At 58.5% G+C, this 57671-nt stretch carries 58 protein-coding genes and 1 pseudogene (2 of these 59 cut by a window edge); 24 read left to right on the top strand and 35 right to left on the bottom strand.

Annotated elements, in window-relative coordinates; genetic code table 11:
• The 10 genes from Q0859_RS15690 to Q0859_RS15645 form a co-directional block, all read left to right on the top strand.
• A protein-coding gene (locus Q0859_RS15690) for a 2Fe-2S iron-sulfur cluster-binding protein (RefSeq protein WP_299152813.1) crosses the window boundary here: on the top strand, positions 1 to 305 show its final stretch. It extends 760 nt beyond the left edge of the window; the window shows 305 of its 1065 coding nt (coding positions 761-1065); its start codon lies off the left edge, out of view; it ends in the stop codon at positions 303 to 305.
• 10 nt (positions 306 to 315) lie between these two features.
• Complete coding sequence (paaZ, locus tag Q0859_RS15685) at positions 316 to 2328, top strand: phenylacetic acid degradation bifunctional protein PaaZ (protein WP_299152811.1); 2013 nt, start codon at positions 316 to 318, stop codon at positions 2326 to 2328.
• Positions 2321 to 3070 carry a PaaX family transcriptional regulator gene (locus Q0859_RS15680; protein ID WP_299152809.1) on the top strand — a complete coding sequence of 250 codons (750 nt, stop codon included), beginning with the start codon at positions 2321 to 2323 and terminating at the stop codon, positions 3068 to 3070. Before paaZ ends, Q0859_RS15680 begins: the two co-directional genes overlap by 8 nt.
• A gap of 42 nt (positions 3071 to 3112) precedes the next feature.
• Positions 3113 to 3727: a ribonuclease H-like domain-containing protein gene (locus Q0859_RS15675; RefSeq protein WP_299152807.1), complete on the top strand. Its 615-nt coding sequence runs from the start codon at positions 3113 to 3115 to the stop codon at positions 3725 to 3727.
• Positions 3724 to 4707 (top strand): KpsF/GutQ family sugar-phosphate isomerase, encoded by a 984-nt coding sequence (locus Q0859_RS15670; protein WP_299152806.1) that lies wholly within the window; start codon positions 3724 to 3726, stop codon positions 4705 to 4707. Before Q0859_RS15675 ends, Q0859_RS15670 begins: the two co-directional genes overlap by 4 nt.
• A 9-nt stretch (positions 4708 to 4716) precedes the next feature.
• Complete coding sequence (locus Q0859_RS15665) at positions 4717 to 5313, top strand: hypothetical protein (RefSeq protein ID WP_299152803.1); 597 nt, start codon at positions 4717 to 4719, stop codon at positions 5311 to 5313.
• Positions 5314 to 5321: 8 nt separating this feature from the next.
• Positions 5322 to 5810, top strand: a complete 489-nt coding sequence (gene lptA / locus Q0859_RS15660; RefSeq protein WP_299152800.1) for a lipopolysaccharide transport periplasmic protein LptA — start codon at positions 5322 to 5324, stop codon at positions 5808 to 5810.
• Entirely contained in the window at positions 5810 to 6568 is a 759-nt protein-coding gene (gene lptB / locus Q0859_RS15655; RefSeq protein WP_299152798.1) for an LPS export ABC transporter ATP-binding protein, read from the top strand. Before lptA ends, lptB begins: the two co-directional genes overlap by 1 nt.
• Positions 6569 to 6799: 231 nt before the next feature.
• On the top strand, positions 6800 to 7363 hold the full coding sequence (raiA, locus tag Q0859_RS15650) for a ribosome-associated translation inhibitor RaiA (protein ID WP_299152796.1): 564 nt from the start codon (positions 6800 to 6802) through the stop codon (positions 7361 to 7363).
• 39 nt (positions 7364 to 7402) lie between these two features.
• Positions 7403 to 7867: a PTS sugar transporter subunit IIA gene (locus tag Q0859_RS15645; RefSeq protein WP_299152795.1), complete on the top strand. Its 465-nt coding sequence runs from the start codon at positions 7403 to 7405 to the stop codon at positions 7865 to 7867.
• Between the two features lie 11 nt (positions 7868 to 7878).
• Here the strand turns inward: Q0859_RS15645 and Q0859_RS15640 are convergent, their stop codons facing one another.
• The 9 genes from Q0859_RS15640 to cysQ form a co-directional block, all read right to left on the bottom strand.
• A complete protein-coding gene (locus Q0859_RS15640; RefSeq protein WP_299152793.1) occupies positions 7879 to 9306 on the bottom strand; it encodes a sulfotransferase family 2 domain-containing protein in 1428 nt (475 codons plus the stop codon).
• Positions 9307 to 9312: 6 nt separating this feature from the next.
• A complete protein-coding gene (locus Q0859_RS15635) occupies positions 9313 to 11010 on the bottom strand; it encodes a beta-1,6-N-acetylglucosaminyltransferase (RefSeq protein ID WP_299152791.1) in 1698 nt (565 codons plus the stop codon).
• Positions 11007 to 12017 carry a glycosyltransferase family 2 protein gene (locus Q0859_RS15630; protein ID WP_299152789.1) on the bottom strand — a complete coding sequence of 337 codons (1011 nt, stop codon included), beginning with the start codon at positions 12015 to 12017 and terminating at the stop codon, positions 11007 to 11009. The genes Q0859_RS15635 and Q0859_RS15630 overlap by 4 nt, the downstream gene beginning before the upstream one ends.
• Before the next feature lie 48 nt (positions 12018 to 12065).
• Positions 12066 to 13202, bottom strand: a complete 1137-nt coding sequence (locus Q0859_RS15625) for a glycosyltransferase family 1 protein (RefSeq protein WP_299152787.1) — start codon at positions 13200 to 13202, stop codon at positions 12066 to 12068.
• A 16-nt stretch (positions 13203 to 13218) separates the two neighbouring features.
• Complete coding sequence (gene galE, locus Q0859_RS15620; protein WP_299152785.1) at positions 13219 to 14202, bottom strand: UDP-glucose 4-epimerase GalE; 984 nt, start codon at positions 14200 to 14202, stop codon at positions 13219 to 13221.
• 13 nt (positions 14203 to 14215) lie between these two features.
• Positions 14216 to 15109 carry a UTP--glucose-1-phosphate uridylyltransferase GalU gene (gene galU / locus Q0859_RS15615; RefSeq protein WP_299152783.1) on the bottom strand — a complete coding sequence of 298 codons (894 nt, stop codon included), beginning with the start codon at positions 15107 to 15109 and terminating at the stop codon, positions 14216 to 14218.
• A 133-nt stretch (positions 15110 to 15242) separates the two neighbouring features.
• Positions 15243 to 16469 (bottom strand): glycosyltransferase, encoded by a 1227-nt coding sequence (locus Q0859_RS15610; protein ID WP_299152780.1) that lies wholly within the window; start codon positions 16467 to 16469, stop codon positions 15243 to 15245.
• A complete protein-coding gene (locus Q0859_RS15605; protein ID WP_299152778.1) occupies positions 16466 to 17266 on the bottom strand; it encodes a manno-octulosonate cytidylyltransferase in 801 nt (266 codons plus the stop codon). The genes Q0859_RS15610 and Q0859_RS15605 overlap by 4 nt, the downstream gene beginning before the upstream one ends.
• Positions 17266 to 18063, bottom strand: coding sequence for a 3'(2'),5'-bisphosphate nucleotidase CysQ (gene cysQ / locus Q0859_RS15600; protein ID WP_299152777.1), 798 nt, complete (start codon positions 18061 to 18063; stop codon positions 17266 to 17268). Before cysQ ends, Q0859_RS15605 begins: the two co-directional genes overlap by 1 nt.
• A gap of 120 nt (positions 18064 to 18183) precedes the next feature.
• Between cysQ and Q0859_RS15595 the strand changes: the two genes are divergently transcribed.
• Positions 18184 to 19008: an ABC transporter permease gene (locus Q0859_RS15595; RefSeq protein ID WP_299152774.1), complete on the top strand. Its 825-nt coding sequence runs from the start codon at positions 18184 to 18186 to the stop codon at positions 19006 to 19008.
• Positions 19009 to 19142: 134 nt separating this feature from the next.
• The gene (locus Q0859_RS15590; protein ID WP_299152771.1) at positions 19143 to 20171 is read left to right on the top strand and encodes a fatty acid desaturase; all 1029 of its coding nucleotides are present in this window, start codon (positions 19143 to 19145) and stop codon (positions 20169 to 20171) included.
• Here Q0859_RS15590 and Q0859_RS15585 read toward each other — a convergent pair.
• Positions 20168 to 20767: an alpha-ketoglutarate-dependent dioxygenase AlkB gene (locus tag Q0859_RS15585; RefSeq protein WP_299152769.1), complete on the bottom strand. Its 600-nt coding sequence runs from the start codon at positions 20765 to 20767 to the stop codon at positions 20168 to 20170. The genes Q0859_RS15590 and Q0859_RS15585 overlap by 4 nt on opposite strands.
• Positions 20768 to 20957: 190 nt before the next feature.
• Here Q0859_RS15585 and dnaK point away from each other — a divergent pair, with 190 nt between their 5' ends.
• The 4 genes from dnaK to radC all read left to right on the top strand — a co-directional run bounded on the left by dnaK (position 20958) and on the right by radC (position 25451).
• Positions 20958 to 22868 carry a molecular chaperone DnaK gene (dnaK, locus tag Q0859_RS15580; RefSeq protein WP_299152768.1) on the top strand — a complete coding sequence of 637 codons (1911 nt, stop codon included), beginning with the start codon at positions 20958 to 20960 and terminating at the stop codon, positions 22866 to 22868.
• A gap of 78 nt (positions 22869 to 22946) precedes the next feature.
• Entirely contained in the window at positions 22947 to 24101 is a 1155-nt protein-coding gene (gene dnaJ, locus Q0859_RS15575; RefSeq protein WP_299152766.1) for a molecular chaperone DnaJ, read from the top strand.
• Positions 24102 to 24141: 40 nt separating this feature from the next.
• Positions 24142 to 24678, top strand: coding sequence for a GNAT family N-acetyltransferase (locus tag Q0859_RS15570; protein ID WP_299152764.1), 537 nt, complete (start codon positions 24142 to 24144; stop codon positions 24676 to 24678).
• A 23-nt stretch (positions 24679 to 24701) separates the two neighbouring features.
• Positions 24702 to 25451 (top strand): DNA repair protein RadC, encoded by a 750-nt coding sequence (gene radC, locus Q0859_RS15565; RefSeq protein WP_299152763.1) that lies wholly within the window; start codon positions 24702 to 24704, stop codon positions 25449 to 25451.
• Here radC and Q0859_RS15560 read toward each other — a convergent pair.
• From Q0859_RS15560 to secA, 3 genes are all read right to left on the bottom strand, one after another.
• A complete protein-coding gene (locus tag Q0859_RS15560; protein ID WP_299152761.1) occupies positions 25448 to 27001 on the bottom strand; it encodes a phosphate ABC transporter substrate-binding/OmpA family protein in 1554 nt (517 codons plus the stop codon). The genes radC and Q0859_RS15560 overlap by 4 nt on opposite strands.
• Positions 27002 to 27023: 22 nt before the next feature.
• Positions 27024 to 28034 (bottom strand): hypothetical protein, encoded by a 1011-nt coding sequence (locus tag Q0859_RS15555; protein ID WP_299152759.1) that lies wholly within the window; start codon positions 28032 to 28034, stop codon positions 27024 to 27026.
• Positions 28035 to 28141: 107 nt separating this feature from the next.
• A complete protein-coding gene (gene secA, locus Q0859_RS15550) occupies positions 28142 to 30841 on the bottom strand; it encodes a preprotein translocase subunit SecA (RefSeq protein ID WP_299152757.1) in 2700 nt (899 codons plus the stop codon).
• Between the two features lie 179 nt (positions 30842 to 31020).
• Between secA and Q0859_RS15545 the strand changes: the two genes are divergently transcribed.
• The 3 genes from Q0859_RS15545 to mutT are packed head-to-tail and all read left to right on the top strand — an operon-like array spanning position 31021 to position 33473.
• Positions 31021 to 31857 carry a peptidylprolyl isomerase gene (locus Q0859_RS15545; RefSeq protein ID WP_299152755.1) on the top strand — a complete coding sequence of 279 codons (837 nt, stop codon included), beginning with the start codon at positions 31021 to 31023 and terminating at the stop codon, positions 31855 to 31857.
• Positions 31858 to 31860: 3 nt separating this feature from the next.
• Positions 31861 to 33078, top strand: coding sequence for a bifunctional glutamate N-acetyltransferase/amino-acid acetyltransferase ArgJ (gene argJ / locus Q0859_RS15540; RefSeq protein WP_299152752.1), 1218 nt, complete (start codon positions 31861 to 31863; stop codon positions 33076 to 33078).
• The gene (gene mutT, locus Q0859_RS15535; protein WP_299152750.1) at positions 33075 to 33473 is read left to right on the top strand and encodes an 8-oxo-dGTP diphosphatase MutT; all 399 of its coding nucleotides are present in this window, start codon (positions 33075 to 33077) and stop codon (positions 33471 to 33473) included. The genes argJ and mutT overlap by 4 nt, the downstream gene beginning before the upstream one ends.
• A gap of 331 nt (positions 33474 to 33804) precedes the next feature.
• On the opposite strand, the gene infB is transcribed toward mutT, so the two are convergent.
• The 6 genes from infB to pip all read right to left on the bottom strand — a co-directional run bounded on the left by infB (position 33805) and on the right by pip (position 40987).
• Entirely contained in the window at positions 33805 to 36279 is a 2475-nt protein-coding gene (infB, locus tag Q0859_RS15530) for a translation initiation factor IF-2 (RefSeq protein ID WP_299152749.1), read from the bottom strand.
• 6 nt (positions 36280 to 36285) lie between these two features.
• Positions 36286 to 36906 (bottom strand): RNA-binding protein, encoded by a 621-nt coding sequence (locus Q0859_RS15525; protein ID WP_299152747.1) that lies wholly within the window; start codon positions 36904 to 36906, stop codon positions 36286 to 36288.
• Between the two features lie 22 nt (positions 36907 to 36928).
• Entirely contained in the window at positions 36929 to 38545 is a 1617-nt protein-coding gene (nusA, locus tag Q0859_RS15520; protein ID WP_299152746.1) for a transcription termination factor NusA, read from the bottom strand.
• Complete coding sequence (gene rimP / locus Q0859_RS15515) at positions 38545 to 39123, bottom strand: ribosome maturation factor RimP (protein ID WP_299152745.1); 579 nt, start codon at positions 39121 to 39123, stop codon at positions 38545 to 38547. The genes nusA and rimP overlap by 1 nt, the downstream gene beginning before the upstream one ends.
• Positions 39124 to 39251: 128 nt before the next feature.
• A complete protein-coding gene (locus Q0859_RS15510; protein WP_299152743.1) occupies positions 39252 to 40019 on the bottom strand; it encodes a peptide ABC transporter substrate-binding protein in 768 nt (255 codons plus the stop codon).
• On the bottom strand, positions 40016 to 40987 hold the full coding sequence (pip, locus tag Q0859_RS15505; RefSeq protein ID WP_299152742.1) for a prolyl aminopeptidase: 972 nt from the start codon (positions 40985 to 40987) through the stop codon (positions 40016 to 40018). The genes Q0859_RS15510 and pip overlap by 4 nt, the downstream gene beginning before the upstream one ends.
• 49 nt (positions 40988 to 41036) lie before the next feature.
• On the opposite strand from pip, the gene ubiG reads away from it, so the two are divergent.
• Positions 41037 to 41795, top strand: coding sequence for a bifunctional 2-polyprenyl-6-hydroxyphenol methylase/3-demethylubiquinol 3-O-methyltransferase UbiG (gene ubiG, locus Q0859_RS15500; protein WP_299152740.1), 759 nt, complete (start codon positions 41037 to 41039; stop codon positions 41793 to 41795).
• Here the strand turns inward: ubiG and Q0859_RS15495 are convergent.
• The 5 genes and pseudogenes from Q0859_RS15495 to Q0859_RS21525 form a co-directional block, all read right to left on the bottom strand.
• Positions 41782 to 42231 carry a MarR family transcriptional regulator gene (locus Q0859_RS15495; protein ID WP_299152738.1) on the bottom strand — a complete coding sequence of 150 codons (450 nt, stop codon included), beginning with the start codon at positions 42229 to 42231 and terminating at the stop codon, positions 41782 to 41784. The two genes, ubiG and Q0859_RS15495, sit on opposite strands and share 14 nt — an antisense overlap.
• A gap of 5 nt (positions 42232 to 42236) precedes the next feature.
• Positions 42237 to 43067 (bottom strand): carbon-nitrogen hydrolase family protein, encoded by an 831-nt coding sequence (locus Q0859_RS15490; RefSeq protein WP_299152736.1) that lies wholly within the window; start codon positions 43065 to 43067, stop codon positions 42237 to 42239.
• Entirely contained in the window at positions 43068 to 43325 is a 258-nt protein-coding gene (gene grxC / locus Q0859_RS15485; protein WP_299152735.1) for a glutaredoxin 3, read from the bottom strand.
• Between the two features lie 38 nt (positions 43326 to 43363).
• Complete coding sequence (locus tag Q0859_RS15480) at positions 43364 to 43891, bottom strand: ComF family protein (protein ID WP_366523214.1); 528 nt, start codon at positions 43889 to 43891, stop codon at positions 43364 to 43366.
• A gap of 9 nt (positions 43892 to 43900) precedes the next feature.
• Positions 43901 to 44089: pseudogene (locus Q0859_RS21525) on the bottom strand (double zinc ribbon domain-containing protein); the annotation flags it as partial.
• A 23-nt stretch (positions 44090 to 44112) separates the two neighbouring features.
• On the opposite strand from Q0859_RS21525, the gene Q0859_RS15475 reads away from it, so the two are divergent.
• Both Q0859_RS15475 and hemH read left to right on the top strand, forming a co-directional pair.
• Positions 44113 to 44931 carry an SAM-dependent methyltransferase gene (locus Q0859_RS15475; RefSeq protein WP_299152731.1) on the top strand — a complete coding sequence of 273 codons (819 nt, stop codon included), beginning with the start codon at positions 44113 to 44115 and terminating at the stop codon, positions 44929 to 44931.
• A 55-nt stretch (positions 44932 to 44986) separates the two neighbouring features.
• Positions 44987 to 46048 (top strand): ferrochelatase, encoded by a 1062-nt coding sequence (gene hemH, locus Q0859_RS15470; RefSeq protein ID WP_299152729.1) that lies wholly within the window; start codon positions 44987 to 44989, stop codon positions 46046 to 46048.
• Positions 46049 to 46134: 86 nt separating this feature from the next.
• Here the strand turns inward: hemH and Q0859_RS15465 are convergent, their stop codons facing one another.
• Entirely contained in the window at positions 46135 to 46311 is a 177-nt protein-coding gene (locus Q0859_RS15465) for a hypothetical protein (protein ID WP_299152727.1), read from the bottom strand.
• Between the two features lie 138 nt (positions 46312 to 46449).
• Positions 46450 to 47043, bottom strand: a complete 594-nt coding sequence (locus Q0859_RS15460) for a L,D-transpeptidase (protein WP_299152725.1) — start codon at positions 47041 to 47043, stop codon at positions 46450 to 46452.
• A 172-nt stretch (positions 47044 to 47215) separates the two neighbouring features.
• Here Q0859_RS15460 and Q0859_RS15455 point away from each other — a divergent pair, with 172 nt between their 5' ends.
• Positions 47216 to 47869 carry a CAP domain-containing protein gene (locus Q0859_RS15455; protein ID WP_299152722.1) on the top strand — a complete coding sequence of 218 codons (654 nt, stop codon included), beginning with the start codon at positions 47216 to 47218 and terminating at the stop codon, positions 47867 to 47869.
• A 3-nt stretch (positions 47870 to 47872) separates the two neighbouring features.
• Here Q0859_RS15455 and Q0859_RS15450 read toward each other — a convergent pair whose 3' ends face one another.
• The 8 genes from Q0859_RS15450 to Q0859_RS15415 form a co-directional block, all read right to left on the bottom strand.
• Positions 47873 to 48370 carry a L,D-transpeptidase family protein gene (locus Q0859_RS15450; RefSeq protein ID WP_299152720.1) on the bottom strand — a complete coding sequence of 166 codons (498 nt, stop codon included), beginning with the start codon at positions 48368 to 48370 and terminating at the stop codon, positions 47873 to 47875.
• A 122-nt stretch (positions 48371 to 48492) separates the two neighbouring features.
• A complete protein-coding gene (locus Q0859_RS15445) occupies positions 48493 to 49269 on the bottom strand; it encodes an ion transporter (protein WP_299152717.1) in 777 nt (258 codons plus the stop codon).
• A 13-nt stretch (positions 49270 to 49282) separates the two neighbouring features.
• The gene (locus Q0859_RS15440) at positions 49283 to 50515 is read right to left on the bottom strand and encodes a class I SAM-dependent RNA methyltransferase (protein WP_299152714.1); all 1233 of its coding nucleotides are present in this window, start codon (positions 50513 to 50515) and stop codon (positions 49283 to 49285) included.
• Positions 50516 to 50554: 39 nt separating this feature from the next.
• Entirely contained in the window at positions 50555 to 52387 is a 1833-nt protein-coding gene (locus Q0859_RS15435; RefSeq protein WP_299152712.1) for an ABC transporter ATP-binding protein, read from the bottom strand.
• On the bottom strand, positions 52384 to 54222 hold the full coding sequence (locus Q0859_RS15430; protein WP_299152709.1) for an ABC transporter ATP-binding protein: 1839 nt from the start codon (positions 54220 to 54222) through the stop codon (positions 52384 to 52386). The genes Q0859_RS15435 and Q0859_RS15430 overlap by 4 nt, the downstream gene beginning before the upstream one ends.
• A 165-nt stretch (positions 54223 to 54387) precedes the next feature.
• Positions 54388 to 55560, bottom strand: a complete 1173-nt coding sequence (locus tag Q0859_RS15425; RefSeq protein ID WP_299152706.1) for a CCA tRNA nucleotidyltransferase — start codon at positions 55558 to 55560, stop codon at positions 54388 to 54390.
• Complete coding sequence (locus Q0859_RS15420) at positions 55533 to 56135, bottom strand: CoA pyrophosphatase (RefSeq protein WP_299153000.1); 603 nt, start codon at positions 56133 to 56135, stop codon at positions 55533 to 55535. Before Q0859_RS15420 ends, Q0859_RS15425 begins: the two co-directional genes overlap by 28 nt.
• Positions 56125 to 57111, bottom strand: coding sequence for an Hsp33 family molecular chaperone HslO (locus Q0859_RS15415; RefSeq protein WP_299152701.1), 987 nt, complete (start codon positions 57109 to 57111; stop codon positions 56125 to 56127). Before Q0859_RS15415 ends, Q0859_RS15420 begins: the two co-directional genes overlap by 11 nt.
• Before the next feature lie 78 nt (positions 57112 to 57189).
• Here Q0859_RS15415 and Q0859_RS15410 point away from each other — a divergent pair, with 78 nt between their 5' ends.
• Positions 57190 to 57639 (top strand): NUDIX hydrolase, encoded by a 450-nt coding sequence (locus Q0859_RS15410; RefSeq protein ID WP_299152699.1) that lies wholly within the window; start codon positions 57190 to 57192, stop codon positions 57637 to 57639.
• Here the strand turns inward: Q0859_RS15410 and Q0859_RS15405 are convergent.
• A protein-coding gene (locus Q0859_RS15405) for a SpoIIE family protein phosphatase (RefSeq protein WP_299152697.1) crosses the window boundary here: on the bottom strand, positions 57615 to 57671 show its final stretch. 1239 nt of this gene lie beyond the right edge of the window; 57 of the gene's 1296 nt are visible here — the last part of the coding sequence; its start codon lies off the right edge, out of view; it ends in the stop codon at positions 57615 to 57617. The two genes, Q0859_RS15410 and Q0859_RS15405, sit on opposite strands and share 25 nt — an antisense overlap.

The following is a 57671-nucleotide window of genomic DNA, read 5'->3' as shown; positions in this document are numbered from 1 at the left end:
TGAGCGCGCGCGCCCAGTCCAGCCCTGACACCACGACGCAGATAACCATCGACGGCACCACGCACAGCATTGAGATGGCCAAGGATGTTTCGGTGCTCAACGCCGCACTTGCCAATAACCTGGATGCGCCCTTTGCGTGCAAGGCCGGGGTGTGCAGCACCTGCAAGGCCAAGGTCACGCAGGGTGAGTACCAAATGCTCAGCAATCATGCCCTCGAAGACGACGAAGTCGAGGCGGGCTTTGTGCTGACCTGCCAATGCTACCCTCTCAGCGATACGCTGAGCGTGGACTATGACCAACACTAGGGGCTTTGCCATGCGAAACGTTCACAGCTTTGGCGCAGGCCAGTGGATTGCACCCGGTCCCGGCGCACGCCCCATCGAAAGCGCAATAACAGGCGATGTGATCGCGCAAGCCGGCAATGACACACTGGACCTGCAAGCCATGCGCGCTTTTGCCCGCGATGTCGGCGGCCCTGCCTTGCGCGCGATGACGTTTCACGACCGCGCACGCATGCTCAAGTCCATTGCACTGCATCTGCGTGACCATCGCAAGAGCCTCTATGACCTCAGCTTTGACACCGGCGCGACGCAGTCAGATCACCTGATCGATATCGACGGCGGCATCGGCACGATGCTTGTGTTTGCGTCCAAAGGACGGCGCGAAATGCCAGATGGGCGCGTGTATCTGGATGGTGGGATTGAACAGCTCGGGCGCGATGGTCAATTTATCGGCCAACATATTTGCACGCCTCTGCAAGGTGTTGCCCTGCACATCAATGCCTTCAACTTTCCGGTATGGGGCGTGCTTGAGAAACTCGCGCCGTCGCTGTTGGCTGGGGTCCCTGCGATCATCAAACCTGCCACTGCAACCTCTTATGTGACCGAAGCCTGCGTGCGCCTGATCATCGAAAGCGGGCTGTTGCCCAATGGCGCGTTGCAATTGATTGCAGGCGGAGTGGGCGACCTTTTGGATCACCTTGATTGCCAGGACGTCGTGACCTTTACCGGATCAGCAGATACCGCACGCACCTTGCGGGCCAACCCGAACCTACTGTCGAATGCGGTGCGGTTTACGGTGGAACAAGACAGCCTCAACGCCTCGGTCCTTGGCCTTGATGCAGCCCCTGACACGCCGGAATTCGATTTGTTTGTGCAGGAAGTTGGGCGTGAGATGACAACCAAGGCGGGGCAGAAATGCACGGCCATCCGCCGCATCATGGTGCCACAGGCACATGTCGATCCGGTCATCCATGCGTTGACCGATCATCTGGCAAAAATTACCATCGGCAACCCGCGTGAAGCTGCGACAGATATGGGCGCATTGGTCTCTAACAGGCAAAAAACGGACGTTCTGACAAAAGCAGATCAACTTGGTCAAGAGGCTGAACAGGTATTCGGCGACCCCGAAAATTTTGCAATGACGCAGAGCAAAGGCGCGTTTCTGCCGCCGATGCTGTTTCATTGCCCCGACCCGGACACAGCCCAAGCGGTGCATGATGTTGAGGCATTTGGCCCGGTCTCGACCATCATGCCCTATCGCGACCTTGACCATGTGGTGACACTGCTCGATCGGGGCAAGGGATCGCTTGTGGCCTCGGTGATCACGCGGGACGCGGATATCGCGCGCGATATCACCATGGCCTCTGCATGTTTTCACGGCAGGCTGTACTTCAACAACCGGGACTCATTGGCCGAGGCGACGGGCCATGGAGCACCACTGCCGCACATGACCCATGGCGGGCCGGGTCGCGCGGGCGGCGGTGAAGAGTTGGGCGGCATCCGCGCAGTCACGCACTATATGCAACGCACCGCGATCCAAGGCAGCCCCGACATCCTGAGCGGGATCACGGGCCAATGGGTCTCGGGAGCCGCAAAAACAACCGGCAAGCTGCACCCCTTTACGCGGCCTTACGCCGATCTCGCAATTGGCGACACGCTGGCATCTAAATCCCGCACGATCACGCTGGACGATATCGACACCTTTGCGCATTTCACGGGCGACACGTTCTATGCCCACATGGACGAGGATGGCGCACAGGCCAACCCATTCTTTCCGGGGCGGGTCGCGCACGGCTATCTGCTGCTCAGCTTTGCCGCGGGGCTGTTTGTACACCCCGATCCCGGCCCCGTTCTTGCAAACACTGGCCTCGACAACTTGCGGTTCGTGAAACCTGTGCAGGCAGGTGACAGCATCAAGGTCCATCTGACGGTCAAGGCCAAGACACCGCGCACGGCTGCCTATGGCGAGGTGCGCTGGCACGTCACGCTGACCAATCAAGACGATGAGGCGGTGGCCGAATACGAGTTGCTGACCATGAATGCCTGACAGTTACGCACGCACCATTCAAAGGCTGACGGAGTCCGGGTCCATTCGCGTCTGGTCCCTGCTTGTGACCATTTTTGGCGATCTCGCACCGGACCAACCGCTTGATGGGCCGACACTATCGCTGATCATGGCCCAGATCGGGATCAAACCCGAAGCCACGCGGGTGGCCCTGCACCGGCTGCGCAGTGACGGTTGGATCACATCTCAAAAGAATGGACGGATCAGTCAGCACAGTCTTACGGAAAAAGGGCAGCGGGACAGTGCAGCCGCGCAGCCACGCATCTATGGCAGACCCTCTGATATGTCCTCAACGGCGCTCCTGATTATGACGCAAACGGCACGCGCAGATCTTGACCCGACGCAGTTCGTGCAAGTGTCTGATCGTGTGTTCCTGTGCAACAACAGCACACCGATGCCCGCGGATGCCATGCAGCTTACCCCGACGGGTCTGCCAGATTGGCTTGGCCCGCAACACGAAAGCCCGGATCTGCGCGAGGGTTACCGGGTATTGCATCACGCGCTGCACGATATTGATCTGGACGGCCCATCACTTGCGCCTCTCGATATCGCGGTCTTGCGTGTCATGGTCGTGCATGCGTGGCGGCGACTGACGTTGAAACATGCCGATCTGCCGCGCACCGCACATTCCGCAAACTGGCACGGGCACGATTGCCGCGCACGTGTCACCGAGGTGCTGGACCGTTTCGCGCGACCCGCCCTTGATGCGATCAAGGCCCCCTAAACCACGCTTTCCCAACCCCGCGCCAACGGCTATAGCGGAGGCATGACAAACCATCTGCATATCTCCGACTTGCCTGATGACCTCGATCTGGGGCCGATCGTCGCCATTGATTGTGAAACCATGGGGCTGCACCCCCACCGAGATCGGTTGTGCGTTGTGCAACTGTCCGGCGGTGACGGACATGCCCATATCGTGCAGATCAAGAAGGGCCAGCCCACTGCGCCAAACCTGTGCAAGCTGCTGACCGATCCGGATGTGCTCAAGCTGTTTCACTTTGGTCGGTTCGATATCGCGGCGATGCAAAATGCGTTCGGCGCGGTAACCGCGCCCGTCTACTGCACCAAGATCGCCAGCCGATTGATCCGCACCTATACCGACCGGCACGGGTTGAAAAACCTGCTTCAGGAATTGCTGCAAATCGACATCTCGAAACAACAGCAATCCAGCGATTGGGGCGCAGACATCCTAAGCGATGCGCAACTGGAATACGCCGCATCGGATGTGCTGTATCTGCACAAGCTGCGCGATGAGTTGAACAAGCGGCTGGTACGCGAAGGGCGCATGGACGTCGCGCAGGCCTGCTTTGACTTCCTGCCGATGCGGGCCAATCTGGACCTGATCGGCTGGCCCGATACAGACATCTTCGCCCACTCATGACCAGTGCGACCCCTTTCATAGACACTGCACGCAGCGTGATCCGGACCGAGGCGGAGGCGTTGATGACGCTTGCCGACGCCCTTGACGATACGTTCCGCGCGGGTGTTGATCTGCTCTTGAACGCCAAGGGGCGGGTGATCGTCACCGGCATCGGCAAATCAGGTCACATCGCGCGCAAGATCGCTGCAACGCTCGCAAGCACAGGCACCCCTGCGCAATTTGTGCATCCGGCCGAAGCCAGTCACGGCGATCTGGGTATGGTCACGCGGACGGACGTGGTGCTCGCGATCTCGAACTCCGGCGAAGCGCCGGAGCTGGCCAATATCATCGCCTTCACGCGGCGCTTTGACATCCCGCTGGTGGGGATCACCACGGCACCAAACAGTGCGCTTGGCAGTCAATGCGATGTGGTTCTGCGATTACCTGATCTGGGCGAAGCCTGTGGAACCGGGGTTGTGCCAACCACCTCAACCACATTGACGCTGGCGATGGGCGACGCGCTGGCGGTCGCCATTATGAAACACCGCGCATTCACGGCCGAACATTTCCGCGACTTCCATCCCGGCGGCAAATTGGGTGCGCAATTGACCCGTGTGTCAGATCTGATGCACAGCGGTGCGGCGTTGCCATTGGTATCCGTTGACACATCCATGCCCGAAGCGTTGATCGAAATCAGCCAAAAGGGGTTCGGTGTCGTGGGGGTTTTGGACAGTATCGGATCGCTTGCCGGCATCATCACCGACGGTGACTTGCGCCGACACATGAGCAACCGCTTGCTGGACCTAACCGCACAGGACGTGATGACCAGATCGCCGCGTACCATTGACCCCAACGTCCTGGCGCAAGAGGCGGTCGGGATTATGAACGGTCTTACCGGAGAGCGGCCCGTAACCTGCCTGTTTGCACGTGATCCGGGCACAGATGGGCCGCCCCTTGGGTTGATCCACATCCACGATTGCCTGCGGGTGGGCCTGGGATAAAAGGCACGCATGGACCGCTATTCGCAGATCATTGCCTGGCTCAAAGTACTGCTGCCGCTGACTGCGTTGGCGCTGCTGTCCACTTTGTTTTTGCTGTCACGCACGATTGATCCGGTCGCTGACATGCCCTTTGCCGATGAAGAGATTGAGGAAAAGCTGCGCGGCCAACAAGTCACCGCGCCCTTCTTTTCCGGCACCACCGAAGATGGCGACCAAGTGTCGATCGCGGCCTCCGCCATGTCCACGCTGAGCGAGTTAGACAATGCAGTCACCGACATGTCGGCCCAGATCGACCTCGTCTCGGGCACGCGCGTGGTGTTGTTTTCGGACTCCGGGCGGTTTGACGTCAAGGGCGGTGCCTCCACCCTTGAAGGAAATGTCGTGATCACCACATCGACAGGGTACCGGCTGACAACCGACAGGTTGGACGCGGAATTTGACACCTTGGTGGTGGAATCACCTGGACCAATTGCCGGAACAGGCCCGCTTGGGGATCTTGATGCGGGCAAAATGCGGTTTGAACGGCGTGAGGGTGCAGAAAACGCCCATTTGATTTTCACAAACGGGGTGAAGCTGGTATATGATCCCAATAAGTCAGAAGAGTGATACAATCAGTGACGTTTTTTCGCGCATTTGCCTGCTTTGCCCTATTGGGCCTCACAACACCGCTATTTGCACAAGGCACGCAGGTTGCCTTTGGAACGATCCAGCAAGACACCTCGGCCCCGGTCGAGGTAACGGCGGATGAATTGAACGTAAACCAGGACACCGGGGCCGCGTTGTTCACCGGAAATGTGGTGATCGGGCAAGGCGAAATGCGCCTGTCCGCGCCGCGCGTATTGGTCATTTATCTTGAGGACCGGGCCGGTATCGAACGGCTTGAGGCCACAGGCGGGGTCACGGTCGTGTCCGGCCCGGATGCCGCCGAAGCGCAGCGTGCCGATTACAGCATCGACACTGGCGTGATCGTGATGACGGGCGACGTATTGATGACGCAGGGCCAAAGCGCCATCTCGGGCGACAAGGCGACAATCCAACTTGATGATGGGACTGCACGTGTTCAGGGCCGGGTCAAATCCATCCTGCAATCCGGTAATGAATAATGGCCAAGCCCAAGCTGACCGTTGCTGACGGCACGTCCGGACTCAAGATTTCGCACCTGCGCAAATCCTATCGCAAGAAACTGGTGATCCGCGACTTTTCGATGGAGCTGAGCCGGGGCGAGGTTGTCGCCCTGCTTGGACCAAACGGATCGGGCAAAACAACAACCTTCTATGCAGTGGCAGGCCTTGTCACACCCGAGGGGGGCACCGTCACACTGGATGGTGCAGATGTCACCATGTTGCCGATGTATCGGCGCGCCCAGATGGGAATCGGTTATTTACCGCAGGAAATGAGTATTTTCCGCGGACTTACGGTGCAGGACAACATCCTCGCCATTTTGGACATCACCGAACCGGATCGCCACAAACGACGCGAGCGGCTCGAAGAGTTACTCAGCGAATTCTCCATCGAACACATGCGGCGCGCCCCTGCGCTGGCCTTGTCAGGCGGGGAACGCAGGCGGGTGGAAATTGCACGATCACTGGCGGCGAACCCGAAATATCTGCTGCTGGATGAACCCTTTGCGGGGGTCGACCCAATCTCGGTCGGGGATATCCGCAACCTTGTGGCGGACCTGAAAAAACGGGGCATCGGGGTACTGATCACCGATCACAACGTGCGCGAAACGCTTGAAATTGTGGACCGTGCCTATATTCTGCACGACGGGCAGGTTTTGATGTCGGGCACCCCCCAAGACGTGGTGCAAAACGAAAATGTGCGTCGCGTCTATTTGGGTGAAAATTTTCGTATTCAGTAAGCGGACAGGCGCAGATCAGGTGCGCTTTTCATTGACAGGTCATGCCCTTTTGGCGTGCAATGGGGCATGGCTTTGATGCTGTCCCAGATCCTCATACGACACGCCGCGCGGTTTGCGTGCCGACAGGATCAGGCAACAGCCACGCCATTTCCGTTTATCTGACACTTGGTTTCGGATCACGCCCGCGTGGTCCGTTTTGGTGTCGGCACGGATTAAACTGAAGGAGAAAGTATGCAATACCAAATCAGTGGCAAACAAATCGACATCGGCGACGCATTACAGACCCATGTACGGGACGATCTGGGCACGGTTGTGCAGAAATATGCAGAACGACCCACAAATGCCAATGTGGTGTTTTCGAAGTCCGCCCATGAGTTTGTCTGCGAGGCGACGGTACATTTGTCGACCGGGTTGACGGCCCAAGCCAAGGCCCATGCCACTGAAATATATGCAGCTTTTGATGCCTGTTCCGAAAAGATGGAAAAGCAATTACGTCGCTACAAACGCCGCCTCAAGGACCACCACAAAGAGCGCGCGCAGCCGGTTGAACTCTCTGGCGCGTCCTCGTATATCCTCGCCTCTGATGCAGGGTCGGACGACTCAGAGCCCGAAAGCCTGCAACCGATCATCGTGGCCGAGATGGAAACCAACATCCCATCCCTGTCTGTTGGTGAAGCGGTGATGCAGATGGAATTGGTCGGGGCCCCAGTACTGGTGTTCCGAAAGGAAGGCAAAGACGGGCTAAACGTCGTATATCGCCGTGATGATGGCAATATCGGCTGGATAGACCCGTAAAAGCAGGGGCCTGTACGGGTCACCAATGATGAGAGCAGAATGGATTTTGGAACTCTTCTGAAACCCGAAGCGGTCAAGGTTGTCACCTCCGCCTCGTCCAAGAAACGGCTTTTGCACGAGATCGGCGATCTTGTGCAGGGAGCCTATGACATGCACGCGGGATTAGTCGTAGAATCGCTGCTGGCCCGCGAGGCGCTTGGACCAACCGGCGTGGGCCACGGCGTGGCGCTGCCACATGCGCGGATTGACGGCATTTCGAACGTGATCGGCGCATTTGTGCTGCTCGACAAGCCGATTGATTTTGATTCTGTGGATCGTCAGCCTGTCGACATCGCCTTTGCGCTGTTTGCACCGGAAGAGGCGGGTGTCGAACACCTCAAGGCGCTGGCCCTTGTGTCACGCACTTTGCGCGATCAGGGCGTATGCACGAAGTTGCGCGCGAACCCTGACGCCTCGACCCTGTTCGCCATCCTGAACGAAGCGCAACCGGCCCAGGCTGCCTGACAGATCGGCAGCTATCCCGACTGCCAATCCTCAAATCCGAACATAAGATAGTCGCGCCCATAGGCATTGCGCACCAACCGCTCTATTTCGGCGTCGTAAATATCGCTCAACGCATACGGACGGTCTGGTGTCGTGTCCGGCAATGCCGGTGCGGATGTGATCCCCGCCATCGCAGACAATTCGGCCAACTCATGGGCCAGTGTATCATGCCGCATCAGCCGATCCGGCAGCACAAACTCAGCAAACCCCTCGACAATTTTGACCTGACTGGCCCAATCAGGATCAACCCGCACCGCTGTTTGCCCGGCAAGATTGGGTTTCAAAAACTTCAGGAATGCGACGAAGGCGTCGCGATGCGCGGTCTTGTCATAGCTTGGATCATGCGGATCAGCAGGTAGCGGCAGTTTATACCGTTTGGCCAGTGTGCTGCGAATACCGCCATATGATCCCTTTTCAATGCTCAGAATACGATGGCAGAATACAGCGTGCGCCCGCGCAAGCGGGTGGCGCAGCACCGAAAACGCGCGATGACCGGAATGGGCACGCATCCAGTCCCGCAGATCATTTTGGGACAGTTTCGAACCGGGCTGCCCGCCCCGCCCCTTATCGAGCAGACGCAACCAATGCACCACGGGGTCCACTGGCCCCCCGCGGATCGGGAGGTACAAAAGCGGGCTTGTTTCACTCGCGAAATAGGTGGGCACCGCAGCACCACGGCGCGGTTCGAAATTGGGCGTGCGTGTCAGGTTGAAAGGATCGAGGCCAGACAGCGCCTCGGTCATCTGGCCAAAATTGCTGACCTTGTCAGACAGTGCACTTGGGTTTTGGACCTTGAGGTTCTTGTCCAGCGCCTCAAGCTCCGTTCCGACGCCCAGCCATTTGGACAGCCCGTTCATCACATCGACGTTCTGCAAATCCTCATAGGCGATATAAAACGCGGTCTGCCCGGACACTTGCAAACGGTTCAGCAATCTGACCTGAAACGCCTGCAAATCAGACAGATGGGCGGCGAACTCATCAGCCACAAACTCGGCTTTACCATCCTTGCGCGCCTTGGCATCCGTCAGCTTCCACTGGCCCGTCGCTATGGCAATTTTCCACGACACATAGCTGTCGACTGGGTTGCGGGTCAGCACGATTTTGGCGCATTTCGGGTCGTTCATGATGTGATCGAATATGCGTTCATCATGGTTGTGAAAGTACCGAAAGCCGCTCAATTCCGGCGTTTTCTTGATCGCCCGCAACAGATGCTTTGGGTCCGCATCGCGCGTTGCTTGATCAACCTCCAGAATATGGTCAACATTCGGATAGCCAATAAAATGCGGATTGAACGCCTCGCCGTGACAGGCGATCCCGTCAAAGGCGTTCAGGTTGGATTCCAGAAAATTCGAGCCTGTGCGCATCTCTGCGAACACAACAAAATAGTCGAATTGCGCCATGACCGATTATCGCACCAAATAGGGTTTGCGAGGGCGATCTTGCGCAGGTTCGTGACCGAGCGCCACCGGAAAATCACCCATCAAATAGGGGTGCATTCCTTGGTTCTTGAGGTTTTGGAGGAATTGACCAAAGCCGGTGAGGTCAACCATCTTAGGCACTTCAGCCAGCCGGCGGGTCTGTGTCTGGCCAATCTCGTCCAGAATGCCCTGCAACGGCTCCATCGGCGCTTCGATAAATTCGGCCATCGTCCAGATGCGAATCCGCGCCTTGGCATAGGGCGAGCGCAGCACGTCCAAATGGTCACTTTCGTTCTTTTGCAAGCGTGCGGCTTCCTTGCGGATATCAAGGAAATTTCGGTTCGAGCGGAAAAGCGGCACCGCCCACGCACCTGAAATCACCGACACCTGCGCATTGGGATCTTTTGCGATCCGCCAGATCACGTCCTGATTGTCAGCAGGCCCGTATTGAAAACACTGCCGCTCACCGCGCGTGTTCCAGATCAGGTTGGCCAGAAAGGCGTTGGCATTATAATCGCGCGCCTTTGCGCTGTTGCCCAGCGCGCCGTTCAATGTGGTTTGACCTTCGGCATATTCGACCGTCTCGGGATCAAAGATATGGCCATGTACGCGCGCCCCGGTCGCCTTGGCCAACCAAGGCTCAAAATTCTCGAAAATCTCGGTAAAGCCCTGAAAGGCCGAATAAGGGGCGGCGGTGACACCGTTTTCCCAATCTTCATTCGGAAACCGGCTTTGCATATACAGACCCGGCCGCCCGCGCGTGCGTCGCTCAACCGCTTTGGCAAAAATGCGGTCAATCTTGCCCGGGTTCGGCTCAGTCTGTTTCATCGCACCGGCAGGGTCGGTCAGAAACGCCTCATAAAGACGGTTCGCATGCGGCCAGATTTTGCGCGCCACGAAGCAATCCGAGCGGCGCAAAAGCTGCAAATGATCATCATAGAAAATATGCGGTTTGCCCTGAAAATCGAACTTGGACAGGGTCAGCGAGCGACTTTCGATATTGGTCGAATATTGGCGGGCCAGCGTTTGATAATAACTTTCATCCGGGATCCAGACCTGCCGGAAATACGCATCATGTTCGCGCCGGTCCGGACCCTGCAAAATCGCCGACAAGGTCTGCCGCGTCAGACACCACCATTGGCTGCCCATGTGAGGCACCAGCCCAGCCGGAACTTTCCGCTTCATCCTGAGTAAGCGTTGCAATTCAACATAACGATCGAACAACACCCGCTGCCGTTTCCAGGAAAACGGAAAGCGTAACGTGAACCGCTCGTGATCCAATCCGCTAACAGTCCACGGAACATCCGATGTGGTCGCACTTTCGATAAAGTCGGTGCGAGGGCGTTCAGCCAGATATTCCACCAACTCTTCGACCGGGCGCAGCGGCAGGCAGGATCCAGATGCCAGATAGACATGCCGCACATCACTGAACTGATCCAACATCAGTTCAGACGCGGCTTGGCTGGCTGCCACGATGCCCCATGTTCCCCATTCGCACCGATAGCGTCTTGAGAACTGAATTGCAGGCACATCCGCCAGCGCGCGAGTAAAGGCGACATAGGTCTTGCGCGGCACCGCCGCATCCACGTGAATGACAACCGGACAGCCGCCCGCCGCCCAATGCCGTGCAGCTTGTTCAGCGCGATCCAGCGCGGTGTGCACCAGCATGACAATCCCGACGGTCATGCCCAGTTCCCTTTGGACATAAGGCCTAAAATCTCAAGTTGGCGCCAATTGATGTACTTTTCGGACCACTTGCACCACAGATCGGGATCATCCCGCATTGTGTCGGCATAGGCCTTGTATTCCACCGACGCCGCATAGTGTTGCTTGCGCTCCAACTCCTCGGCGGCTTTGGTGTTGAAGGTATCAAGGAACTTGGCATGGAGCAGTACGCCCGACGCCTTTTCGCCCCCCCATTCGTCATAGACCTGATTCAGGCCACGCGGCAGCAACATGTGGGTCGAACTGACATAGGCATAGCGGCGATCCCATTTCACTAATGGGATCTTGTTCAATGCAGGTGCACGTTCCGGTTCGTTCGGAAAGAAGACGCGCGCACGCGGCCCACCTTGAATCCAAAGATTTCCAAACCGCTTATTGCGGGCGATCGTATAGTTGCCGCTGTCAAACCAGCTGGCAATCTCCATCGGGTTCTGCCCGGCCTGGTAAGGGTGTTCGTCCAGCCGCCCCTTGGGGTACATATCCAGCAGCATAGCGGAAAATGACTTGATCGACGACGCATCAAGCCAGTCGGTCAGCGCCCGCAGAGGCCGGGTGTCACAGAACGGGTAGACCAGAAATTCGTCCGGATCGACCACCAGATTCCAGTGGCTGTGGCCATATTTCATCTGCAACCAGTTCAACCAATCAACACCGAACCGCGCGCGTTTGTAGCTGCCCTTGGCCGACCAGACGGACACATCGGGTTGGGCCGCAAGATAATCGACGGACCCATCGGTACTATTATTGTCCACGATCAGGAAATGATTGATCCCCATCTCGCGGTAATATTCGAGGAAATATGGTAGCCGCACCAACTCGTTGCGCAGAGTGGAAAAGCACAGAAGGTCACTGGGCCGGATTTGTTCGGTGCGATTGACGACACGACCCAGTTCGCGTCGCTTGCGGAACGCACGAATGCGCCAGCGCTTGCGCTGAAGCCTCAGCCGATATGACTGCCAAGCGCCCAACCTGCTCCGTCCCTTTACCTGCCGTCTTGCCGGCCCATGTGTCGCCTATCAGGTCAACCTTAACACAATCTTGAAATGTGCGTCCCATGTGGGCGGCTGAAACTGAGGTGGTCTTGGCGTATCAGGGTCTGCTTCGGCCAACTCTTTGATCTTGCTGATCCACAGATAACGATCTGAAACGCTTGCGTAAATGGGAATATCGCCAAGGATTTCCCGGAACACGGCCAAATCATTCACGATCAACGGCACCCCCAAAGCCGCCGCTTCGGTGGCAGGCAACCCGAATCCTTCGGCGTGGCTGGGAAACAAGACCCCACTGGAGCGCTGAACCAACGCCGCCAATGCGCCATCATCCAGACCGTGCACTTCTTGAATGAGGACATCATCGGCAAGTCTGTCCAGCCGGTCAAATACGTCCTTATTGCGCCAGCCTCGGCTGCCTGCGAGCACAAGAGAGGGCGCATCCGGCCCGATCTGCTCCCAGATATCCAGCAGGAAAGCGTGGTTCTTGCGCGGCTCAATCGTACCGATACATACGAAATAGGGGGCGTTGGGCGGCAGCCCGGCAGGCAGCGTATCTGGCTCGGGGCGAACCACGTCTGTTCCCAGATGCGCAACAATCGCCTTGGGCAGCGTTGCAAACCGTGCCTCGGTCTGCTCGCGCGTATGTTCGGAGTTATAAATAACAACGTCGGCATAAGCCTCAACGCGCGCGACCATTTCGGCAAATGCGGGCACGCTTCCCTCACGCTGATACTCCGGAAAGTCGAGCGGGATAACATCATGGATCATTACTGCACAAGAAGCACCAACGGCTTTCACCGAATCCAGTACCCTCGGCGTCAGATTGGAGTGACCAACATTCACATAAGCGAACCCCTGAGGGACCCGCCTGCGCAGCATGCGCCTGAGCAAAAAGGGGGGCACACGACCGACGGATGCACGACGCGCAACCTCCCATGCAGTCGATATTTGGGCATCCGATGAACCAACAGAGCCGGAAAGTGACGGCAAGAGGTCCACCATACCGTTCTGATCCAAAAGGATATAGCCTAGGCGCGCCCGGATCAGCCCGAACACGGGCACCGGATCGGCAAGCAGCGCTCGCGCATAGGCAAGCTCGACCCTGTCCACCCCCGTCAGCACCCTACCGGCCCGGCGCATCAGTCGGGTCAGATCAAGCACACGTGCAGGCAGCGGTTTATGTGTTGTAGTGGCCAGTTTGATGCCATCTCCACGCGTCGGCGATCATCGTTTCGAGGGTTGAACGGGTCGGGGTCCATCCCAATTCAGCCTCGGCGCGGGTTGATCCCGACACCAGCTTGGTGCAGTCGCCAGCGCGACGGGCCCCATCGACATACGGAACTACTTGGTTCGTAACCGCACGCGAGTGATCAATAACCTCGCGTACCGAAAACCCCGACCCGGTGCCAAGGTTGAACACACGGCTGCCTTTGCCATCCTGCAACCACTTCAGCCCCAGCACATGCGCGTCCACTAGATCACAGACATGGACATAATCGCGGATACAGGTGCCATCGGGTGTGTCATAGTCGGTGCCATAGACTGTCAACGCACCCCGCTTGCCCGCAATCGCATCCAGCATCAGGGGGATCAGATGGGTCTCCGGTTCGTGGAATTCGCCGACCTCTCCTTCGGGGTCCGCGCCTGCCACGTTGAAATAGCGAAAGATCACATGGCGCAAACCATGCGCGACCTCAAAATCGCGCAACATATCCTCGATTGCGCGCTTGGACGCGCCATAGGCATTGATCGGATGTTGCGTACTGTTTTCATCCAGCACGACGTTGTCCTGATCACCATAGGTCGCACAGGTCGACGAAAACACGAAATCCAGACACCCGGCGGCAGTCGCCGCCTCGATCAGCGTCAGAGAGCCAAGCACGTTGTTGCGCCAGTAGCGCCCCGGCTCTCGCATGCTTTCACCAACCTGGCTGAGAGCGGCAAAGTGCATGACAGCAACGGGTGCAAATTTGGTAAACACAGCATCAAGGCGCGCGCGATCCAACAGATCGCCCTGTTCAAACGGGCCAAACTTCACCGCGTCCTGCCATCCGGTTTCCAAATTGTCATAGGTAACAGGAACAAACCCAGCCGCGCGCAATGCCTTGCATGCGTGCGAGCCGATATAGCCCGCACCGCCCGTTACCAATACATGCTGCACTTAACGCCTCGCCTTATTCCGCTGCTTTGTCCATCTGGACAATGTCACGGATATACCCAAGCAAGTCGCCACGCAATTCCGCGCGCGCCAACCCGAACGAAACAGTGGCCTGCAAAAAACCGGCCTTTGAACCGCAGTCAAAGCGCTGACCCCGGAAGCGATAGCCATAAACACCGTCGTCGCCGCCAATTTCGTTGGCAATCGCATCCGTCAGCTGAATCTCTCCACCCGCGCCCGATTTCATCTGGTTCAGCGACCGCAGCACCGACGGGGTCAGGATATAACGACCAATCACGGCGAGGTTCGAGGGGGCCTCTTCGGCGGGAGGCTTTTCAATCATCCCCTTGACCTTGACCATCTGGCCCATGTCTTCACCGATATCGAGTACACCGTAAGACGAGGTCTTTTCCGGGGGGACTTCCATCGCAGCCACGACATTGCCGCCCGTTTCTTCATAGGCTTCGACCATCTGTTGCAAACAGGGCTTTTCAGCGGCGATGACATCATCAGGCAGGATCACGGCAAAGGGTTCATTCGCGATCAGGCGGCGGGCACACCAGACCGCGTGCCCAAGCCCGAGGGCCTTGTGCTGGCGGATATAGGCAATCGCGCCGCTGTCCATATTCGTGTCCTTGAGAATCTCAAGAAGCTCGGTCTTGCCCTTTTTGCGCAACTCTTGCTCAAGGGTCGGGGCATGATCAAAGTAATCCTCAAGCGCACCCTTGCCGCGTGATGTGACAAAGATGAATTCCTTGATACCGGCCGCCCGCGCTTCGTCGATGGCGTATTGGATCAGCGGGCGATCCACCAACGTCATAATCTCTTTGGGCACCGACTTGGTTGCTGGCAAAAACCGCGTTCCCAAACCGGCCACAGGGAAAATCGCCTTGGTCAACTTTTTGCGCATAACAAACCTCACTTTGATCTTTTTTACCGGAAAAACCGGTTCGGTTCACCCATACAACTAGAGTGTGCACAAAGAATGCCTAATTGAGCAAGGGTGGCGACATCTGGCGGACTGTTGCCAAGACGCGCCAAATTTATGTGCAGATCAGCCGTTGTACCGCAACCCGCGCCACTTCTTGGTCGCATCGTTTCCGGAATGCGGCAAGGCGCACCAGCGGGTCTGTCCGCTCGGATTTACCGAACAGGCCGCCGCACTGTTCCCAAAATCCACGAGGGTCAAACCTGACATGATGGTAAAGCGCAGTCGGCGACAGCAGGATCAACGTCACGATCTCACCGGCCTCGGCGCGCCGTGCCGCTTCCTGCCGCAGACGGCTGGCCTGAAATAATCTTCCTTTTATAACAATACTTTGCCGAGGTGGCGACATCACTGGAAGAAACGCCGAGATCGGGCTCCGCGCGATCTGTGCCCCTCCACGGGCACGGGTTTGGCCCTCGGCATATCCGGCATCGAGGCTTCGCATCAACCGCGCCACATCCCCCGGCAACAATCGACCACTCACCATGTGACGCAGCAGACGTATGCGCTCGGTACGTTGCACCCGGTGCCAATGGGCGGCGCGCCCGTCTTGGGTCATATGCTTGCGCTGAAAGACACCCCAACTGGCCCCGATATCAAACAGATCGCGCGGCACACGGTCAGGGCGACGGCGGGGGCTGGCAGCAAAACCATGATGCACTTCGGCCAGCGGGACCAGAGCGGTGGCATAACCCACCTTGGCCAAACGCAGGTTCAAATCCGTCTCGTCCAGATAGAAGGCAAAGCCGGGATCAAATCCTTCGAGGTCCACCAGCACATCGCGGCGGACCGCCATATTTGTCCCCTCGGTTTTGGCCGCGCGCGTGCCAAGTGGGGTCAAAACAACCGCTTGATCACCTTCCAACGGGATAGGCTGTGCGCGACCCGTCGCGTCCACACTCTGCGCGCGCCACTGAAATGAAATCCCGTTGCGCCCTCGCACAAATCCACCCATCGCCGCCACATCGCGCTGTTCGGCAGGTGCAATGAGGTGGTGCAGCCAACTCGGTTCAGGCACCGCATCATCATCAATAAAGGCGACGATGTCACCCGCCGCGTGGCTGACCCCCAAATTGCGGGCCATCGAAATGTTGGAGTCCTCGAAAGGAACAATCTTGATCTGGTCGGCAAAACCCGCAATCGCGTCACGCCCCGCCTTGTCGGTGACCACAACCACCTCAAAGGGCGAATATTGGACTTGCAGCAGACCCGTCAGACAGCGGCACAGCGCATCAGGCCGGTCGCGGCTGACAACCACAACGCTGACTGGCGGGTGGGTCATTCCAGACCCATTTCCGCCATCATCTGTTCGATCTTGGGCACGTCCTGGGGATTGTTCAATTCCCAGAACTGGCGGCCCTTGGCCTCAACCTCGACGCATAGGACCTGTCGCCCGTTTTCAAGAAAGCGCAACTGCTCCAACCCCTCAAGCTGCTCAAGCGGGCCGACGGGCCAGTCGGGATAGGCGGCAAGTGCACCCGGGCGGTAGGCATAAACACCAACGTGGTGGAACACCGGCGTATCAGCGTCGGCCGCATAGGTTGCATTGGTGTAGGGGATCACCTCTTTGGAGAAATAGAGCGCGGCACCACCCGCCCCGAATACGGCTGTTGTGCCCCCGACGCGACCTGCCTTGCGGTCCTCAAGGAATCCGGTCAGCGTCGCGCCGTCGCAGCGCAACACAGGGGTCGCGATTTCCGCATTGGGTGCGGCGCGCAAGCCGCTCACCAGCCCTTCGATGAACCAATGCGGGGTCAACGGGGCGTCGCCCTGCAAATTCACTACGATGTCGTATCCTTTGCCCAGCACCGCATGCGCTTCGGCGCAACGCTCCGTGCCATTGCCGCATGCTTCGGAAGTCATCACAACTTCGGCCCCGAACACCGCGCAGGCATCCCGAATGCGGTCATCGTCTGTGGCAACCACGACCCGATCAACGCCATCCACCGCGGTGGCCGCGCGCCAGCTGCGTTCGATCAACGTCTGCGCCGCACCTGCCGCCCCGGTCAAAGGCACAAGCGGCTTGCCGGGATAGCGGGACGAGGCATAGCGGGCCGGGATGACAATCAGAACAGACATCAGGCAGGTTTCAATTCAACAGCAGGCGCATAGGCGATGAAAAACGGGTTGGCATACCCATCCTTCCCATATCGCAACGGGCTATGGTCATCAAAGCGGACAACGGCACCACCCGCACCGGACAGCACCGCATGACCAGCAGCGGTATCCCACTCCATCGTGCGCCCCACGCGGGGATAGATGTCTGCCTCCCCCGTCGCAATCAGGCAGAACTTGAGGGACGAGCCCGCACTTTTCATATCCTTGACCGTATATTTGTTGATGTATTCATCGGTCGCCTGATCCCGATGCGATTTGGAAGCGACGACAAGCAGTGCGCCATTGTCACTGTTGGCGACTTTGATCGGGGTCAGATCACCCACGGACGACTTGTCAAACGCGCCGGTTTCCTCAACAGACTGACCATCCGATTGGGTGAAGAACATCCGCCCCCGAGCAGGAGCATAGACAACACCACGGGTTGGTACACCACCTTCGACAAGCGCGATATTGACCGTAAAATCGCCACGGCGATGCACAAATTCCTTGGTGCCATCCAGTGGGTCCACAATCAGGAAAGTATCGCCTGTGGTGGTATGGGTGGCCGCCTGCTCTTCGGTGACAAGCATCACATCGGGAAAAGCGGCGCGCAAACCGTCCGAGATGATCACATCTGCCGCTTCGTCTGCCGCCGTTACGGGGCTGTTATCGGACTTCATCTTTACCTCGAAATCATCCGAGTTGTAGATCTCCATGATCTTGTCCCCGGCCTCAAGAGCAAGGCGGCGGATCACGGGGATCAGAGCGTCATAGGTCATAAAAGTTGTCCTCGGGCGGGCATTTGTTGAAAAAGTGATGCGACCCCCTTATGCTTGCGTGCTAACGGAACGGCAAGAATTCCGTGCAAAGATCGCGCAAGCCAGAGGCACCCAACGACCATGTTTCGATCCACACGCAAACCGCAGTCCGGGCTTGGCACCGCCCTGGCAATGGCCGAACTGGTCTATCACTCGATTGTCCGGTCCATCCGACGTGAGCATAACAACGCCTTCCTCGCCATCGGGATGAACATCCTTCAGATGGTAATCTTTGTTCTCGCCTTTTATGTCATGTTCACCGTGCTTGGGCTCAAGGGGGCCTCGATCCGCGGGGACTTCCTGCTGTACCTGATGACGGGCATCTTCCTTTACATGACGCACATCAAGGCAATGGGTGCAGTGGCCATGTCCGAGGGGCCGGCAAGTCCGATGATGCAACACGCCCCGATGAACACGATTATCTCGATCTGCTCGGCTGCGTTCGGGGCGCTGTATATTCAGGTGCTATCGCTGTTCCTGATCCTGTTCATCTATCATGTGGCTTTTGTGCCCGTACAGGTTGATCAACCGTTCGGGGCCTTCGGGATGTTGTTGTTGGCCTGGTTCACAGGGGTCGCGGTCGGGTTGGTTCTGTTGGCCGTCAAACCCTGGTTTCCGACATTTGTGCGGGTTTTTACCCAGATTTATCAACGCGCAAACATGATTGCATCGGGCAAGATGTTTGTGGCGAATACATTGCCCAGCTTTATGCTGGCGATGTTCGATTGGAACCCGTTGTTTCACGCGATTGACCAGTCGCGGGGCTATGCCTTCATCAACTACAATCCGCGCTATTCATCCTGGGAATACGCGTTCTGGGTCGGCGTGGTGCTGGTCATGGTCGGACTGATGGGCGAATTTTACACACGCCGGAATGCCTCTGTAAGTTGGGAGGCGCGGCGCTGATATCGCGCCGTGGCCGCGGGTAAATAAGTTTCCGTGAACGCAAACAAGGCCCATTTTCTAAAGGCAACAGACCTGATAGAAACCATGCAACAGGCCCGGACGCATGTCCGCCCACAACAACAATAAGCAGGCGCATGTTCGATCATCATTCCGAGGCTGCCACTGACACGCGCGCTGCGCAGAAGTGGATCAAGGTCCTTTCTCAATATCGCGAGCCCAGTGCCCTGCGCAGTTGGTTTGAGCTTGGGATCACCATCGGCCCTTTCGTTGTTCTTTGGGTTCTGGCGTGGGCATCACTATCGGTCAGCTATTGGCTGACATTTGCAATCGCCCTGCTGAACGGGGCCTTTCTGCTGCGCCTGTTCATCATTCAACACGATTGCGGGCATGGCGCATTCTTCAAAAGCCGGAACCTCAGCGACTGGTTGGGACGCGTGATCGGCGTGCTGACCCTGACGCCATATGATGTCTGGCGACGGTCCCATTCCATGCACCACAGTGCTTCGGGCAATCTGGGGCGGCGTGGCATGGGTGATGTGCACACACTGACGGTGACCGAATATTACGCGCTATCAGCCATCAATCGGCTGCTTTACCGCCTTTATCGCAACCCTGTTGTGCTGTTTGGTCTTGGGCCAAGCTATCTGTTCCTGATGCAGAACCGACTGCCCTTGGGCTTTACCGAACATGTCAAATACTGGGTAAGCGCCATGGCGACCAACGCCGGGATCCTCCTTGGCCTTGCGGTGATCCTGTACTTTGGTGGCTGGATGCCCATCGTTTTGATTTTCCTGCCCAGCACCATTTTGGCAGCGACGGCTGGGGTTTGGTTGTTCTACGTCCAGCACCAGTTCGAAACGACCCATTGGGAGGAGGAGCCGGAATGGCAGATGCACCACGCCGCACTGCACGGATCATCCCACTATGTGCTGCCCAAGGTGCTGCAATGGGCCACTGGAAACATTGGCATCCACCATGTGCACCACCTGTATAGCCGCCTGCCGTTTTACCGACTGCCGCAAGTCCTGCGTGATCATGCGGATCTGGCGAACATCAATCGCATGACAATTCGCGACAGCCTTAAGACGGCCCGCCTGCATCTGTGGGATGAAAAGACCAAGCGGCTGTTGTCCTTTGCCCAGGCGCGTTTGCACTACGGTTAACGCACCACGCGGCAGGTCAGGTTGAGGCGACCCGCATTGGGCAACAACGTTGATGATCCAAAACGAATGCGATCCACGCCGTGATAGGTCAGGCGCGCCGCACCGCCCATCACAACCACATCGCCACTTTCCAGCCATAGCGACTCCGTCTTGCCGCCGCGCGTCGTGTTCCCAATCCGAAACAGACCCGCATCACCCAGACTGATCGACAAGACGGGCCACTCAAAGCTGGCCTCGTCCTTGTCCTGGTGCATCCCCATCCGCGCACCTTCGCCATAGTAATTGATCAGGCAGCAATCCGGGTCCCGGTCCAACCCGGTCAGATCGCGCCATATCGTCAAAACCTGAGCGGGAATCGCGGGCCAGGCTGCACCACCGGGATGGCGGTCAACATACCGATATCCATCCCGGTCCGCGTACCACCCCACCGCCCCGGCAGAGGTCATGCGCACCGACATCGGCTTTCCATACGGCGTTTCAGGAGAAAACATCGGTGCAGCCATCACAACTTCCCGGATAGCAGACACTAAATCTGCCTGCCCAGACGCGTCCAGATACAGCTTGTAGATCTCAAATCCGCGAATAACCGCCCGCATCGCCCAAACCCCGCCTTATGTGCAAATTTTGCTGTTTTGCATCACGCTCCAACGGTTGCAGCGCCAAATGACCCTCCTTATATACGCCTCAGCGCGCAAGACCCCTTGCGCAATCTCAAGCGTGGCGTCGATGCCGAAACGGGTCGCCGCCTCGTGTCATCGCCTTGAACTGATATGAGGGATCGAAAACATGGCCAAAGTCATTGGTATTGACCTAGGAACTACAAACAGCTGCATCGCGATCATGGACGGCAGCCAACCCCGCGTGATCGAAAACGCCGAAGGCGCTCGGACCACTCCGTCGATTGTCGCCTTCACTGAGAATGAGCGGCTCGTCGGCCAGCCGGCCAAACGGCAAGCGGTCACAAACCCCGACAACACGATCTTTGGTGTGAAGCGCCTTGTGGGTCGTCGCAACGACGATGCGGATCTGGCCAAGGACAAGAAGAACCTGCCATTCAACGTGATTGATGGCGGCAATGGCGACGCTTGGGTCGAAGCGCGCGGCGAAAAATACTCGCCCAGCCAGATCTCGGCCTTCATCCTGGGCAAGATGAAAGAGACAGCAGAAAGCTATCTCGGCGAAGACGTGACGCAGGCCGTTATCACCGTGCCCGCCTATTTCAATGACGCACAGCGTCAGGCGACCAAGGACGCGGGCAAGATTGCCGGTCTCGAAGTGCTGCGGATCATCAACGAACCGACAGCTGCCGCGTTGGCCTACGGCCTCGACAAGGAAAACTCGCAAACCATCGCAGTCTATGACCTTGGCGGCGGTACATTCGACGTGACCATCCTCGAAATCGACGATGGCCTGTTCGAAGTCAAATCCACCAACGGCGACACATTCCTCGGTGGTGAAGATTTTGACATGCGTATCGTGAACTACCTCGCGGACGAGTTCAAAAAGGAACACGCTGTTGATCTGACTGCCGACAAGATGGCGCTGCAACGCCTCAAGGAAGCCGCCGAAAAGGCCAAGATCGAGCTGTCCTCGTCCAGCCAGACCGAGATCAACCAACCCTTCATCTCGATGGGGTCCAACGGCCAGCCGCTGCACATGGTTATGAAGCTGACCCGTGCCAAGCTGGAATCGCTGGTCGGTGATCTGATCAAGGCCTCGATGAAACCCTGTGCCGCTGCGTTGAAAGACGCTGGTTTGTCCGCGTCCGACATCGACGAAGTCGTGTTGGTCGGTGGTATGACCCGCATGCCGCGCGTGGTCGAGGAAGTGACTAAATTCTTCGGCAAAGAGCCCCACAAGGGTGTGAACCCTGACGAAGTCGTTGCGATGGGTGCCGCCATTCAGGCCGGTGTTCTGCAAGGTGACGTCAAGGACGTGGTCCTGCTCGACGTGACGCCACTGTCGCTTGGGATCGAAACGCTCGGTGGGGTGTTCACACGCCTGATCGACCGCAACACCACGATCCCGACGAAGAAGTCGCAGATTTTCTCGACCGCCGAAGATAATCAGAACGCGGTCACCATCCGGGTCTTCCAGGGTGAGCGTGAAATGGCGTCCGACAACAAGATCCTCGGAGCCTTCAACCTTGAAAATATCCCACCTGCACCCCGTGGCATGCCCCAGATCGAGGTGACCTTCGACATCGACGCCAACGGCATCGTGTCCGTCGGCGCCAAGGACAAGGGCACTGGCAAGGAACAGCAGATCACGATCCAGGCCTCGGGTGGTCTGTCGGATGCGGACATCGACCAGATGGTCAAGGACGCCGAAGACAACGCCGAAGCGGACAAGGAACGTCGCGAGCTGATCGAAGCCAAGAACCAGGCAGAGAGCCTTATCCACTCGACCGAAAAATCGATGGAAGAGCACAGCGACAAGGTCGATCCAACGACCATCGAAGCGATCGAACTGGCCATTGCCGCACTCAAGGACGATCTGGAGACCGACAATGCCGACAAGATCAAATCCGGCATCCAGAACGTGACCGAAGCGGCCATGAAACTGGGCGAGGCGATCTACAAATCTGCACAGGAAGACGGCGAAGAAGAGCCAGCAGCCGCAGATGAGCCTCGCGGTGACGACGATGATATCGTCGATGCCGAGTTCGAAAATCTGGACGACGACAAGCGCGCGTAATCTTGCGCGCCTCAGGAACCAATCACGAGGCCGGCCCGCTCAGGCCGGCCTCAGACGTTCCAGCAAAGGACATGATCGATGGCAAAACGTGACTATTACGAGGTGCTTGGCGTCTCTAAGGGCGCGAGCGCGGACGAGATCAAGAAAGGCTATCGCACCAAAGCCAAAGAGTTGCACCCGGACCGCAACATCGACAATCCCAACGCCGAAACCCAGTTCAAGGAAGCCAACGAGGCCTATGAAGTCCTCAAGGATGCCGACAAGAAGGCTGCCTACGATCGGTTTGGCCACGCGGCGTTCGAGGGTGGCATGGGTGGTGGTGGCGGACGCCCCGGCGGCGGCTTTGGCGGCGGTCACCCGGATATGGGATCGGCCTTTTCCGACATTTTTGACGATCTGTTCGGCGATTTCGCAGGCGGCCAACGTGGCGGCGGGGGGCGTCGCGCGGCACGTGGATCCGACCTGCGCTACAACCTGCGCATCTCGCTCGAAGATGCCTTCGCGGGCATGCAGAAAACCATCAACGTCCCCACCTCGATCAGTTGCGACACTTGCAACGGCTCGGGTGCCGAGGGCGGGTCCGAGCCGACAACATGCCCGACCTGTTCCGGCATGGGCAAGGTCCGCGCCCAACAAGGTTTCTTTACGGTGGAGCGCACCTGCCCCACCTGTTCCGGCATCGGTCAGATCATCAAGAACCCATGCAAGGTATGTTCGGGTGCGGGCCGCGTAGAAAAAGACCGCGCACTGTCCGTCAACATCCCCGCAGGTGTCGAAACCGGCACCCGCATCCGTCTCGCCGGCGAAGGCGAAGCCGGTATGCGCGGCGGACCAACCGGCGACCTCTATATCTTTATCGAGGTCAGCGATCACAAACTGTTCGAGCGTGATGGCACCAATCTGTTCTGCCGGGTCCCCGTCTCAATGGGCACCGCGGCCCTTGGCGGGTCGATTGAAGTGCCGACAATCGACGGTGGACGAGGTCGCGTACAAATCCCTGCCGGATCACAATCGGGCCGCCAAATGCGTCTCCGCTCAAAGGGCATGCCTGCCCTGCGCGGCGGTGCACCGGGTGACATGTTCATCGAACTTGCGGTCGAAACGCCCGTGAACCTGACATCACGTCAAAAGGAATTGCTGCGTGAGTTCGCGGATCTGTCCGAAGAGAACAACCCCGAATCTTCCAGCTTCTTTTCCTCGGTCAAATCATTCTGGGATTCGATGAAGGGCTAAACACTTGCGCGGGGTGGGCCTTATCGCTCACCCTGCGGCCATGCGCCTGACCTTTGACACCACCACGCTGCGCCGCCTGCATCCCGACGATCTGCGCGTGTTCCAAACCTATCGGGGCGATCCAGAGGTTTCGAAATTCCAGAGTTGGGATACGATGGATGATGTACGTGCGCAGGGATTCTTGGGCGCGATGCAGACCATGACGCCATTGATCCAACCCGGACATTGGACGCAGATTGCCGTGGCAGACACGACAACGGACATCCTGTTGGGCGATATGGGGTGGCATCTGTCTGCCGATAGCACCGAGGCCGAACTTGGCATCACCCTCGCATGTGACGCGCAAGGAATGGGTCACGCCACCCGCGCCACAACCCTCGCCATTGCACACATGTTTACGGCAACCCCGATTGATTGCATCAAGATATGGGCTGATGTGCGCAACACCCCATCACGCGCGTTAGCAGAAAGGCTCGGCTTTACGTTTGCAGGATTCGAAGTCACCGATGGGGTGAAGGAGGCGGCGTTCGTGATGCAGCGCCCAGACGCCTCGGCGTTGATTTTAACACTTCCCTAACCACCCGTCGGCATGATCTCCGCATGACCCAGTTTGCCGAACAACCACTGCCTTTCGACTTTGACGAGGCCACCCCGGTTCCAATGCCCACGGGGCGTACGCCGTCCTACATGGCGGACCATCGCAAGCGGTTACGCACACGGTTTATGGACGGTGGCGGGAACGCGATGCCAGATTATGAGTTGCTTGAACTTGTGCTGTTTCGCGCCATTCCACGCCAGGATGTCAAACCGCTCGCCCATCGCCTGATTGCTGAATTCGGGGACTTCAACAGGATCCTGTCCGCACCAGTTGAACGGCTGCGCGCATTCAAGGGGGTTGGGGATGCGGTGATCGTCGAACTCAAGGTTGTCGAGGCAGCGGCACAGCGGCTCGCACGCGCCAAGGTGTTGAACCAACACGTTATTTCAAGCTGGGATGCGCTGGTCGATTACTGCCATACTACCATGGCACATCGCGAAACCGAACAATTTCGGATCCTGTTTCTCGACCGCAAGAACGTGTTGATCGCAGATGAGGAACAGGGCAAAGGCACCGTTGATCATGTGCCCGTCTACCCCCGTGAGGTGGCAAAGCGGGCGCTGGAACTCAACGCATCCGCCATCATCCTCGTGCACAACCACCCCTCGGGCGACCCCACGCCCAGCCAATCGGATATCGACATGACCTCGAAGGTCGAAAACGCATGTAACGCTCTTGGCCTCACGCTGCACGACCACCTGATTGTCGGAAAATCGCGCGAACTCAGCTTCAAGTCAGCGGGTTATCTTTAGCGCACCCAAACCTCGACCCGGCGGTTGGCCTGACGACCCCACGCACTGTCGTCGCAGGCCATGGGCAGCGCTTCTCCGAACGCATCCACACTCATCTGGACGCGATCAAGGTTCACCGTTTCAGCTGCCTGTACGATGGCTCGTTTCGTCGCTTCGGCCCGGCGCAACGCGATGTCACGGTTGGCGGCGGCAGGCCCATCCCCATCACTGAACCCCACCAGCAGCATCTCGCGCGCGTCGTACTTGCCTTGCTCAAGGGCACGGGCCAGTTGCTGGACGTTCGAGCGTGATTGCGCATCCAGCCGTACCGATCCCGCCTCGAACCGAAAGGACGTGGTCAGGCGCGACATGCCGTAAAGCGTGAGTGTCATGCGCTGCAATTCCTCCAGCGTGACCTCGGGGCCAGCGGAAACCACCGCATTCGCAAAGCGATAGCCCTGATCGTTGATCGACACCTCTTCGGGGGCCTGATCCACAAAACCGGCGCGGCGGATCACGATCTGCGCAGAGGCCCCACGCGTATAGGCCAGAAATTCACGGGCTACTTTTGGCAACCGGCGGGCCGGGATATAAAGGAACATCGGCGCGGTCAGCGGATAGTCCTCGGTTTTGATCGTGCCCCGTTCTGCCCGCAACGAATACCCGCACGCCCCCGTCAAAGTCAGCGTTCGGCTGTCCCCGGTTTCGGCATAGCTGGCAATGCCCAACGCAAACGGATCATCCAGAACCGCCCCCACAACATCGCCCGGACGGTCATGGCGCACGATCCCTTCGGCAAAGTCCAAACGACCCGGCCCCATCACCTGATCCTCAATGGATTGGCCCAGACCCGCGCGCGCGTTCGGCAAATGCAAGGTGATATCCGCATCAGCACCGCCCAAGGTAGCCCAGTTGGTGATCCGCCCGGCGAACACCTGCGCCAGTGCCTGGGGCGAGATTTGATTGACCGGGTTTGACGGGGCTACGATCGGCACCATTGCATCGAGGGCCAGCACACGACTGCGATTGGCGTCCGTCATGTCGCCCATGCCAGCATCACGGGCGCGCTGGCGTTCCTCCGGGCGGATTTCACGCAAGGCCATCACGATGTCAGCATCATTGGCAATCAGGTCGGCAAACCCTTCATCCGTCGTGGACACGTGGAAAAAGAACAACGCCACGGGCTTGTCCGTCGCCATATCGCGCAGCTCATAGACAAAATTCGAGGAATCGACCGTTTCGCGGGTCGCCACATAGTCGTTGCGCAGCGCGAACCCTTCGATCAGCGCAGGCAACAACACGGACCCCATTGTCGCGGAGCCGGAAATGCTGATCTCAGCAACAAAATCCTGCAAGTTGGGGCACGCAGGCCCTTCGCACAGTACCCCGGACCCATCGACCGTCAATTCACCATAGATGGTCTCAACCCGGTAGAATTCGCCGTCAAAGCCCAAAAGTGTGCCACTGATTTCGACCTCACCGTCAGGCGAGGTCAGCGTCACATCCTGTGCGGACAATGCAGTGCCCAAAAGTGAAAGTGCGGCGAAAATCGCCGCACGTGCCCAAGCCATAAAGTGCCCTTTTTCGCAACGGTCAGTTGCTGGCGACTTTCAGGTCTGAGACAAGATTGTTCAACACCAGAAAACTACCAACTGCGTCACAATCCGGCACTGCCAGCGTCAGCACTTTGGTTTTCATCTGCCCGCCTTGCATCATCTCAAGCGACTGTGCCTCGATTTCGACACCGCAGTTGTTCTGGGTCACTTCAGCCTCGACACTCAGATCAATGGTGCCGTCACGTGGGGTCATGCCGCTGGCGAAGCTGTAGATTTCCGCCATCAACGGCTCGGGTGCCAACGTGTCGCCCATCTGCATGATGAAGCCGTTATCGCCGGTGGTCAGACCGACCACATTTTGCTCGGCACCGGACCACACATGTCCGGGCTGTCCGTAATCTGCACCAAACTCGCGGGCGTGCAGTTCAAATCCGATCTGGCCACGCCATTGCAATGCGACACGATCATATTCGGCAATATCCGCAACAGTGGTTTGGGCAACGGCCCCGTCCCCATTCGAAAAGGCCATGATAAAGACGGCCTGTTCGGCCAAAGCCGGGACAGTGACGGTCAGATTGCCCGCCTGATCCGTGGTCTCGGTGAACATCATGCCATTGTGGTGGACAGTCAGCCGTTCATTTATCGCGCAAGGCGCCGCCAGCGACAGGTTGACCATCGCCCCCGCGATAGGCTCCGCCGTTGCGGTGATGTCGCAAGACTGGCCGAGCGGCATTGTATCCGGTTCGGTCACGACATCCGCGGTTGAGGGGGCTGATACACGCTCGACGACGGCTTCACCGTTAGGCACCGACACAGCAACGCTATCGGTCGCCGATGTCAGTTCGATTTCCTGCACCTGCATCAACACGTCTGCGCTGACACTGTCACCAAGGCCCTTTGCCTTTGGCAACACTTCCAGCACAGAGACCGGACGGCTTTGCGCGCCATAAAGGTCCTTTGCGGTGTCGCTGCTTTGCATGACGAAACCGATGCCGACAGCGATGGCCAACGTGCCAACAGCGGTGACGATCTCTTTCATATGCTGCATTTGTCCCATGTCCCTTCCCCGGATTGGATCAGAAGGAAATCGCACACCAAAGGGGCCGGGTTATGACCGGGCTGCGGAGTCTTTGGGGCAGGAATAGGGCAGACGGCTTAGGACAGCCGCCCGTGACAATGTTTGAACTTCTTGCCTGACCCACACGGGCACGCCTCATTGCGACCGGGATTGCCCCACGTCGCCGGATCCGCCTCATCAAAGCCATTTGCGATGGCTTCGGCCGTGGGAGCAGGCTGTGCGTTTTCTTCGGCCGCGTCCACGACCTCTTGCTGCTGCCCTGCGATTTCGGCCAACATCTCTTGGCGTTCCTCTTCGGTAAGAGGGCGAATCTGCGACAGCTTTTGGGTCACTTCGGTGCGCAAGCTGTCCAGCATCGTTTCAAACAGCTGGAACGCCTCGTTCTTGTATTCGTTCAGCGGATCACGTTGCGCATAGCCCCGGAACCCAACAACAGAGCGGAGATGTTCGAGCGTCAGCAAGTGTTCGCGCCACTTTCCATCAATGGCCTGCAACAACAGCTGCTTTTCAATGTTGCGCATGTTCTCGGCACCGAACGCTTCGGTCTTTTGGGCCATAAGGGCGTCGCTGGCTTCGATCAGACGCTCACGCACCTGCTCATCATCCACGCCTTCTTCTTCACCCCAGGCCACAACCGGTGCATCAACACCCATCTGCTCGACCACCGCGGCGTGCAGCCCTGGGGTGTCCCACTGATCCGCATAGCTGCCTTGGGGCATGTACTGGTCAATCAGATCATCAACGACCTCATCGCGCATATCCGACGTGATCTCTTGCAGATCTTCAGCTTCCATAATCTCGCGGCGCTGGCTGAACACGACCTTCCGCTGGTCATTCATCACATCGTCAAACTTCAACAGCTGCTTGCGGATATCAAAGTTGCGGCCCTCGACCTTGGCCTGTGCCCGCTCAAGCGATTTGTTGACCCACGGGTGGATGATCGCCTCGCCTTCTTCAAGGCCAAGGGTGGTCAGGACCTTATCAAGCCGGTCCGACCCAAAGATGCGCATCAGGTCATCTTCCAAAGACAGATAGAAAGACGTGCGTCCCGGATCACCCTGACGGCCCGACCGCCCGCGCAACTGGTTGTCGATGCGGCGGCTTTCGTGACGTTCGGACGCCATCACATAAAGGCCACCGGCGGCCAGCACGCGCTGTTTTTCGTCCTCGTGCTCGGCCTCGATCTTGGCACGGACCGCTTCGGGGTCCGCGTCGGGATCAGCAGTGATCGCCTCGAGCACCTTCAGTTCGACGTTGCCGCCAAGCTGGATGTCCGTGCCGCGCCCGGCCATGTTGGTCGCAATCGTGACCGCTCCAAACTTGCCTGCATCCGCAATGATCTGCGCCTCTTGCTCGTGCTGGCGCGCGTTCAGGACGTTGTGCTTGATACCCTCGGCCTCCAACAGGGCCGCAAACATCTCGGACTTGTCGATGGAGGTGGTGCCAACGAGCACAGGCTGGCCATTGCCGTGGGCGACCTTGATCTCTTCGATCATCGCTTTGTACTTTTCCTGCGCGGTCCGATAGACCTTGTCGTCTTCGTCCACGCGGGCGATGGGCTTGTTGGTGGGCACTTCGACCACGCCAAGCCCGTAGATTTCGGCAAATTCCTCAGCCTCGGTGGCCGCCGTCCCGGTCATGCCGGCGAGCTTGTTGTAAAGACGGAAGTAGTTCTGGAACGTCACCGACGCCAGCGTTTGGTTCTCGGGCTGGATCTGGACGCCTTCCTTGGCCTCGATCGCCTGATGCAAACCATCCGACAGACGACGTCCCGCCATCATGCGGCCCGTAAATTCGTCGATGAGGACGATCTGACCATCGCGCACGATATAGTCTTTGTCCTTGGTGAACATCTTGTGCGCGCGCAGACCCTGATTCACGTGGTGCACAATCGACGTGCTTTCGGGATCGTACAAGGACGCCTCAGGCTCGATCAGCCCACGCTCGCGCAGCTGCACCTCAAGAAACTCGTTGCCTTCGTCGGTAAAGGTTACGTTCTTCTGCTTTTCGTCCAGCAGATAATGTTCTTCGGTGATCAGGGGGATCACGGCATCGATGGTCACGTACATCTCGGACCGATCTGCAAGCGGGCCAGAGATAACCAGCGGTGTGCGCGCCTCGTCGATCAGGATACTGTCGACCTCGTCCACGATGGCGTAATTATGTTCGCGCTGAAGCATGTCGCCAATGGACTGTTTCATGTTGTCGCGCAGATAATCGAACCCAAGTTCGTTGTTGGTGGCATAGGTCACATCACACGCATAGGCGGCGCGTTTGGCTTCGGTTTCCATATCAGAGATGACGACGCCGGTGGTCAGGCCCAAGGCTCCAAACACCTTGCCCATCCATTCGCCATCCCGCTGCACGAGGTAGTCGTTGACCGTGACCACATGCACGCCCTTGCCCGTCAGCGCATTGAGGTAGCAAGCAAAGGTGGCTGTGAGGGTTTTGCCCTCACCCGTTTTTTGTTCGGCAATATTGCCCTGATGCAGAAAGATCGCCCCCAGCAATTGGGTGTCATAGGCGCGCAGGCCAAGGGCGCGCTTGGCCGCTTCGCGACAGTTGGCAAAGGCCTCGGGCAGCAGATCATCAAGACTCTCACCACCCATGGCGCGTGTGGCCAATTCTTCGGTCTTGTCCTTGAGGCCCGTATCGCTCAGCGCCTCGAACTCGGGTTCAAGCGCGTTGATCTGATCGACCAATGGGCGGGTCGCTTTGACCTTGCGATCATTGGGTGTGCCAAACACCTTCTTAGCGAGCGTTCCGAAACCGAGCATGCGTTCTCCAGGCGATCAATTCATGTTGTGCAGCAACTGCTTGCCGGGCGCGTGCCAAGCCCATAGATACGGTGGGCAACAAACCGGCCCGGGCCGCGTCCATAGGGCGATGTAAGGGTCACGCCAAACCGTGTCAATGCGCGCGCCCGTCGTGTGCCCAGTCCAAGGACCAAACGACCATGAAACCCTTCTTTTCTTTGCCCGCCTTTGGCCTTTTGGCCGCAATGGCACTGCCCGCCGCCGCCGAAGATGCCAACACCGTTGTCGCCACCGTAAACGGCACCGACATCACCATTGGTCACATGATAATCGCACGCGCCACTCTGCCACCCCGGTTTCAGGAACTGCCCGACGACGTCCTGTTCACCGGCATTCTCGACCAGTTGGTGCAACAAACGCTTTTGGCTCAATCCTATGAGGGTGATCTGCCCAGCCGTGTGACCCTTTCGCTTGAAAACGAGACCCGGTCTTTGACCGCAGGTGAAGAGCTGGAGAAACTTTTCGAGGGCGCATTGACGGACGAAGCGCTGCAAGCCACCTATGATGCACGCTTTGCGGATGAGACGCCGGGCGAGGAATACAACGCCTCCCACATCCTGCTTGAAACCGAGGAAGAAGCCATCGCCGTCAAGGCCGAGATCGACGCCGGTGCGGATTTCGCTGAAACCGCCAAAGAAAAATCGACCGGCCCGTCCGGACCCAATGGGGGTGAGCTGGGCTGGTTCGGCACCGGCGCAATGGTCCCAAGCTTTGAAGCCGCAGTGATCACGCTTGAACCGGGCGAAGTGTCCGATCCGGTGCAAACCCAATTCGGCTGGCATGTCATCGTGTTGAACGAAACCCGCGTACCCGACCAACCCACTCTCGAAGAGGTGCGCGAGGAATTGGAAAACGAAATCCGCGAGGCGACCGTCAACGCCTATGTCGAGGAATTGACCGCAGATGCCGAGATCGATCAAAGCGGCGCGGAGGGGGTTGACCCCGCATTGCTCAAAGATCTGACATTGCTGGACTGATCCGTGGGCAAGACATCGCCATTGGCCCCGGCTGGTTTGCCGGACCTGCCTGTCATTTCAGGCGTCCGGTTTGCAGCCGTGGCCGCAGGGGTGCGTTATAGCGGGCGAACAGATGTGATGCTGGCCGTCTGCGCACCGGGCACTGCGATTGCGGGCGTGTTCACACGCTCCGCAACCCGCGCGGCACCCGTCCTTGATTGCCAGACCAAGCTGGGCAAGCCGTTGCCAAGCGGTGCCGCGATCCTCGTCAATTCGGGCAATGCCAACGCCTTTACCGGGCGCAATGGGCAACAGGCCGTTGATGAGATCGTGAACGCCACAGCCACGATCACAGGTGTGCCTGCGGCGGCTGTCTTTACCGCGTCGACCGGGGTCATTGGTGAACCGCTGCCCGTTGATCGCATCACCGACAAATTATCAGAGCTGAACGCGCATCTGTCACCCTCGGGCATGGCCGACGCAGCGGCGGCGATTATGACAACAGACACCTATGCAAAGGCAGCCACCGCAACCTGTACCGTGAACAGCACACCGGTTCAGATCGCGGGCATCGCCAAGGGCAGCGGGATGATCGCACCGGATATGGCGACAATGCTGGTCTATATCTTCACCGATGCGCAGGTGGATCAGGACGCTTTGCAGGCCATGACGACTCGCGCGGCGGACACGACATTCAATTGCATCACAGTCGACAGTGACACATCGACCTCTGACAGCCTATTGGTAGCCGCGACCGGAACAAGTGGCACGGATGCGTCCTCGGACGCGGGCTTTGAACGGTGCTTGCGTACCGTGATGCTGGACCTCGCCCATCAGGTGGTACGGGACGGCGAAGGGGCGACCAAGTTTGTCGAAATCGAAGTGACCGGCACGCTGACCGATGCGGACGCCAAGACGCATGGGCTGTCGATTGCCAACTCCCCGCTCGTCAAGACCGCCATCGCGGGCGAGGATCCGAACTGGGGCCGCGTGGTCATGGCGATCGGCAAATCCGGTGCAGCGGCAGATCGTGACACCCTGTCGATCTGGTTTGGGGATGTGCGTGTGGCTGAAAACGGGTGGGTCAGCCCAAACTACAACGAAGCGGACGCCGCCAAGCATATGAAGTCTGACCACATCCGCATTCGCGTCGATTGCGGAATGGGCGACGGGCACGCAACGGTCTGGACCTGCGATCTGACGCACGGATACATCGACATCAACGCGGATTACCGGTCGTGAACGTCGTGCTTGTTTCGGCGGTGGCGCTGATTGATGTGGACGGGCGGGTGTTGCTGGCCCAACGCCCCGAAGGGAAATCCATGGCAGGGCTGTGGGAGTTTCCGGGCGGCAAGGTCGAGGCAGGCGAAACACCAGAAGTCGCGTTGATCCGTGAGTTGCAAGAAGAACTTGGGATCGACACGTGGGAATCCTGCCTGGCACCGCTCACTTTTGCGAGCCACAGCTACGACACCTTTCACCTTTTGATGCCGCTATTTGCCTGCCGCAAATGGGAAGGGGCGCCGCAATCGCGCGAGGGGCAAACCCTGAAATGGGTGAAACCCAACGACTTGCGATCCTATCCGATGCCCGCGGCAGATATCCCATTGATCCCTGTGCTGCGGGATTGGCTGTAGCGCCTGAGCGGGATACGCGTCGCTATCTGCCGCAAAGCACCTCAAAATGCGACATTGTTGATGACTTGGTAATCAATTTGGGTAACCTATGATCACAACTTTCTTTTGGGGAGGAAAGTCATGCTCAGAACGATTTCTGTCGGCAGTTCGATTTTGGTTCAGGGAATTTTCGTCAAGACCCTGCCTGATGGTCGTATGACCGTGCAGGTGGACGGCGAAACATATTCCGGCAGACCTGTATCCCGACACGCCTGACACAAGACGACATGCACAGAAAAGAAAAGGGGACGGCGCTCACCGTCCCCTTTTTTATTTCGTCATACCCGGCACCTTAGGCGAGGGTACGTGTCACTTCTTCGCGCTCAAAGATTTCGATCACATCCTTGGGTCGGATGTCGTCGTAGTTCTCGAACGCCATACCGCATTCCTGGCCTGACTGCACCTCGGCCACTTCATCCTTGAAGCGCTTGAGCGTTTTCAGCGTACCTTCGTGGATCACCACGTTGTCGCGCAGCAAACGCACACCAGCAGACCGGCGTGCGGTGCCTTCGGTGACGAGACAACCCGCAACCTTGCCGACGTTGGACACTTTGAACACCTCTTTGATCTCGGCATAGCCGATGAAGGTTTCGCGGATTTCCGCGCTGAGCAGACCAGAGGCCGCCGCTTTGACGTCATCCACGAGGTCATAGATCACCGAATAGTACCGGATTTCCACGCCCTTCTGATTGGCGGTGTTGCGTGCGGATGTGTTGGCCCGGACGTTGAACCCCATGATGGGCGCGCCTGAGGCTTCGGCCAGACCCACGTCAGTCTCGGTGATCGCGCCAACACCCGAGTGCAACACACGTACGCGCACTTCGTCGTTGCCGATTTTCTCCATCGCCTGGACGATCGCCTCGGCAGAACCCTGCACATCGGCTTTGACCAGAATGGGCAGCTCGCTGACATTCTCGTCCGCTTTGGCATTCGCCATAAGCTGTTCGAGGGTCGTTGCCGCACCAGCCGCCGCGCGTTTGTCCTTGGCCGCCTTCTCGCGGTACTCGGCAATCTCGCGCGCTTGTGCTTCGGTTTCGGTCACGTTCAGCACATCGCCCGCTTCGGGTGTGCCGTTCAGGCCCAGAACCTCTACCGGAACGGATGGCCCGGCCTCTTTCACGCGTTCGCCCTTGTCGTTGATGAGGGCACGGACCTTACCGTACTGCTCGCCCACAACAAAGATATCGCCTTGACGCAGCGTCCCGGTTTGCACCAGAACCGTCGCCACAGGACCACGACCCACGTCAAGCTGCGCCTCGATCACGGCACCTTGGGCGGCGCGATCAGGGTTGGCTTTCAACTCAAGCAGTTCGGACTGCAACGCAATCGCTTCAAGCAATTCGTCCAGACCCTGACCCGAAATGGCGGACACTTCGACGTCCTGCACTTCACCCGACATCTTTTCGACGATGACCTCGTGTTGCAGCAAATCGGTGCGCACCTTGTCAGGATCAGCAGCGGGTTTGTCGATCTTGTTGATCGCCACGATCATGGGCACTTCGGCCGCCTTGGCGTGGTTGATCGCCTCGATGGTCTGCGGCATCACCGCATCGTCCGCGGCAACAACCAGCACCACGATATCCGTCACCTGCGCGCCCCGTGAGCGCATCGAGGTAAAGGCCGCGTGACCGGGTGTATCGAGGAAGCTCAGCATCGCGCCGCTTTCGGTTTTGACCTGATAGGCCCCGATATGCTGCGTGATTCCGCCAGCTTCGCCAGCCACAACCTTCGCATCCCGGATCGCATCCAGCAGTGATGTCTTACCGTGGTCAACGTGACCCATGATGGTGATGACGGGTGGGCGATCTTGCAGATCATCTTCGTCGTCGATGATCTCTTTGATCACGTCCTCAACATCAGCGTCGGACACACGTTGGATCTTGTGGCCGAACTCTTCGATGATCAGTTCGGCTGTGTCGGCGTCGATGGTTTCGTTCTGGGTGACCATCATGTCCATCTGCATCAGCGACTTTACAACATCGCCGACCCGTTCGGACATGCGGTTGGCCAGCTCGGACACCACAATCGCCTCGGGCAGATTGACGGTGCGCACGACCTTTTCACGTTCGACCGACCCACCCATCGCTTTCTGACGGGCACGTTCCTGCTTGCGCTTCATCGCGGCCATTGATCGCTGGCGGCCACCTTCGCCACCCGTGAGCGCCTGATTCAGCGTCAGCTTGCCCGAGCGGCGGTTGTCATCGCCCTTGCCACGGGTGTTGCGTTGATCACGCTCGCGCTCGTTCTTGCGCGGGGTCGCAGCAGGCGATTGGGCCTGACGCGGTGCAGCTTTGGTTGGGGACGCAGGCGCGGGGGCAGCAGCCGCCTGAGCAGCAGCCTCGGCTTCCTTGGCCTTGCGCGCATCTTCCTCGGCTTTCGCCTTCAAGCTTTCCTCGCGCTCTTTCTCTTCGCGCTCCTTGGCCTCGATCTCGGCCCGGCGGCGCTCGCGTTCTTGTTCGCGGGCCTTCTCGTCGGCAGCACGCTGTGCGGCCTCTTCGGCCTCACGCGATTTCGCCGCCTGAAGTGCCTTCATCCGGCGGTCCATCTCGGCATCGGTGATGCCTGCAGGACGACGGCTTGGATCGCCCACGGACGGTCCGCTCGCCGCCGCGGGTTTCGCCGCGCCGGGTTTGGGCACCACGACCCGCTTGCGTTTCGTTTCGACGACGACATTCTTGGTCCGACCGTGGCTGAAACTCTGTTTCACATTCCCCGGACGTGCACCGCTGCGCAGACCCAATGTCTTTTTTCCGTCAGTATCGCTCAAAGCTCGTCAATCCTTCCCAGAGGCCGATGCCTCTGTATTTTCACGCACACCGCGTAAACGGTTGGCTTCCTCTACAACACGTTGCGTGAGTCCACCAGAGGCCAGCGCCCCATGTATCACAGTTTGGCGACCGAACGCCAAACCCAACTCATCGGATGTCAGCCACCCGATGTACGATCCGAAATGCGGCGTGCTCAACTTGGTCTTGCCACGACCCGAGCCATCCACCGCTTGTATCAACACCTGTGCTTCTTCCATCTGAAGCCAGGCTTTGACCTTTTCATACCCCGCGACCGCCCGACCTGATTTGCGCGATAGCGCGATCAGGTCCACGACCCGGCGGGCCAATTGCCGCTCAACCTCGACCGTCAGGTTTTCGGGTACCTGCACGGGTTGCTTGGCCCCCCGTGCAAACAGTTTCTTGGCAACCGCCTTGTCCAGCGCGGTCCGATCTGCGGCAACATAGATACCACGGCCCGGCAACTTGCCCGCAATATCGGGCACAATCTGTGCCTCTGGCCCGACAACAAAACGGATCAGACCATATTTCGGCTGCACCTCACCCGTGGCAATGCACTTGCGTTCAGGTCCATCCGACCGATCCTTGGAAGCGCCGCCGCGACCCATGTTCAAGCCCCGAGGCCTGAGATCAGGCCTCGGCCTCCTCGGTTGTTTCACCGTCTTCTTCTTCGGTTTCGGCCTCAAGATCCGCGGGATCCACCCAGCCGAGCATGATCCGCGCGGTCATCACCAGTTGCTGTGCCTCTTCCAGTGACACGTCGAAGGGTTCCAAAACCCCATCGTCCTTGTGGCGCTCGCCATCAACAGTGGTCCATCCACCGGCCAGTTCCCAGTCAGCGCATGTCGCAAAATCTTCGAGAGTTTTGACGTCGTCCTTAGCCAACGCCTCAATCATTTGGGGTGTGAGACCGTCAAAATCAATAAGGCTGTCTTCGGCACCAAGCGCACGGGCACTTTCAAGGGCCGCTTTGGCCGCCGCTTCAAGCACATCACGGGCACGGGCCTGCAATTCCTGCGCGGTGCCTTCGTCCACACCGTCGATGACGAGCAATTCGTCAATCTCGACATAGGCGACCTCTTCGAGGTTCGTGAACCCTTCGGATACCAGCAACTGGGCAAAGAATTCATCGAGGTCCAGATTGTCCATGAACAACTTGGTGCGTTCCTCGAACTCGGCCTGACGGCGTGCCGATTCGTCGGCCTCTGTCATAATATCGATATCAAGACCCGTCAGTTGGCTGGCCAGACGCACGTTCTGACCACGACGACCAATCGCAAGGCTCAACTGTTCTTCGGGCACGACGACTTCAATCTTGCCCGCCTCTTCGTCCAGAACAACCTTGCTGACTTCAGCAGGTTGCAGCGCGTTCACAAGGAACGTGGGCTGGTCGTCATTCCACGGAATGATGTCGATCTTTTCACCCTGCAATTCGTTCACAACGGCCTGCACGCGGCTGCCGCGCATACCAACGCAGGCACCCACAGGGTCGATGGACCCGTCATATGAAATCACGGCAATCTTGGCACGCGAACCGGGGTCACGGGCAACCGCCTTGATCTCGATGATGCCGTCATAGATTTCGGGCACTTCCATCTTGAACAGCTCGGCCATGAATTCAGGCGCGGTGCGGCTCAGGAAAATCTGAGGGCCACGCTGTTCGCGGCGCACATCCTTGATGTAGCAGCGGATACGATCATTGGGGCGATAGGATTCGCGGCCAATCTTTTCGTTGCGGCGCAGGATCGCCTCGCCCGCACCCACATCAACGATGACGTTGCCATATTCTTCGCGTTTGACCAGCGCGTTGATGATGGTGCCCGCGCGATCCTTGAACTCTTCGAACTGGCGATCCCGTTCGGCTTCACGCACCTTTTGCAGGATAACCTGCTTGGCAGATTGGGCAGCGATGCGGCCCATTTCGACAGGGGGCACTTCCTCGATCAGCTGTTGGCCGACTTCGGGGTTTTCCATGTACTGCTTGGCCTGCTCGACGGTGAACTCGGCCTGATAGTTTTCCAGCAACTCGTCCTCGACCACAGTGCGCACGCGGGTAAAAGTCGCGCGACCCGTCTTGCGGTCGATCGAAACCCGAATGTCCATTTCCGCGCCGTAGCGGGACTTGGCCGCGCGGGCGAGGGATTCTTCCATCGCCTCAATGACCAATGCAGGGTCGATCATCTTTTCGCGCGCCACAGCCTCGGCGGTTTGCAACAGCTCTAGCTGGTTTGCAGATGTAATGGCCATCAGTTGTCCTCCCCAGACCCTTCGGTCTGTATTTCGTCGAAATCAGTTTCTTTCAGTACGCCAGCCGCTTTGCGTTGGCGCAGCATTTCCTTGATCAGCTCGTCCGTCAGCACGAGTTTCGCATCACTCAGCCAGTCAAACTTGAGCCCGATGGTGCCCTCGGTCACGTTGATCAGCACTTCGTCGTCTTCGATGCCTGCCAGCACGCCCTTGAAGCGGCGGCGTCCGTCAATCAGTTCATCCGTTTCCAGTTTGGCCTCGTACCCTTCGAACGCATCAAAGTCCTTGAGGCGGGTCAGAGGGCGATCAATGCCGGGACTGGACACCTCAAGCGTGTAGGCATCCAAAATCGGGTCCTCAACATCCAGCGTTGCGCTGACGGCCGTCGAAATCGCAGCGCAATCATCGACCTCGATCCCGCCATCGGGCTTGTCAGCCATGATTTGCAGGGTTGATTCGTCCTTGCCGCTCATCAGCCGCACGCGCACCAGTTCATAACCAAGATCCTCAATCACCGGAGTGATGATCTCGGCCAGACGGCGGTCCATAGCGGCTTTGGCGATCAGATCGTTGGTCATGTTACTTTCAGGCACAAAAAAACGGGCGCGCGGCCCGTTGGTGTTTCCCGGTGGAGCGTTGGGTATGGACCCCGACGCGCCGCTGTTAAGGGGGATATACGCAAGAGGTGGTGAGTCTGCAAGGGGCGTCAGACCATCCACCACCTTTCCGCCATGCGCAGGTTGTCGAGCGGCCAGGCGGTGCCGATCGTCAGCGGAATACCGAGTGCGCGATTCGCGATATGTGTTGTCACGTCACTGCCTGGCAAGGTCACGTAATCCTTCGGGTCAGCATAGGCATCAAGTGCTACGATATCCGCCACATCCACCAGCCCATCACGCAGCGCCTCGGCGCGAATATTGTCTGTGCCAAGCCGCACAAATTCCACCGTATCAAACCAGCCCGCATCCTGTTTCCAGTGTTGCCCGGCGCGGCGGCCAATGAAATGACGGCCCGCATCCAGTTTCTGCACCGCATAAAGGCCAGTTCCCGTCACACCCTGCACTTCGAAACCAGGCTGGGCCAGCAGGTAGGGCAGGTTCGGGTTGGGAACGTCCAAGGTAATCGCGATGCGGTGACGATCTATGATATCGACCTGCATCGGCAGGGTCACAGTGCTGGCGTCAAACACTGCGCCATCGTGAAACGACACATCCTCACGCAACGCAAACTCCCATCGTTGCGCTGAGGCATCGGACACCCATTCGGTTGCCAATTCACCACGCAACGTGCCGTCCGCCGCAATCTCGGTCAAATTGTCAAAGACCGTCGCCGCAACCGCCCGATCAAACAACGCATCCGACAATGCTGCCCGCAAGCGCCCACCCTGCTTTGGGGTTGCAGAGGCACCCGTTGCGGCAAGCAAAGCAGCCGCAGCCCCTGTGGCAAAGAGTGCGCGGCGGTCAAAGCGGGTCATTTGCCTGCAATCCTGTCCATGGTGCGCACCAGTTCAGCCGAAATGCCCGGCTCGGACAAGGCATGGCCTGCGTTGCGCACCATCTTCAACTCACCCAGCGGCCAAGCCTGCGCCAGTGCATAGGCACTGTCCGGCGGGCAGATCATATCATAGCGACCCTGCACGATGGTGCCCGGAATATGTTTGATCCGCCCGATATGGGCAAGAATCTGACCATCAAATTCAAGGAAACCGGCATTCGTGAAATAGTGATTCTCAAGCCGGGCAAAGGCGCGGGCGTAGTCGCCGGGGGCCTCACCCCCGGTGCCTGTCGAATGAATCGAAGCCAGCGCGTTTTCCCAAGCCGACCACGCACGGGCAAAGCGGGTTTCTTGCGCAATGTCCCCGGAAAACAGTCGTCGATGATAGGCCCTGATCAAATCGCCACGCTCATCTTCGGGAACAAGGGCGACAAAGCGCGCCCAGACCTCGGGCCAGAACTTGCCCGCACCGCCACCATAAAACCAATCAAGCTCGGATTGGGTCATCAGGAACACGCCACGCAGCACCAACTGCCGCACACGAGACGGGTGCGCCTCGGCATAGATAAGGGACAGGGTCGCCCCCCAACTGCCGCCAAAGACGATCCAGGCGTCAATCTCAAGCGTGCGGCGGATCATCTCGATATCATCGACCAGATGCCATGTGGTGTTGTTCATCACCGACGCATGCGGGCGCGAACGGCCACAGCCGCGCTGATCAAACAGGATGATGCGGTAATAATCCGGGTCGAAATAGCGGCGCATCGACGGGCTGCACCCACCGCCCGGGCCACCATGCAGGACCACAACGGGAACCCCGTTGGGATTGCCGCATTGTTCCACATAGACACGATGCCCCTGGCCCACGTCCAACATCCGTTGGTCGTAGGGGTCGCTTGGCGGATACAGATATTGCACCGCGCGCTTTTGATCACTGTGTTTGTCCATTACTGACCTACATAGGGCGTAAGACGCACATGAGCATACGGAGACCAAAATGCAAACGCATCAAACCACCGTTGACCCCTCGGAAATCGCCAAATTCGAAGCGATGGCCGCCGAATGGTGGGATCCGAACGGAAAATTCAAGCCTCTTCACATGCTGAATCCCTGCCGGCTGGACTATATCACCAGCCAGATCGCAGCCGAATTTAATCGCGACCTGACAAGGGCCGATCCATTTGCGGACCTGCGGATCCTCGACATCGGGTGCGGAGGCGGGTTGCTTGCCGAACCAATGGCGCGGCTTGGGGCGGATGTCGTTGGCGCTGACGCAGCCGAGCGCAACATTCCAGTGGCGCAAGTGCATGCCGAACAATCAGGCCTCAAGATCGACTATCGTCATACCACAGCTGAAGATATGGCCGCCGCAGGCGAACAGTTCGACATCGTAATGAATATGGAGGTGGTGGAACATGTGGCCGACCCGCTCAACTATCTGACCGCCTGCCGCGAATTGTTGAAACCCGGCGGCCTGCACGTGTGTTCGACGATCAACCGCAACCCGAAATCCTACATGATGGCGATCATTGGGGCGGAACACGTGATGCGCTGGCTGCCCAAAGGGACGCATGAATGGTCCAAGTTCATAACCCCCGACGAGTTATTCGACCTGATGCGCAATGCAGGATTAAACCCGGTTGATCGAAAGGGGTTTGTGTTCAACCCGCTGACTTGGGCGTGGAAACTGTCAGACACTGATCTGAGCGTGAACTACGTGACCGCCAGCCTGAAACCAGAGGTTACTCCGGCTTAACCGGGCCCATTCGCGTCCGCAATTCACGCAGGATGGGAAGGGTTGCACGCACGCGCTCCTCTCCAAGACTGTCGATGACCTCACCCACCATGGGCGCGATAGCATTGAGCGCTTGTTCATGGGCGCGGCGGCCTGCGGGACTGATCGCGACCATCTTGCGGCGCGCATCGTCCCAGTCCGGGCGCACATGGATATACCCTGCCCACTCCAACCGATTGAGCGTGTTGGTCATCGCCCCGCGGGTCACGTTAAACGCCTCGGCCAATTGGGCCGGGCTACGTTCGCCCTCATGCCATGTCAGGTGGTTGAGGACCGAAAAATGCGAGATCTCCATGCCTTTGGGCAAAACCCGGCTCAGCCGGTTGCGAACCATCTGATCCGCTGCCAGCACCTCGCTAAACAGCGAAATGGCCAATGCGTTCTTTTCTGTGCTCATTACCTTCAGGGGCCATCAAACAGACGCGCGTTATCTCGGGATGGGATACGACGACGTGCCTCGGCCACTTTTTCCAACTCAAGATCAAAGATATAAACGCCCGGTGCTGTCCCTGCGTCAAGCACGACCTCGCCCCACGGATCAACGGCAAGGCTGTGGCCATAGGTGCTGCGTTTCTTATCTGCGCACCCTTCATGCGTGCCTGTCTGGGCGGGGGCGAGCACCCACGCACCCGCCTCGATGGCGCGGGCACGCAGCAGGCTGTGCCAATGAGCCGCACCCGTCACGGGCGAAAACGCCGACGGGTATGTCAGGATTTGCGCACCAGCCGTGATCAGCGCATCCGCGAGCCGGGGAAAGCGCATATCGTAACAGATCGCCATGCCAATGGGCGCAAATGGCGTTTCGGCCAGCACGGCCTGTGTGCCTGGTCGGTAGCCAGACGATTCTGCATAGCTCTCGGTGTTCGAAATCGTGACGTCGAACATGTGGATCTTGTCGTAGCGCGCGATGATGGTCCCATCGGGACCGATCAGAAACGACCGGTTGGCAAAGCGGCCATCTGGGTCGTCCGTCTTGAGGGCAATAGAGCCAATCAAAAGGTGGATACGACGCTCGGCCGCCACGGCTTGCAAGGCGGCAAGGGTTGGGTCATCTGCCTCGGGATGCAGCACCCGCACTTGGTGCGCGCGACTGGTGCTGAGGCAGTTTGTGACCTCGGGTGTCAGAACGAACGCTGCATCCATATCAGCAGCCTGCTGCACGAGGGCAACGGTCCGAGGCAGGTTGGCAACCGGATCGTCACTCACATTCAGTTGCAGCAGTGCTGCCTTCATTTATGCAGCAAGAAGGCTGTCAAGTTTGCCCGCCCGCTCAAGCGCATACAAATCGTCACAGCCACCCACATGGGTGTCACCGATAAAGATCTGTGGCACTGTGCGTCCACCATTGGCGCGTTTGATCATCTCGGCCTTGCGACCGGGTTGAGCCAGCACGTTCACTTCGGAAAAGGTCACGCCCTTGTCCTTGAGCAACCGCTTGGCGGAATGGCAAAACCCACACAATGGCGAGGTATAAAGTTCGACAGCTTTCATTGCACAGGTCCTTTCAGCGCAATTTCGATTGCTGACACTTAGGTATCTTTGACCGCGCGTGCCAGTACAGACACGCACACATCACCCGCACCTGCTGCACGACAGGCTCTTGCACAAGCCGCCAACGTGGCCCCCGTTGTCATCACATCATCAACCAGAACCACCGGGCGGCCCACGGCTTTGTGGCGGCGGCGGCGGTTGATCTGGATGGCACCATCCAGGATTTCGGCCCGCGCGGTCAGCGACTTGCCATCAAGGGACGGGGTCCGTCGCGGACGTTCCAGCAGATCAGCGCACCATTCGGTACCGACAAGCTCGGCCAATCGTTTGGCGATTAAAGCGGATTGATTATAGCGCCGCCTGGCCAGCCGCATCCAATGCAGCGGGACCGGCGCGATCAGCGTTTGCGGGGTGATCAGCCCCTCGAGCGTCGGGCGCATCCACAAAGCCGCAGGCTGCGCGACCTCTTGCCGGTCACCATGCTTCAGTCGCAAGATCAGCTTCCGACCCATCCCGCTATAGACCAGCGCAGCCCGCCCATGCGCCCATGGTTTTGGCCATTTCAAGCAGGAATCGCAGTGAATGACCCCATCATCCGAAGATCCGGGCAGGGGCGTGCCGCATCCATCACAGGCCGTTCGGCCGACAAATTCGGTCTGTCCCCAGCATGTCCCGCACAAACCAAAGTCACTATCGACACCCTCACCACATCCAAGACATCGAGGGGGATAGATTGCCGCGAGGGTTGTTTGTAAAAGACCCATTGTGTTCCCAACAGTTGATGCAAATGAACCAGCCCATTGCCTTGACCGACCCTGCCGCCCTCGCCCGCAACCGCGCACGGGCCTGTGACGATGCGCTGTTCCTGCAACGCACGGCACGGGGCGAGATCGAGGATCGCCTGGGGATGGTTAACAAAGCGTTTCAAGCCCCCGCGATTGTGGCGGCCTTCCCTCGCGTGTGGCGGGATCGGATCGACGGGGCCAAGATCGTACCCGAAACCGAGACGCTGACGATCTCACCCGGTGAACACGATATGGTGATCCACAGTCTGGGCTTGCATTGGGCCAATGATCCGGTGGGCCAATTGATCCAGTGTCGCCGCAGCCTGCGCCCCGACGGATTACTGCTGGCAACCGCCTTTGGAGGGCAGACGTTGCATGAGTTGCGCAGTTGTCTGGCAGAGGCCGAGATTGCCGAAACCGGGGGACTATCCCCGCGCGTGGCCCCCATGGGCGAGGTGCGGGATCTGGGCGCGCTTTTACAACGGGCCGGTCTGGCGCTGCCGGTCGCAGACGCCGTGAAATTAAGCGTACAATACAAATCCATGTGGCACCTGATGCGTGATGTGCGGGCCATGGGCGAGGCCAACGTATTGGCAACCCGGCTGCGCACCCCGACCCGGCGATCGGTGCTGACCAAAGCCGCTGAGATCTATGCGCAGACCTTTCCAAATGACACAGGTGGCATCGTCGCCACCTTCGAATTGATCGTTCTGACAGGCTGGGCACCGGATGAAAGCCAACAAAAACCACTGCGCCCCGGATCAGCGCAAGCCCGGCTGGCGGACGCATTGCGAACGGACGAAACGTCGCTGCCAGATTGACCTACACCCAAAACCGTTTATCTGACCGAATACACACCCAATGGAACGGCTCCACATGCTTGATACCAGTAAAACCGCGATCAGACCTGCACATGCCAAGGACGACCACCCGGCGATCCCTCCGGCACGTGTTGGGATTCTGCTGGCCAATCTTGGGACGCCCGACAATTACGACTATTGGTCGATGCGCCGCTATCTCAACGAGTTTCTGTCAGATCGACGGGTCATCGACTACAGCCCTTGGGTCTGGCAACCGCTGCTACAGTTGATCATCCTGACGAAACGCCCGTTTTCATCCGGAGCCGCCTATAAATCCATCTGGAACCACGAGGCGGGGGAAAGCCCGCTGATGACGATCACCAAGGACCAGACGGCCAAGATCAAGGATGCGATGCACGCACGCTATGGCGATCAGGTGATGGTCGACTTCTGCATGCGCTATGGGAACCCATCAACCAAATCCAAGGTGCGCGAGATGCGCGATGCGGGTTGCCAGAAAATCCTGTTTTTCCCGCTTTACCCCCACTACGCCGGGGCAACATCAGCAACCGCGAATGATGAGTTCTTTCGCGCGATGATGGAGGAAAAGTGGCAACCGACGACCCGCACGGTCGAGCCCTATTTCGAACATCCCAAATATATCGAGGCATTGGCCCAATCCATTGAACGGGCCTATGGCGCAATGGACACCCGCCCCGACATTCTGGTGTGCAGCTATCACGGCGTGCCGATCCGCTATCTGATGGAGGGCGATCCCTATCACTGCCAATGCCAGAAAACGACGCGCCTGCTGAAAGAGCGTTTGGGCTGGGCCGATACCGATATCAAGACAACCTTCCAGTCAAAATTCGGACCCGAAGAGTGGCTGCAACCCTACACCGTCGAAGAGGTCGCGCGGTTGGCCGAACAGGGCAAAAAGAACATCGCCGTATGTGCACCTGCGTTCTCCGCCGACTGCATCGAAACGCTCGAAGAGATCAACGAAGAGATCAAAGATAGTTTTGAAGAGGCGGGGGGTGAACATTTCACCTATATCCCATGCCTCAACGATGATGACGCGCATATCGACGCGCTCAGCACCGTGATCGCGGAAAATCTGGGCGGTTGGCTGGACTGACGCCGCCCTGCCCGCTGAACCCATACCCGGAAACGAAAAAAGGCGGCACCCAAAAGTGCCGCCTTCTAAAATTTTAGTTGCTTCCCTTAGGAAACAGCTGCGGCCACGACGAGGATCAGCAACAGGGGCAGAATGATGCCGCCCGAGGAGCTTTGTGTTTCTTCGACAATGACAGGAGCTTCGATGATTGGCTCAGCAGGAGCGCCGGCAAATGCGGTCGAAGCAGCAGCGGTCAGAGCAGCAGCGAGAACGAGTTTTTTCATAGTAACCTCCAAATAAGCGCACCGGCGAACAACGCCAGAGCGGACCCAAGACTTACCTCGTAACTCTGTGTAAACAACAATCTTTGCCGAATGCAAACCATGTTTCAGGGGGTTACGGGTCCTTACGCCACAATGTCGTCAAATTAGCAACACTTGTGTCCCCACATTTGCCATCTCGTACAGCTCTTCGATGTGCTCGTTATAAAGGCCAATGCAACCGTTGGACGACTTGCGCCCGATCTTGCGCGTGTCATGCGTGCCGTGGATGCGATAGTACGTCCAGCTCAGGTGCAGAGACCGTGTCCCGAGCGGGTTTTGCGGGCCCGGGCCGATATAGTCAGGCCATTCGGGATTACGCTGTTTCATCGACGGTGTGGGGCGCCAATCCGGCTCCGGATCTTTCAGGATGACTTTGGTGCGACCGCGACGGGTCAGATCATCCGTCAGTGGCACGCTGGATGGATAAAGTTTGTAGACCGTCTGCGCCTCGTTCCAGTAATGGACGGCCCGACTGTCGATATCCACAAGGATCGCGCCGTTGCGCAGGTTGTCGAAATAAGGCTGCCAATCCAGCGTACGAAAGCTGGAGATATTGCGCCGCGCCGACAGTTCCGGGTCACGCGATGCCTGACCGGCCGGAATATTCTGTGCGATCGCGGGTGTGCCCAAAAGTGCCGCAGATCCTGCCAAAAAGGCGCGGCGGTTGGGTGTAAAAACTTTTGTCTTGGACATCAGATGCCTCTCCAAAGGTGTGTTCTTGCCGTTGCGCGGTAATTTATTGCGCGAAAGCCGCAGTCGCAAATCAAAGAGACGTCATCACGCGGCTTCATGCTCATGTGCGTTTGTATTGCAACGCCCAAGCGGCTATCGACGTTCCAAACAATTAACAAGATGTGCCTGACCCATGCGTATACTCTCTTTTCTCGCCGCTGCACTACTGGCTTTGGGCGCGTGCGCCCCGGTGCCGTCCAATGAATCAACCGTTGGCAGCGATGGACGACCCCTGCCCAAACTGTACCGCATCCGCAACAACGACACGGCCAAGCTTCAGTTCCGTATGGTCGATTCGGTTAACGCCCTGCGCAGCGCCCAAGGTGCCCCGCCGGTGCAGTTGAACCCCCAACTGAACGCCGCCGCCGCAACCCATTCGCGCGATATGTCGGTTCAGAACCGTCCATGGCACTTTGGATCAGACGGCTCCTCCCCCATCGACCGGCTGGCGCGCGTTGATTATCAAGGCAGCCTTGTGGGCGAAAACATCTCGGAAACCTACGAAACCGAGCTGGAAACACTGGCCGCGTGGATGGAAAAACCTGACACACGCCGCACAATCCTGTCGCCCAAGGCGCGCGACATGGGTTTTGCCTGGTTTCAAGAATCCAATGGCAAGATCTGGTGGACCATGGTGATGGGCGATCCGTCACAGGCGCCGCTGATCCCATCGTCGAACCCATCCGCCTCGCGTCTGGTCCCGGAACCGATCACAAACCCGGATGAAACGGCGACGGATACAACCGAAGAAGACATTGTTACAATCACCACGACGCCTTCGACGTGATCCTCAGGCGTTGATCTGGATCGGCGTACCGGTCCGCACCATCGCATAGACATCTTCCATTTCGCGGTTTGTCACCGCAACACAGCCCCATGTCCAATCCCCACGCTTGCGCTTCAGCGGGTTGGACTCGCCGTGAATAAAGATATCGCCGCCCGGGGGTTTGCCCAACGCGGCGGCCTCGGCCCGGTCCTGTGCATTGGGATAGGAAATACCCAATGACAGATGGAACTTGCTGTTGGGATTGCGCCGATCGATCAGATAGCGCCCTTCGGGTGTGCGCCCGTCCCCTTCAAAGAACTTGTCGCCAATCGGGGCAAAGCCAAGATCAATATCGTATTTTTCCAGAACGCGCCCGCCGTGCAGCAGGAACATCTCGCGGTCGCCCTTGTTAACGATGACGTATGTAACCTCTGGCCCGTCATAGGTTTTGAATTTGCTCTGGGTGCATGCGCCAAGGCCCAAGGCCGCAACGCCACCCATCATTAGATGTCTGCGCTTCATTGAAATCCTGTCCCGCTCGGGTTCTCTTGTTTTTTTATTGTGCGCGCGAAATAACACTGTTTTGTTGAAATTTCATAGATGGATTTTACGAAAAACAATCACCTGACTGTGATTGGCACGCTTTAGGGGTCGCGTTGTTCCAGCTTGGTCTCGATGGCCTTCAGGCGCAGCATCACCTCGTCGCGGTAGGTATCCGTGGCTGCATTGCTTTCCTCGGCATGGGCGTCCTGCATCGAATTCACAATCAGGCCGACCAGCAGGTTCACAACCGCAAATGTGGTGACCATGATGAACGGTACAAAGAAAGCCCAGGCATAGGGAAATTCGGTCATCACAGGGCGCACAATGCCCATGGACCACGACTCGAGTGTCATAATCTGGAACAGGGAATAGCCTGAACGGCCCAAATCCCCGAACCAATCCGGAAACGCATCGCCAAACAGCTTGGTCGCCATGACCGCACCGATATAGAAAATCATCGCCATCAGGACAAAGACGCTGCCCATACCGGGCAGGGCAGTCACAAACCCCTCGACCACACGGCGCAGACTTGGGGCCACCGAAATAACGCGCAACACCCGCAGGATCCGCAGCGCCCGCAACACCGACAGCCCGTCCGCACCGGGGGCCAGCGCGATGGCCACGATGATGAAGTCAAAAATGTTCCAGCCGCTTTTGAAAAACCTGCCACGATAAGCGATCAGCTTGGCCACCAATTCGATCACAAAGATCGTCAGGCACAGATTGTCGACAAGCGAAATCAACCCGCCAAACAGTGCCTTGGCAGTGTCAGAGGTCTCCAAACCCAGGGTGATCGCGTTCAGAATAATCACGGCGAGGATAAAGTTGCCGACGCGCGGGCTTTCAATCCACTGCACAAGGCGGGTTCGGATGGTCATTTCAGGCTCTCCTTCAGTCGCGCGTATCGTGGGGCAAGACAAACGCGCCCACAAGCTCCACATGCGAGGACCACCGAAACTGATCAACGGGCTGTACCCATTCAAGTACATATCCCGCCGCACAAAGCGTCGCAGCATCCCGCGCAAAGGTCTGCGGGTTACAGGAAACATGCGCAATACGCGGGATGCGGGCGGTGGCCAGTTCAGCAATTTGCGCGACGGCGCCGGCGCGGGGCGGGTCAATCACAACCGCCTCAGCCTTAGCCAACTCATCGGGCAACATGGGGCGTCGAAACAAGTCGCGGGTTTCCGATTTCACCCGCTTCAGACCCTGCGCCTGCCGCCATCCCTGATCTAGCGCGGCAACCATGTCACGCGACCCCTCAACCGCATGGACTTCGGCGGTTTCGGAAAGGGGCAGCGCGAATGTCCCGCAGCCTGCAAAAAGATCCATGACCGATTTGGCAGGCCCTACGATCTCTTGCACCAGCGCGGTCAGCGTGTCCTGCCCGTGCGTGGTGGCTTGCAGAAATGTGCCCGGCGGCGGAACAACCTGCGCTTTGCCAAACCGTTGAGCGGGTGGCACACGCATCCCGATCAGCTCATCCTCCCAAGTGAGGCGGGCAAGACGATGGGTTTCACACAGACCCGCCAGAACGATGCGCAAAGGGCCGTCCAGCGGCTTGCCCCCGCTCACCGCCACATCCAGCCCTTCAAGGCTGTCGGCGACCGTCACCGCAAGCGCGCCTTTGCGGCTGGCCCCGGCAATCGCCAATGCTTCGGCCACGGGCTGGGCGGCCAACAGGGCAGGTGTCAGTAAAACGCAGGATGGAATCGGAATGATCGCATCGGATTTGCGGGCATGAAAGCCGACCATCGCCCCCTTTTTTGTGCGGCGCGCGGCAAAGGTCGCGCGACGGCGGGATCGGTCCGGAGAGGTCAGCGTCGGTCGCACATCTGTCGTTATCCCGTGCACCGATAGGGCCGTGACAACCACGTCACGCTTCCACTGCGCAACAAACGGGTCACTGGCGTGCTGCAATTGGCACCCACCACAGGACCGAAAATGGGGACAAGGCGGCGCGACACGATCTGGCGAGGGCGTGTCGATGCGCACATCGTTCAAGCTGTCGCCATCAGGCGTGCCCGTGACCACCTCACCCGGCAAGGTCAGTGGCACGAAGATCGGCCCCTGCGCGACGCCATCACCCTGTTGGCCCAACCGTTCGATTGTCAAAACTGTCATGCGCTAGGCCCTAACCGCACTCGCGATCCGGCAAAAGCCCTATTCCGCAGCCTTGGTGCTGATGAAGCCACCGGATTGGCGCTGCCAGTACTTTGCGTAAAGCCCGCCTTTGGCAAGAAGATGGTCATGCGAGCCTTCTTCGACCACGCGGCCTGCATCCATCACGACAATCCTGTCCATCTCGGTCAGGGTGGACAGGCGGTGCGCAATGGCGAGCACTGTCTTACCCTCCATCACACGGGTCAGCGCGGATTGAATCGACGCCTCGACTTCACTGTCGAGCGCACTTGTCGCCTCGTCCAACACCAGGATCGGCGCGTCTTTCAGAATGGCGCGGGCAAGGGCAATCCGTTGGCGTTGCCCCCCCGACAGCTTCACACCCCGCTCACCCAGATGTGCCTCATAGCCGGTGCGTCCTTTGTGATCTTGCAGATCAAGGATGAACTCATGCGCTTCGGCCTTTTGGACGGCGGCCATCATCTCAGCATCGCTGGCATCGGGACGACCATAAAGGATATTGTCACGGGCCGAGCGATTGAACATCGCAGTCTCTTGCGTGACCATCCCGATATTGTGACGCAGACTGTCCTGCGTCACCTGTTTGATGTCATGCCCATCAATCAGGATACGCCCGTTTTCCGCCTCGTAGAGCCGCAAAAGCAACGACACGAGCGTCGACTTACCCGCCCCCGACGCGCCAACAATCCCAACCTTTTCACCCGATTTGATCAACAGTGAGATATCATCAATCCCTCCGGTTTCGCGCCCATAGCTGAACCCAAGATGATCAAGTGTGATCTTGCCTTTGACCTCCTGCAAGGCAGGGGCCGATGGTGCATCCTCAACCCGCTGGCGGGGAGTCAAAGTCCGCACGCCGTCCTCGATCTCTCCAATATTGGAATAAATCGCCATCAGCGTGAAACTGACCCAACCCGTCATCTGGGCGATCCGAATGGCAATTGCACCAGACGCCACGATATCGCCGGGGCTGGCCAACCCGCGCTGCCACATAAAGATCGTGCCGCCGAGCAAGAGAACAGGCAACAGACCCGCCAACGTCATCAAAGCCAAGCGGAAGCTGGCAGACAACACCCCGAAATGCAGCGCCTGGGTTCGGAAAGCCGCCATCGCGCCCAATGCCGCCTGATCCTCGTGATCGTCATGGGCGAACAGTTTGACAGTTTTGATATTGGTGATCGTATCAACAACCTGCCCCGACACCATGGCTCGCGCACCCGCCCGCTTTGCCGAGCGCTTGCGGACACGCGGCAAATACCACCGGATCAACGCAAAATAGAGGATCAGCCAGCCGCCAAAGCCCAAGGCCACACGCCAGTCGATGGCGAGCAGCAACAGCACCGACCCCGCAAGCGAGGCGAGCGCAAAGGCGACAACGTTGATAAATTCGCCGACCACGTCCGTGACCGCACGGGCCGCCTGCATCTGTTTCTGCGCAATGCGGCCCGCGAAATCATCATCGAAAAAGCCAACGGATTGACCCAAGGTCCAGCGGTGCAAACGGGACAGCACCAAAGGATTGATGTTTGGCATGACGATGATCGAATTTGACGCCGCACTCAGCCCGAACAACACAGGCCGCGCAATCAAAAAGAACACAAGCGCGCCGATGATCAGCCCCACATTTTCAGCGGCAAAGAAGCCATCAGGGCCAAGCGTTACGGTCGCATCGATGACACGGCCCAAAATAAGCGCCGTGCCCGCCTCAAGCGCGCCAGCGGCCGCCGAACAGGCAGCAGCAAACCACAGCGCAGGCCACGCCCCCGACAGACACCACCGCAGGAAGGGCCACAGATCTTGCGGCGGCGGCCCCTCGGCGGGTCTAAACGAGTCGATCCAGTTGGAAATGTTCACTCGGCAGCCTCGGTTGCAATGAACCCACCCGATTGGCGCGCCCAGAAATCTGAATATAGACCGCCCTGCGCCAAAAGCGCGTCATGCGTGCCATCCTCGACAATTTTCCCGCCATCAATGACCAGGATGCGGTCCATTTGGGCAATGGTGGACAAACGATGCGCAATTGCGATCACCGTTTTGCCCTCCATCATCTGATACAGAGTGTCCTGAATCGCCGCCTCAACCTCGCTATCCAGCGCGCTTGTCGCCTCGTCCAGCACCAAGATAGGTGCGTTCTTGAGGATCACGCGGGCCAAGGTCACCCGCTGGCGTTGCCCGCCTGACAGTTTCACACCGCGCTCGCCCACTTGGGCATCATATCCGGTGCGTCCTTGCGGATCAGCAAGGCCAAGGATGAAGTCATGCGCCTGCGCCTGCTGCGCGGCGGCGATCATGTCTGCCTCGCTCGCCTCCGGACGGCCATAGAGGATGTTGTCACGTACCGAGCGGTGCAACAGGGAACTGTCCTGCTGCACCATCCCGATGTTCAGGCGCAGGCTGTCCTGGGTCACCTGCGTAATGTCCTGACCGTCGATCAGGATACGGCCCGCTTCGGGGTCATAAAACCGCAACAACAGCTTGACCAACGTGGACTTGCCCGCACCCGACCGCCCAACAAGGCCGACCTTTTCGCCAGGTTGGATCGTGGTCGTGATCGCCTCGAGCCCGCCTGTCTCCCGCCCATAGTGATGGGTCAGCGCATCAAGATCGATCTGCCCAGCCCTCATCACAAGTGGCTGGGCGTTCTTGGAATCCACCAGTGAAATGGGCTGCGCAATCGTCTCCATCCCTTCGGCCACGACACCAAGTTGGCGGAAAAACGTGGTCAGCGCCCACATGATCCACCCGGTCATCGCGTTTAATCGCAGGGTCAGCGCAGTGGCCGCCGCAACAACGCCGACACTGGCGGCACCCTGGCTCCACAACACAATCGCCCAGCCAACCACGCTGACGATCAGAAACCCGTTCAGCGTGACCAGCACCACATCCATGATGGTATAAAGGCGCATCTCGGCGATGAAGGTCGTGCGCGTCATCTCGATCGCGTCTTTGGCATAGGTCAGTTCACGGTCGTGATGGGCAAACATCTTGACGGAATGGATGTTGGTATAGGCATCAACAACCCGACCCGTGGTGGTTGAGCGCGCATCAGATGCCGCCTGCGAGGCGGGGCCCACACGTTTGACCGTCCACGCGATCAGGCAGGCATAAAGTGCGAACCAAAGGGCAAGTGGCAGCAACAACCGACTGTCGGCCAGCATCAACAACACCGCCGCACCCACCAGATAGGCCAGCGCAAAGGAAATCGCGTCAAAGACCTGAAAAACGACTTCGCCCGCCGCAGGCGGAGTCTGCATGATGCGGTTGGCGATCCGACCCGCAAAGTCATTTTCGAACCAGCCTACCGACTGACGCAGCACGTGTTTGTGCGACCGCCAGCGGATCAGCGTGCCAAAGTTCGGTAAAATCGTCTGGTTCAACAACAGCACGTCAAGCATCTGCAAGGCAGGGCGCGCAATAAGAATGAATAGACCGACAACAATGACCTCGGTCCCGTAATCTGTCCAAAATGCCTCGGGCGAAGTGCCCAGCACATCAACGATCCGGCCCATATAATAGATCAGCCAGACCTCAATCGCAGCCACGATGACGGACATGATCGCCGCCAGCACAAACACCTTTTTGAAGGGCTGCGCATAGTCGCGCATGAACGGCCACAGGTCCGTCGGGGGCGCGTCCGTCTCGCGATAAGGCGTATAGGGGTCAACGAGAGTTTCGAAGAACTTGAACATGGGGAGGTATCCGTAAGGGTATTGAGCAACATGTATGTGACGTGGGCCAAGGCCCTTGCCGTCACTTCAGACGATCGGCGACAATATCAGGTGTCGTTCCAGATCCCGCGAAACATGTGCTTCCCTCCGTATCTCGGTCAGGCATAGCGCGGGGCTGCGCGAAAGTCACGGGGCCAACAGGTCGTTTTTGCTTTTCGTAAGGTTCGAGGCGAGCCAGTCCGCCTTCAGAGCCTGGAGCCGTTCGCCCAAAACGGGGCCGCTCAAGTCGGGTAAATCTTTGGCAGATATGGGAAATGGCGTATCCGCACCTTGTACGACCGCAACAACATCTTCCGCGTTCAGCGGTTGGTTTGCCATGGCCGATCTGAGCAAGGCGGCACCCAGCCCCGCCTGTTTGCCAGCAATATGCCCAAGAGACTGCGCGCCAAGTGGCGACGCGCAATGTTCCCGGATCGAATCGAAAGTGCGGCTGTCTTTCCGGGACAAACGCAAGCGGTCTGAGACATCCACGCCCCCAATCGCTGCCAGCCGTAACAGCGGGTCAGGGGCTGTCTGCACCAACCCTTCAAGATGTACGACGGGGGCAAGCAGATCAGGAACCGCACCCGGCAAGATACGTGCCAGGACGCCCGTCTGATCCATGACCGCAACCGCAGGGGACGGGTCAGGGACGGATAGCAGTTTCAACACCTCCGACCCGACACGCTCTGCCGACAGGGTTTCGAGCCCATCAAGATTGGACGCAATCCCGTCCAGCGCATCCGTATCCCACCCCATCTGCGGATCGGCATAGGTCGCGTGAAAGCGGAAATATCTGAGGGTGCGCAGATAATCCTCGCGGATGCGCGCACCTGCATCTTCGATAAACCGAACATATCTGGCCAGCGCATCCGGCATTCCACCCAACGGGTCAGTGATTGCGCCATAGCGATCCGCATAAAGGGCGTTCATTGTGAAATCGCGCCGCAACGCATCCTCTTTCACATCCTTGGAAAACGCAACGACCGCGCGGCGGCCATCCGTGGCGACATCACGCCGGAACGTCGTCACCTCAAGCGGGGTATCATCCACGACAACCGTAATCGTGCCGTGATCAATGCCTGTGGGAACGGCGCGAAACCCGGCGGCGGTCGCCAGTGCAACAACCCGGTCAGGCAGCGCATCTGTCGATATATCAAGGTCGGACGCCGGCAGGCCCATCACAGCATTGCGCACACATCCACCGACAAACAAAGCACGGTGTCCGCCATCTTCAAGCGTTTGGCACAGGGCCTGCGCAGCACCATCCCGCAGGAATGGGGTTTGCGGATCTAGAGTGGGGGCAGTCGGTCGGTCCATGCCCGCAATATACGCGCGGTCGCGCCCCAGATGTAATAGGGGCCGTAGGGTACCGCATAATATGATCGTTGCTGACCGCGCCAATGCCGCGATTCCACAACATAATTGGCAGTGTTCAGCACGTAGGCCAGTGGAACGCGGAATACTTCAGCCACCTCTCCAGCTTCGGGCACGACATCGAAGTCCCGCTTCAACAGCGCGACAACTGGGGTCATACTGAACGAGGTGACAGTTTCGTGCGGGGCAAAGGTGCCGAGGATTTCAAGGTTCGTAGCGGGGAGCCCGATCTCTTCACGTGCCTCACGCAATGCTGTGGCGATCAGATCGGTATCACCCTCATCATGTTTTCCACCTGGAAAAGCGATCTGGCCCGGATGATGTTTCAAGGCCGAAGACCGTTTTGTCAGGATCAATTCATACCCATCCCGCCCCAGGATTATGGGTACAAGCACGGCAGCAGGGCGCAATTTACGGCCTGGCGCAAGCGTCACGCCCGTGCTCAGATCAAAGTCCGAAGACGCGTCACCCGCTTGCGCAAGGGCGACGCGGGTGCGCGCGATCAGGTCACTCACTATCTTGCTCTTTGGCCTCGAAACCGACAGTTGCGGGATCAAGGTCATAGTGCGCCCCACAAAACTGGCAGTCTGCGGTCACGCGCCCCTCATCGGTCGTCATGGTCGAGATGTCACGCGCCGAATAAATCGACAGGCTTTGGCGCACGCGATCTTCGGAACAGGTACAGCCAAAGCGTACGGGTTGGGTGTCATAGACGCGCGGCTGTTCCTTGTGAAACAGGCGTAACAACAGATCACTCGGCGCAAGTTGCGGGCCGATCAGTTCCATTTCCTCGACCGTATCCAACAAGATATTGGCGCGGTTCCAGTTGTCCGATCCATCGCCGTCCAGCAAATCATCCGCCGTCAGCACCTCGCCCGACCCTTCGCCCTTGGCCACAAGCGGCGAGGCTTTGGGCATGTGCTGCAACATCACACCACCCGCGCGCCAATGTTCCGCAACACCGGGTTCAGAGGAACGACCAAAGCTCAGCTGAAATCGGGTCGGCAACTGTTCAGACTGCGCAAAGTAGGACTCCGCACAGGCCGCAAGGGAGCCGCCGGCAAGTGGGGTAATGCCCTGATACGGAGTCATGCCCTTGCCCTGATCAATAAGGATCGCGAAATACCCCTCGCCCACCTGTTCAAAGGGTGTGCCATCGGTCAGCCGATCCGCGTCATAGGTGGCATAGGCGCGAATACGCGCCACATCGCCTTCCTTCTCGGGGCCGTAATAGTCGGTGGCAATCATGCGCACGGGGCCCTTGGATTGAACCTGCAACGACAGTTTCCAGCGCAGCTTGATGGTCTGCCCGATCAACGCGGTCAGTACAGCCATCTCTGCCACCAACGCTTCGACCTGCGGCGGATAGTCGTGTTGTTTGAGGATACCGTCCAACACGCCGTCCAGACGCGCAACGCGTCCGCGAATGTCGGAAGCATCAAGTTGGAAGGGCAGGACGGTGTCGTCCCACGCGAGTTGCGAACCGATAGTCATGGGGTTTCCTTTGGCGCCACTGATTGGCATATCGACGCCCTATATAGGACGATGATCCGAAACTGAAAGAGGTGGCCCATGATCCGTCGTGTGGGACATGCGCCGCAAAAAGGGCGTAGATACATACAACGCGCGGGGGCCTACGCCGTTTTGCATCGCCGCGATGAGGTGTTGCTGACCTGCCAGCTGGACCCTGATCCCGATATCCAACTGCCCGGTGGCGGGATTGATCCCGGCGAGTCGCCCCTTCAGGCGTTGCATCGGGAGGTGTTTGAAGAAACCGGCTGGCATATCGCACAGCCGCGCCGCCTGGGTGCCTTCCGACGCTATGTCTACATGCCGGAATACGATCTTTGGGCGGAAAAGCTGTGTCATGTCTACGCGGCGCATCCGACTCTGCGCATCAGTGACCCATCCGAGCCGGATCATATCGCGATATGGATCCATGCCAGCCTTGCAGCAAAAGCATTGGGAAATGAGGGCGATCGCATGTTCCTGTCACGCTATTTGACGTCCGGCGCACAGTGATATTCGAAAAGGATACCGGACACATCGTCCGG

The sequence above is a fragment of the uncultured Tateyamaria sp. genome (assembly GCF_947497045.1).
In the GTDB taxonomy this organism is placed as follows: Bacteria; Pseudomonadota; Alphaproteobacteria; order Rhodobacterales; family Rhodobacteraceae; genus Tateyamaria.
This window is presented reverse-complemented; position numbering and strand designations above follow the sequence as displayed.

Coding starts and splice junctions, on each gene's coding strand:
- paaZ (WP_299152811.1), top strand. CDS start 316: ATGCGAAACGTTCACAGCTTTGGCGCAGGCCAGTGGATTGCACCCGGT.
- Q0859_RS15680 (WP_299152809.1), top strand. CDS start 2,321: ATGCCTGACAGTTACGCACGCACCATTCAAAGGCTGACGGAGTCCGGG.
- Q0859_RS15675 (WP_299152807.1), top strand. CDS start 3,113: ATGACAAACCATCTGCATATCTCCGACTTGCCTGATGACCTCGATCTG.
- Q0859_RS15670 (WP_299152806.1), top strand. CDS start 3,724: ATGACCAGTGCGACCCCTTTCATAGACACTGCACGCAGCGTGATCCGG.
- Q0859_RS15665 (WP_299152803.1), top strand. CDS start 4,717: ATGGACCGCTATTCGCAGATCATTGCCTGGCTCAAAGTACTGCTGCCG.
- lptB (WP_299152798.1), top strand. CDS start 5,810: ATGGCCAAGCCCAAGCTGACCGTTGCTGACGGCACGTCCGGACTCAAG.
- raiA (WP_299152796.1), top strand. CDS start 6,800: ATGCAATACCAAATCAGTGGCAAACAAATCGACATCGGCGACGCATTA.
- Q0859_RS15645 (WP_299152795.1), top strand. CDS start 7,403: ATGGATTTTGGAACTCTTCTGAAACCCGAAGCGGTCAAGGTTGTCACC.
- Q0859_RS15640 (WP_299152793.1), bottom strand. CDS start 9,306: ATGGCGCAATTCGACTATTTTGTTGTGTTCGCAGAGATGCGCACAGGC.
- Q0859_RS15635 (WP_299152791.1), bottom strand. CDS start 11,010: ATGACCGTCGGGATTGTCATGCTGGTGCACACCGCGCTGGATCGCGCT.
- galU (WP_299152783.1), bottom strand. CDS start 15,109: ATGCGCAAAAAGTTGACCAAGGCGATTTTCCCTGTGGCCGGTTTGGGA.
- Q0859_RS15610 (WP_299152780.1), bottom strand. CDS start 16,469: ATGACCCACCCGCCAGTCAGCGTTGTGGTTGTCAGCCGCGACCGGCCT.
- Q0859_RS15605 (WP_299152778.1), bottom strand. CDS start 17,266: ATGTCTGTTCTGATTGTCATCCCGGCCCGCTATGCCTCGTCCCGCTAT.
- cysQ (WP_299152777.1), bottom strand. CDS start 18,063: ATGACCTATGACGCTCTGATCCCCGTGATCCGCCGCCTTGCTCTTGAG.
- Q0859_RS15595 (WP_299152774.1), top strand. CDS start 18,184: ATGTTTCGATCCACACGCAAACCGCAGTCCGGGCTTGGCACCGCCCTG.
- Q0859_RS15590 (WP_299152771.1), top strand. CDS start 19,143: ATGTTCGATCATCATTCCGAGGCTGCCACTGACACGCGCGCTGCGCAG.
- Q0859_RS15585 (WP_299152769.1), bottom strand. CDS start 20,767: ATGCGGGCGGTTATTCGCGGATTTGAGATCTACAAGCTGTATCTGGAC.
- dnaK (WP_299152768.1), top strand. CDS start 20,958: ATGGCCAAAGTCATTGGTATTGACCTAGGAACTACAAACAGCTGCATC.
- dnaJ (WP_299152766.1), top strand. CDS start 22,947: ATGGCAAAACGTGACTATTACGAGGTGCTTGGCGTCTCTAAGGGCGCG.
- Q0859_RS15570 (WP_299152764.1), top strand. CDS start 24,142: ATGCGCCTGACCTTTGACACCACCACGCTGCGCCGCCTGCATCCCGAC.
- radC (WP_299152763.1), top strand. CDS start 24,702: ATGACCCAGTTTGCCGAACAACCACTGCCTTTCGACTTTGACGAGGCC.
- Q0859_RS15560 (WP_299152761.1), bottom strand. CDS start 27,001: ATGGCTTGGGCACGTGCGGCGATTTTCGCCGCACTTTCACTTTTGGGC.
- Q0859_RS15555 (WP_299152759.1), bottom strand. CDS start 28,034: ATGCAGCATATGAAAGAGATCGTCACCGCTGTTGGCACGTTGGCCATC.
- secA (WP_299152757.1), bottom strand. CDS start 30,841: ATGCTCGGTTTCGGAACGCTCGCTAAGAAGGTGTTTGGCACACCCAAT.
- Q0859_RS15545 (WP_299152755.1), top strand. CDS start 31,021: ATGAAACCCTTCTTTTCTTTGCCCGCCTTTGGCCTTTTGGCCGCAATG.
- Q0859_RS15525 (WP_299152747.1), bottom strand. CDS start 36,906: ATGGGTCGCGGCGGCGCTTCCAAGGATCGGTCGGATGGACCTGAACGC.
- nusA (WP_299152746.1), bottom strand. CDS start 38,545: ATGGCCATTACATCTGCAAACCAGCTAGAGCTGTTGCAAACCGCCGAG.
- rimP (WP_299152745.1), bottom strand. CDS start 39,123: ATGACCAACGATCTGATCGCCAAAGCCGCTATGGACCGCCGTCTGGCC.
- Q0859_RS15510 (WP_299152743.1), bottom strand. CDS start 40,019: ATGACCCGCTTTGACCGCCGCGCACTCTTTGCCACAGGGGCTGCGGCT.
- pip (WP_299152742.1), bottom strand. CDS start 40,987: ATGGACAAACACAGTGATCAAAAGCGCGCGGTGCAATATCTGTATCCG.
- ubiG (WP_299152740.1), top strand. CDS start 41,037: ATGCAAACGCATCAAACCACCGTTGACCCCTCGGAAATCGCCAAATTC.
- Q0859_RS15495 (WP_299152738.1), bottom strand. CDS start 42,231: ATGAGCACAGAAAAGAACGCATTGGCCATTTCGCTGTTTAGCGAGGTG.
- Q0859_RS15490 (WP_299152736.1), bottom strand. CDS start 43,067: ATGAAGGCAGCACTGCTGCAACTGAATGTGAGTGACGATCCGGTTGCC.
- grxC (WP_299152735.1), bottom strand. CDS start 43,325: ATGAAAGCTGTCGAACTTTATACCTCGCCATTGTGTGGGTTTTGCCAT.
- Q0859_RS15475 (WP_299152731.1), top strand. CDS start 44,113: ATGAACCAGCCCATTGCCTTGACCGACCCTGCCGCCCTCGCCCGCAAC.
- hemH (WP_299152729.1), top strand. CDS start 44,987: ATGCTTGATACCAGTAAAACCGCGATCAGACCTGCACATGCCAAGGAC.
- Q0859_RS15465 (WP_299152727.1), bottom strand. CDS start 46,311: ATGAAAAAACTCGTTCTCGCTGCTGCTCTGACCGCTGCTGCTTCGACC.
- Q0859_RS15460 (WP_299152725.1), bottom strand. CDS start 47,043: ATGTCCAAGACAAAAGTTTTTACACCCAACCGCCGCGCCTTTTTGGCA.
- Q0859_RS15455 (WP_299152722.1), top strand. CDS start 47,216: ATGCGTATACTCTCTTTTCTCGCCGCTGCACTACTGGCTTTGGGCGCG.
- Q0859_RS15450 (WP_299152720.1), bottom strand. CDS start 48,370: ATGAAGCGCAGACATCTAATGATGGGTGGCGTTGCGGCCTTGGGCCTT.
- Q0859_RS15445 (WP_299152717.1), bottom strand. CDS start 49,269: ATGACCATCCGAACCCGCCTTGTGCAGTGGATTGAAAGCCCGCGCGTC.
- Q0859_RS15440 (WP_299152714.1), bottom strand. CDS start 50,515: ATGACAGTTTTGACAATCGAACGGTTGGGCCAACAGGGTGATGGCGTC.
- Q0859_RS15430 (WP_299152709.1), bottom strand. CDS start 54,222: ATGTTCAAGTTCTTCGAAACTCTCGTTGACCCCTATACGCCTTATCGC.
- Q0859_RS15425 (WP_299152706.1), bottom strand. CDS start 55,560: ATGGACCGACCGACTGCCCCCACTCTAGATCCGCAAACCCCATTCCTG.
- Q0859_RS15415 (WP_299152701.1), bottom strand. CDS start 57,111: ATGACTATCGGTTCGCAACTCGCGTGGGACGACACCGTCCTGCCCTTC.
- Q0859_RS15410 (WP_299152699.1), top strand. CDS start 57,190: ATGATCCGTCGTGTGGGACATGCGCCGCAAAAAGGGCGTAGATACATA.